Annotated in this window: 53 protein-coding genes, 1 tRNA gene and 1 pseudogene (2 of these 55 only partly in view); 28 read left to right on the top strand and 27 right to left on the bottom strand. The window is 71.0% G+C overall.

Translation table 11 applies throughout. The features are described from left to right. The 3 genes in view from I4J89_RS16650 to fxsA are tightly spaced (at most 47 nt apart) and all read right to left on the bottom strand, a layout consistent with a single transcriptional unit that may run on beyond the window. Nucleotides 1-1519, bottom strand: the 5' portion of a protein-coding gene (locus tag I4J89_RS16650) for a putative bifunctional diguanylate cyclase/phosphodiesterase (protein ID WP_196414891.1). It extends 146 nt beyond the left edge of the window; the window shows 1519 of its 1665 coding nt (coding positions 1-1519); the start codon lies at nt 1517-1519; the stop codon falls past the left edge of the window. Nucleotides 1520-1566: 47 nt separating this feature from the next. Beyond that, on the bottom strand, nt 1567-3063 hold the full coding sequence (locus tag I4J89_RS16645) for an aKG-HExxH-type peptide beta-hydroxylase (protein ID WP_196414890.1): 1497 nt from the start codon (nt 3061-3063) through the stop codon (nt 1567-1569). A 19-nt stretch (nt 3064-3082) separates the two neighbouring features. After that, complete coding sequence (gene fxsA / locus I4J89_RS16640) at nt 3083-3220, bottom strand: FxSxx-COOH cyclophane-containing RiPP peptide (RefSeq protein ID WP_196414889.1); 138 nt, start codon at nt 3218-3220, stop codon at nt 3083-3085. A gap of 269 nt (nt 3221-3489) precedes the next feature. Between fxsA and I4J89_RS16635 the strand changes: the two genes are divergently transcribed. Further along, on the top strand, nt 3490-3636 hold the full coding sequence (locus I4J89_RS16635) for a hypothetical protein (RefSeq protein ID WP_196414888.1): 147 nt from the start codon (nt 3490-3492) through the stop codon (nt 3634-3636). Nucleotides 3637-3685: 49 nt separating this feature from the next. Beyond that, a complete protein-coding gene (locus tag I4J89_RS16630; RefSeq protein ID WP_196414887.1) occupies nt 3686-4018 on the top strand; it encodes a hypothetical protein in 333 nt (110 codons plus the stop codon). Between the two features lie 22 nt (nt 4019-4040). Here the strand turns inward: I4J89_RS16630 and I4J89_RS16625 are convergent, their stop codons facing one another. Beyond that, the gene (locus I4J89_RS16625) at nt 4041-4325 is read right to left on the bottom strand and encodes a DUF427 domain-containing protein (protein WP_196414886.1); all 285 of its coding nucleotides are present in this window, start codon (nt 4323-4325) and stop codon (nt 4041-4043) included. A gap of 151 nt (nt 4326-4476) precedes the next feature. Here I4J89_RS16625 and I4J89_RS16620 point away from each other — a divergent pair, with 151 nt between their 5' ends. Together I4J89_RS16620 and I4J89_RS16615 are read left to right on the top strand one after the other, a co-directional pair. Then, entirely contained in the window at nt 4477-5529 is a 1053-nt protein-coding gene (locus tag I4J89_RS16620) for a hypothetical protein (protein ID WP_196414885.1), read from the top strand. Beyond that, nucleotides 5526-6938 (top strand): hypothetical protein, encoded by a 1413-nt coding sequence (locus tag I4J89_RS16615; RefSeq protein WP_196414884.1) that lies wholly within the window; start codon nt 5526-5528, stop codon nt 6936-6938. Before I4J89_RS16620 ends, I4J89_RS16615 begins: the two co-directional genes overlap by 4 nt. Here I4J89_RS16615 and I4J89_RS16610 read toward each other — a convergent pair. The 4 genes from I4J89_RS16610 to I4J89_RS16595 form a co-directional block, all read right to left on the bottom strand. Beyond that, entirely contained in the window at nt 6915-8687 is a 1773-nt protein-coding gene (locus tag I4J89_RS16610; RefSeq protein ID WP_196414883.1) for a SpoIIE family protein phosphatase, read from the bottom strand. The two genes, I4J89_RS16615 and I4J89_RS16610, sit on opposite strands and share 24 nt — an antisense overlap. A gap of 148 nt (nt 8688-8835) precedes the next feature. Further along, complete coding sequence (locus tag I4J89_RS16605; protein WP_196414882.1) at nt 8836-9684, bottom strand: bifunctional DNA primase/polymerase; 849 nt, start codon at nt 9682-9684, stop codon at nt 8836-8838. A 21-nt stretch (nt 9685-9705) separates the two neighbouring features. Then, complete coding sequence (locus I4J89_RS16600; protein WP_196414881.1) at nt 9706-10701, bottom strand: beta family protein; 996 nt, start codon at nt 10699-10701, stop codon at nt 9706-9708. A gap of 12 nt (nt 10702-10713) precedes the next feature. Beyond that, nucleotides 10714-12018, bottom strand: a complete 1305-nt coding sequence (locus I4J89_RS16595) for an AAA family ATPase (protein ID WP_196414880.1) — start codon at nt 12016-12018, stop codon at nt 10714-10716. Between the two features lie 78 nt (nt 12019-12096). Between I4J89_RS16595 and I4J89_RS16590 the strand changes: the two genes are divergently transcribed. The 8 genes from I4J89_RS16590 to I4J89_RS16555 all read left to right on the top strand — a co-directional run bounded on the left by I4J89_RS16590 (nt 12097) and on the right by I4J89_RS16555 (nt 24037). Next, on the top strand, nt 12097-12468 hold the full coding sequence (locus I4J89_RS16590; protein ID WP_196414879.1) for a hypothetical protein: 372 nt from the start codon (nt 12097-12099) through the stop codon (nt 12466-12468). 88 nt (nt 12469-12556) lie between these two features. Continuing rightward, entirely contained in the window at nt 12557-12931 is a 375-nt protein-coding gene (locus I4J89_RS16585) for a YbaB/EbfC family nucleoid-associated protein (RefSeq protein ID WP_196414878.1), read from the top strand. Between the two features lie 1096 nt (nt 12932-14027). Beyond that, the gene (locus I4J89_RS16580; protein ID WP_196414877.1) at nt 14028-14696 is read left to right on the top strand and encodes a hypothetical protein; all 669 of its coding nucleotides are present in this window, start codon (nt 14028-14030) and stop codon (nt 14694-14696) included. Between the two features lie 824 nt (nt 14697-15520). After that, complete coding sequence (locus tag I4J89_RS16575) at nt 15521-16300, top strand: SDR family NAD(P)-dependent oxidoreductase (protein ID WP_196414876.1); 780 nt, start codon at nt 15521-15523, stop codon at nt 16298-16300. A 102-nt stretch (nt 16301-16402) separates the two neighbouring features. Continuing rightward, nucleotides 16403-20968, top strand: a complete 4566-nt coding sequence (locus I4J89_RS16570) for a PDDEXK-like endonuclease domain-containing protein (protein WP_230859048.1) — start codon at nt 16403-16405, stop codon at nt 20966-20968. Between the two features lie 338 nt (nt 20969-21306). After that, nucleotides 21307-22980: an EAL domain-containing protein gene (locus tag I4J89_RS16565; protein WP_196414875.1), complete on the top strand. Its 1674-nt coding sequence runs from the start codon at nt 21307-21309 to the stop codon at nt 22978-22980. Between the two features lie 18 nt (nt 22981-22998). Continuing rightward, a complete protein-coding gene (locus tag I4J89_RS16560; protein ID WP_196414874.1) occupies nt 22999-23388 on the top strand; it encodes a cupin domain-containing protein in 390 nt (129 codons plus the stop codon). A gap of 184 nt (nt 23389-23572) precedes the next feature. After that, nucleotides 23573-24037, top strand: coding sequence for a MarR family winged helix-turn-helix transcriptional regulator (locus tag I4J89_RS16555; RefSeq protein WP_196414873.1), 465 nt, complete (start codon nt 23573-23575; stop codon nt 24035-24037). A 15-nt stretch (nt 24038-24052) separates the two neighbouring features. Here the strand turns inward: I4J89_RS16555 and I4J89_RS16550 are convergent, their stop codons facing one another. Continuing rightward, nucleotides 24053-25123 (bottom strand): DNA polymerase ligase N-terminal domain-containing protein, encoded by a 1071-nt coding sequence (locus I4J89_RS16550; protein ID WP_196414872.1) that lies wholly within the window; start codon nt 25121-25123, stop codon nt 24053-24055. A gap of 95 nt (nt 25124-25218) precedes the next feature. Between I4J89_RS16550 and I4J89_RS16545 the strand changes: the two genes are divergently transcribed. Then, on the top strand, nt 25219-25902 hold the full coding sequence (locus I4J89_RS16545) for a helix-turn-helix domain-containing protein (protein ID WP_196414871.1): 684 nt from the start codon (nt 25219-25221) through the stop codon (nt 25900-25902). On the opposite strand, the gene I4J89_RS16540 is transcribed toward I4J89_RS16545, so the two are convergent. Then, complete coding sequence (locus I4J89_RS16540) at nt 25881-26279, bottom strand: VOC family protein (protein WP_196414870.1); 399 nt, start codon at nt 26277-26279, stop codon at nt 25881-25883. The two genes, I4J89_RS16545 and I4J89_RS16540, sit on opposite strands and share 22 nt — an antisense overlap. 141 nt (nt 26280-26420) lie before the next feature. On the opposite strand from I4J89_RS16540, the gene I4J89_RS16535 reads away from it, so the two are divergent. From I4J89_RS16535 to I4J89_RS16525, 3 genes are all read left to right on the top strand, one after another. Continuing rightward, entirely contained in the window at nt 26421-27527 is a 1107-nt protein-coding gene (locus I4J89_RS16535; protein WP_196414869.1) for an FAD-dependent monooxygenase, read from the top strand. 112 nt (nt 27528-27639) lie between these two features. Continuing rightward, entirely contained in the window at nt 27640-29397 is a 1758-nt protein-coding gene (gene ctaD / locus I4J89_RS16530; RefSeq protein WP_196414868.1) for an aa3-type cytochrome oxidase subunit I, read from the top strand. Between the two features lie 147 nt (nt 29398-29544). Next, a complete protein-coding gene (locus I4J89_RS16525) occupies nt 29545-30795 on the top strand; it encodes an MFS transporter (RefSeq protein WP_230859047.1) in 1251 nt (416 codons plus the stop codon). 1091 nt (nt 30796-31886) lie between these two features. Here I4J89_RS16525 and I4J89_RS16520 read toward each other — a convergent pair. From I4J89_RS16520 to I4J89_RS16500, 5 genes are read right to left on the bottom strand one after another with little or no spacing between them, the layout of a single operon-like run. Next, the gene (locus I4J89_RS16520) at nt 31887-32516 is read right to left on the bottom strand and encodes an RBBP9/YdeN family alpha/beta hydrolase (protein WP_196414867.1); all 630 of its coding nucleotides are present in this window, start codon (nt 32514-32516) and stop codon (nt 31887-31889) included. Next, complete coding sequence (locus I4J89_RS16515; protein ID WP_196414866.1) at nt 32492-33139, bottom strand: GNAT family N-acetyltransferase; 648 nt, start codon at nt 33137-33139, stop codon at nt 32492-32494. The genes I4J89_RS16520 and I4J89_RS16515 overlap by 25 nt, the downstream gene beginning before the upstream one ends. Nucleotides 33140-33143: 4 nt before the next feature. After that, the gene (locus I4J89_RS16510) at nt 33144-33635 is read right to left on the bottom strand and encodes a GNAT family N-acetyltransferase (protein ID WP_196414865.1); all 492 of its coding nucleotides are present in this window, start codon (nt 33633-33635) and stop codon (nt 33144-33146) included. Continuing rightward, nucleotides 33625-34203 carry a nicotinamidase gene (locus I4J89_RS16505; RefSeq protein WP_196414864.1) on the bottom strand — a complete coding sequence of 193 codons (579 nt, stop codon included), beginning with the start codon at nt 34201-34203 and terminating at the stop codon, nt 33625-33627. The genes I4J89_RS16510 and I4J89_RS16505 overlap by 11 nt, the downstream gene beginning before the upstream one ends. Before the next feature lie 44 nt (nt 34204-34247). Next, on the bottom strand, nt 34248-35534 hold the full coding sequence (locus tag I4J89_RS16500) for a nicotinate phosphoribosyltransferase (protein ID WP_196414863.1): 1287 nt from the start codon (nt 35532-35534) through the stop codon (nt 34248-34250). Between the two features lie 117 nt (nt 35535-35651). On the opposite strand from I4J89_RS16500, the gene clpS reads away from it, so the two are divergent. The 5 genes and pseudogenes from clpS (at nt 35652) to I4J89_RS16475 (ending at nt 38385) form a co-directional block, all read left to right on the top strand. Beyond that, nucleotides 35652-35942, top strand: coding sequence for an ATP-dependent Clp protease adapter ClpS (clpS, locus tag I4J89_RS16495; RefSeq protein ID WP_196414862.1), 291 nt, complete (start codon nt 35652-35654; stop codon nt 35940-35942). Between the two features lie 36 nt (nt 35943-35978). Continuing rightward, nucleotides 35979-36479 carry a DUF2017 domain-containing protein gene (locus I4J89_RS16490; protein WP_196414861.1) on the top strand — a complete coding sequence of 167 codons (501 nt, stop codon included), beginning with the start codon at nt 35979-35981 and terminating at the stop codon, nt 36477-36479. A 59-nt stretch (nt 36480-36538) separates the two neighbouring features. Then, a pseudogene (locus tag I4J89_RS16485) lies at nt 36539-37035 on the top strand (M67 family metallopeptidase). A gap of 64 nt (nt 37036-37099) precedes the next feature. Next, nucleotides 37100-37414: a MoaD family protein gene (locus tag I4J89_RS16480; RefSeq protein ID WP_196414860.1), complete on the top strand. Its 315-nt coding sequence runs from the start codon at nt 37100-37102 to the stop codon at nt 37412-37414. A 5-nt stretch (nt 37415-37419) separates the two neighbouring features. Then, nucleotides 37420-38385 (top strand): PLP-dependent cysteine synthase family protein, encoded by a 966-nt coding sequence (locus I4J89_RS16475; protein WP_196414859.1) that lies wholly within the window; start codon nt 37420-37422, stop codon nt 38383-38385. 4 nt (nt 38386-38389) lie between these two features. Here I4J89_RS16475 and I4J89_RS16470 read toward each other — a convergent pair whose 3' ends face one another. Next, entirely contained in the window at nt 38390-38776 is a 387-nt protein-coding gene (locus I4J89_RS16470; protein ID WP_196414858.1) for a hypothetical protein, read from the bottom strand. 273 nt (nt 38777-39049) lie between these two features. On the opposite strand from I4J89_RS16470, the gene I4J89_RS16465 reads away from it, so the two are divergent. The 4 genes from I4J89_RS16465 (at nt 39050) to rdgB (ending at nt 42479) form a co-directional block, all read left to right on the top strand. Continuing rightward, complete coding sequence (locus tag I4J89_RS16465; protein WP_196414857.1) at nt 39050-39796, top strand: MBL fold metallo-hydrolase; 747 nt, start codon at nt 39050-39052, stop codon at nt 39794-39796. 65 nt (nt 39797-39861) lie between these two features. After that, a complete protein-coding gene (locus I4J89_RS16460) occupies nt 39862-41064 on the top strand; it encodes a glycosyltransferase (protein ID WP_196414856.1) in 1203 nt (400 codons plus the stop codon). Nucleotides 41065-41139: 75 nt separating this feature from the next. Then, nucleotides 41140-41868, top strand: coding sequence for a ribonuclease PH (gene rph / locus I4J89_RS16455; RefSeq protein WP_196414855.1), 729 nt, complete (start codon nt 41140-41142; stop codon nt 41866-41868). Then, nucleotides 41865-42479: an RdgB/HAM1 family non-canonical purine NTP pyrophosphatase gene (rdgB, locus tag I4J89_RS16450; RefSeq protein ID WP_196414854.1), complete on the top strand. Its 615-nt coding sequence runs from the start codon at nt 41865-41867 to the stop codon at nt 42477-42479. Before rph ends, rdgB begins: the two co-directional genes overlap by 4 nt. An 18-nt stretch (nt 42480-42497) precedes the next feature. Here rdgB and hutH read toward each other — a convergent pair whose 3' ends face one another. From hutH to I4J89_RS16420, 6 genes are all read right to left on the bottom strand, one after another. Next, nucleotides 42498-44033 (bottom strand): histidine ammonia-lyase, encoded by a 1536-nt coding sequence (gene hutH, locus I4J89_RS16445; RefSeq protein WP_196414853.1) that lies wholly within the window; start codon nt 44031-44033, stop codon nt 42498-42500. After that, nucleotides 44030-45178 (bottom strand): imidazolonepropionase, encoded by a 1149-nt coding sequence (hutI, locus tag I4J89_RS16440; RefSeq protein WP_196414852.1) that lies wholly within the window; start codon nt 45176-45178, stop codon nt 44030-44032. The genes hutH and hutI overlap by 4 nt, the downstream gene beginning before the upstream one ends. A 126-nt stretch (nt 45179-45304) precedes the next feature. Next, on the bottom strand, nt 45305-46600 hold the full coding sequence (locus I4J89_RS16435; protein ID WP_196414851.1) for a formimidoylglutamate deiminase: 1296 nt from the start codon (nt 46598-46600) through the stop codon (nt 45305-45307). Then, nucleotides 46597-47748 carry an allantoate amidohydrolase gene (locus I4J89_RS16430; protein WP_196414850.1) on the bottom strand — a complete coding sequence of 384 codons (1152 nt, stop codon included), beginning with the start codon at nt 47746-47748 and terminating at the stop codon, nt 46597-46599. Before I4J89_RS16430 ends, I4J89_RS16435 begins: the two co-directional genes overlap by 4 nt. Continuing rightward, nucleotides 47741-49375 carry a urocanate hydratase gene (gene hutU, locus I4J89_RS16425; protein WP_196414849.1) on the bottom strand — a complete coding sequence of 545 codons (1635 nt, stop codon included), beginning with the start codon at nt 49373-49375 and terminating at the stop codon, nt 47741-47743. Before hutU ends, I4J89_RS16430 begins: the two co-directional genes overlap by 8 nt. Nucleotides 49376-49389: 14 nt before the next feature. Beyond that, nucleotides 49390-50235 carry a MurR/RpiR family transcriptional regulator gene (locus tag I4J89_RS16420; RefSeq protein ID WP_196414848.1) on the bottom strand — a complete coding sequence of 282 codons (846 nt, stop codon included), beginning with the start codon at nt 50233-50235 and terminating at the stop codon, nt 49390-49392. 135 nt (nt 50236-50370) lie between these two features. Between I4J89_RS16420 and I4J89_RS16415 the strand changes: the two genes are divergently transcribed. Both I4J89_RS16415 and I4J89_RS16410 read left to right on the top strand, forming a co-directional pair. Next, complete coding sequence (locus I4J89_RS16415) at nt 50371-51183, top strand: MOSC domain-containing protein (RefSeq protein ID WP_196414847.1); 813 nt, start codon at nt 50371-50373, stop codon at nt 51181-51183. Nucleotides 51184-51224: 41 nt separating this feature from the next. Further along, the gene (locus tag I4J89_RS16410) at nt 51225-52166 is read left to right on the top strand and encodes an expansin EXLX1 family cellulose-binding protein (RefSeq protein WP_196414846.1); all 942 of its coding nucleotides are present in this window, start codon (nt 51225-51227) and stop codon (nt 52164-52166) included. Between the two features lie 87 nt (nt 52167-52253). Here the strand turns inward: I4J89_RS16410 and I4J89_RS16405 are convergent. The 4 genes from I4J89_RS16405 to I4J89_RS16390 form a co-directional block, all read right to left on the bottom strand. Further along, a tRNA-Leu gene (locus tag I4J89_RS16405) sits at nt 52254-52340 on the bottom strand. Nucleotides 52341-52352: 12 nt separating this feature from the next. Further along, nucleotides 52353-53297, bottom strand: a complete 945-nt coding sequence (locus I4J89_RS16400) for a helix-turn-helix domain-containing protein (protein WP_196414845.1) — start codon at nt 53295-53297, stop codon at nt 52353-52355. A 155-nt stretch (nt 53298-53452) separates the two neighbouring features. Continuing rightward, nucleotides 53453-53929, bottom strand: coding sequence for a thioredoxin-dependent thiol peroxidase (gene bcp, locus I4J89_RS16395; RefSeq protein ID WP_196414844.1), 477 nt, complete (start codon nt 53927-53929; stop codon nt 53453-53455). Continuing rightward, entirely contained in the window at nt 53922-54359 is a 438-nt protein-coding gene (locus tag I4J89_RS16390; protein ID WP_196414843.1) for an S-adenosylmethionine decarboxylase, read from the bottom strand. The genes bcp and I4J89_RS16390 overlap by 8 nt, the downstream gene beginning before the upstream one ends. Before the next feature lie 198 nt (nt 54360-54557). Between I4J89_RS16390 and I4J89_RS16385 the strand changes: the two genes are divergently transcribed. Then, nucleotides 54558-54914, top strand: coding sequence for an Asp23/Gls24 family envelope stress response protein (locus tag I4J89_RS16385; RefSeq protein ID WP_196414842.1), 357 nt, complete (start codon nt 54558-54560; stop codon nt 54912-54914). On the opposite strand, the gene I4J89_RS16380 is transcribed toward I4J89_RS16385, so the two are convergent. Further along, on the bottom strand, nt 54901-55781 hold the 3' portion of the coding sequence (locus tag I4J89_RS16380) for a hypothetical protein (RefSeq protein ID WP_196414841.1). The gene runs 91 nt beyond the window's last position; the window shows 881 of its 972 coding nt (coding positions 92-972); its start codon lies beyond the right edge, outside the window — the gene reads right to left on this strand; it ends in the stop codon at nt 54901-54903. The two genes, I4J89_RS16385 and I4J89_RS16380, sit on opposite strands and share 14 nt — an antisense overlap.

The following is a 55781-nucleotide window of genomic DNA, read 5'->3' as shown; positions in this document are numbered from 1 at the left end:
CGGCGACCGGGGACAGGTTGAAGGTACGGGCGATGTGCATGACCGCCTCGGCCACCGACGCGTCGCCGCTCTCCGGCATGGCCTGCACGAACGAGCGGTCGATCTTGATCACGTCGACCGGCAGGCTGCTGAGGTGGCTCAGCGAGGAGAAGCCGGTACCGAAGTCGTCCAAGGCGATCCGCACGCCGAGTGACTTGAGCGCGCTGAGCACCCGGGCCGACTCGACCAGGTCGGTCAGGGCGACCGACTCGGTCAGTTCCAGCACCAGGTCCTGCGGGGGCAGACCGGTCTGCTCCAGGATGGCGCGGACCTCGTCGATCAGCTTCGGATTGCCCAGCTGGGACGCGGACAGGTTGACGTTGAGCTCGAACCCGGGGAACCGGGTCTGCCAGCCGATCGCCTGCCGGCAGGCCTCTTCGAGGACCCACCCGCCGAGCCGGGGCAGCATGCCGAGCGACTCGGCCAGGTCCAGGAAGACCGCGGGCGGCACCAGGCCTTGCACCGGGTGCTGCCAGCGGACCAGCGCCTCGACGCCGACCGTGTGGCCGCCGTCCAGGTCGACGATCGGCTGGTAGTGCACCTCGAACTCGCCCGCCTCGATACCGCGCAACAGGTCGGCCTCGGCGAGACGGCGTTGCTCGGCGGCCGCGAACAGTTCCGGGTCGAACCGGCGGGCGACCCCGCCGCCCTCCACCTTCGCGCGGAGCAGCGCCTGGTCGGCGCGGCGCAGCACGTGGTCCAGGATCTCCCCGGTCTCGGCGACCGCGACACCGGCCCGGGCGCGGATCGTCACCGGCACGCCGGCCACCTCGAGCGGCCGGTGCAGCTCGGCCAGCACCCGTTCGGCCACGGCGAGGGCCGCGTGCTCGTCCTCCAGGCCGGGCAGCAGCACCGCGAACTCGTCGCTGTCGAGCCTGGCCACGGTGTCGTTGGCGCGGACGTTCACGGCGAGCCGCTCGGCCGCGGCACGCAGCAGGTCGTCGCCGACGATGTGCCCGAAGTGATCGTTGACGTGCTTGAACCCGTCCAGGTTCACCAGGATCACCGCGGTGTGGCTGCGGGTCGGCTCGTCGAGCACCTCCTCGGCGTACTCGACGAACATCTTCCGGTTGCCCAGCCCGGTCAGCGGGTCCCGGAAGGCCTGCTGCGCCAGCAGCACCTGCTGGCGGCTCAGGTCCATGTCGGGACGTTCGCCCAGGCACTGCCGCACCAGCACGGCGGCCGCCACCAGCAGCACCAGCCACGTCGCCGTCGACGACAGCTCACCGTGCAGGTGCCGGATGCCGGCCGCGCCCAGCGCCGCCGCGGTCACCGCGTGCCACAGCAGCGGCCGGCCACCGTCGAACAGCAGGACAGCCAGCCCGACGCTGAGCGCCGCGACCAGCGGAACCAGCCGGCCGAGCAGTCCGCCCGGATGCGCGGCATCGGCCACCGGCCAGGCCAGCAGTACCAGCGACGCGAGCACAGCGGCGTCCTCGACCCCGACCCGTGCCCGGTCCAACAGAGCATTGCGACCCACGATCCACCTCCGGCGAGACTCATCGGTCCCGCGTGGACCCAGATGAGTTATCCGGAGAGCCATTCGGCGAGTTCGTCGATCGCGGCCTCCGGCGCCGCGCGCGCGGCCGCCATCACCACCTCCGGCCGGGAGCGCAGCGCCGGGTGCGGCGAGACCAGGGCAAGGCCCGACCAGGCCCCGACGTCCCCACGATCGAATTCAAGACATTTCCGGTACGCGTCCGCAGCGGTACCGCCGTCGCCACGCAAGCCAGCAAGATCCGCGGCCGCAGCGCGACCGCCGGGCTGAAGCACGGGGTCACCCTTGACCAGCGAACGCGCCAACCGGACCCGTGGGCTGTTCGCCAGCGCACGCCCCGGCGCCGTCACGAGCACGGACCGCACCTGCGGCGGACGCCGTCGCTCGCGCCAGGCCCGGGCCAGTTCAGCGGCGTCGTCCGGCGGGACGGTCAGATTACGCAGCCGCCAGCGCAGGCGATGGTCGTCGCCGGCCAGTCCGGCGAGGCGCGCGGTCTCCGGCTCGACCGGTTCGTCCAGCCATCGCCCGACCTCCTCGGCCAGCGCCGTCATGAACCGGGTCCCGGCCGCCGTCAGCTGTCCACCGTCCAGAAGCCGCTCCGCCGCCCCCGCCACCGCCGACCGCCACCTGGCGAACTCAAACCCCGCCACCCCGCTCGCCCCGCTCGCCGCGCCCGCTCCGCTCGGCGCGTCCGCTCTCGCGCTCGCTCCGCTCGCGTCCGCGCCGCCGAGCCGCCCTTCGGCCCGCCAGAACCGGGTGACCGCGAGATACGCATAGGCGCCGTGCAGCACCCCGATCGGCGGCCGAGGATCATCCCGCCACGGCGAGTACCCCGGCGCACCGCCCGGACCCACCAGGTCAAAAAGCTGATGCACGGCGTTCAGCACGCTGTGCTGGGTCTCGTGCAGCAGCCCCACGACCAGCGCCGTCCCGTCCGCCGGTGCCGACATGGCCACCGCGCCGAACGCCTCCGCCGACGTGGCGCTGATCCCTTCGGCCGTCGGGTCCGGCTGGACCGGCACGATCACCCGGAGCACCGCGGCCAGCGTCTCGGCGGCCGCCCGGTGCCGGCGGACCAGAATCCGCCAGCCCTCGTCGAGACAGTGCTGCCAGTGGGCCAGCTCGATTCCGGAGAGTTCGCCGGCCGGGGCGAGGCCGAGGAGGGAGCGGAGCGGGTCGGCATCGTCCACGCGTACGGTCAAAGTCAGATCGTCGCAGGTGATGTGCAGAGCGTGACCACCCGGACGGGGCCCCTCGACGCCTTCGGCGCCGGTGCGCAGGATGTGCGCCGCCCACAGCCCGGTCATCGGGTCGGCGATCAACCGGCGTGCCTCGGCCGGATCGGCGGCGGTGAGGCGCGCGTACCAGGCCGGGGTCTGCGGCAGCGCGCGCCGGATCTCGCGCAGGAGGAGAAGGTGGCGGCTGAGCTGCGCCCGGCGCAGCGTGCCGAGAGTGGCGTCGTCGGGCCGGCCCGCGCCCAGCGCGGCGAAGGCGTCGTCAGCGAGCCGGAACGTGCGTGGGGTCATCCGAGGCGGCTCCAGGCGGTCAGACCGCGGAGTTGAAGCCGGCGATGGGCTCACCGGGACGGGCCAGATCGTCGGTGAGGCGGCGCAGAGCGTGAGCGAGGGCGGAGTCGTCCCGTTCCACCAGCTCCGCGAGGGAGGAGTCGGAGAGATCGACCATAATGGATCGCCACTCCGTCGGCTTGCCTTCGCCTTCCTGGCCTGCGTCCACGGCACCCCCTCCAGTGCTCGCACGGTGTCGGTCGATGCGTTGCCTGAAGGTTACGGCGGTCGTCGGGTCGGGTGACCGGCGGGAGTCGCTACGGTGGGTGTTCGCACAGACTTGCGTGGACGTGATCTGATGGGGTCTGACCGTCGCAAGTCGGTAACGGAGGGCAAATAGTGCTGGGTGGAGAGCCGGGCGCCGGAGACGGCGCGGTGGAGACTTCGGTGGCCGTGAGGGCTGGAGCGGTGGAGGAGCCGGCCGAGCCGGTGATGCCCGCACCACCGTTCCCGACCTTCCAGAGCACTCCCACGCTGCCGCACCAGTCGCCGGGCAACGGGTTCGAGAGCGGGCGTGACAGCCGTGCACGGTGAGCCGAGTCCGTCGCTGCCCCGGCGCGGACCCGCGCCGGCGGTGGACCAGATGAACAACACAGAGTTGTCGCGGATGATCGAGGCCGAGCACCCGTACCGGGGAAAGGCTCTCTTCGAGCTCTGCGACCGGGTGCCGCACGACGAGGACGCGGCCACCAAGGTGGCGATGCTGTCGCGGTTGCCGTCGCTGCGCCGGGCGCGGCTCTTCGACCGGGTGTCGCTGGCCTGGTCGGCGATCATCGCGTTGCTGGCCGCGGAGACCGATCACGCCCGCGCGGAGGCGTACGCGGCGTTCGCGGCGCTCGACCCGGCGGAGCAGCAGGACATGCTGGACTACCTGGAGGTCGGGGCGATTGAGGAGGCCCACCCGCGCATCACGTGAGCGGGCCCCATGGCGTGAGAGGTCAGGCTTCCACTCGGACGTCTCTACGGAAGGCGACACGGTCGCGTACCGCGGAGGCGTCCGGCTTCGGGTCGGGGTAGTACCAGGCCGCGTCCTGCGCGGTCTGACCGGCGGCGCTCAGTGAGTAGTACGACGCCTTGCCCTTCCACGGGCAGACGGTATGTGTCTCCGACGGCACGAGGACGTCGTCGCGCACGCTGGTGCGGGGGAAGTAGGTGTTGCCCTCGACAATCACCGTGTCGTCGCTTTCGGCGATCACTTCGTCGTTCCAGATGGCCTTCGGCATGTATCCGAACGTAGCGCGTTGCCGAGTTTGTGTCTGATACGTGCGCTTTATTCACCTCTCGTGGGTGAAACGGCGTAACTGGCCCACGGATTGGCCGACCGCTGTATGAAGATCTACAGTGGTTTTCGCTTCCCCCACGAGAACGGCGTTCATGCAGAGCACTCGGCTCGACCAGCTTCGCGGTCCCGGGCGGGCCAAGCGGCACAACGCGCGCACCATCGCCGCCCTGACCGGCAATCCCGGCTGCGCACGCCGGGCGGTGCTCGACGCGGCCGGCGTGGACAAGGTCAAGCTCGCCGAGCGGGTCGGCTTCCCGGGCAGCTTCGGTCAGTCCCGTTTCGCGCTTTCCCGGGGTAACGCGTTCGAGGCGATGCTCAAGGCCGACGACTGTGCGCTGTTGCGGTCGGTGCTCGGCGCCGCTTCCTCGTTGAGTTATCAAGATCTTGGAGCGGACTCCGACGACACGCTGGGTAACCGGCACGACCGTACGGTCGAACTTCTCGCCGACGCGCGGGCCGCGCTGATCGACCACCCGCTGCTCACCCTCGACGTGGCCGGGCAGACCGTCTATCTCGAGCCGGACCTGATCGCGTACGCACACCGCGGCCGCCTCCAGGTCGTCGAGATCAAGTCGTTCGCGATCGTGGACGGGCAGGCCGACAGCGCCAAGGTGTCCGCCGCCGCTGTGCAGGCCGCCGTCTACGTGCTCGCCCTGCGGTCGCTGCTGGAACGCCTGGGCCAGGACCCTTCGCTGGTCGACCACGAGGTGGTGCTGGTCTGCCCGGAGAACTTCTCGCTCAGCCCGGTCGCGGTGAAGCTCGACGTCCGCAAGCAGCTGTCCACGCTGCGCCGCCAGCTGTCCCGGCTCGCCTCGGTGGCCTCGCTGATCGACGCCCTCCCGGAGGGGATCACCTTCGACCTGGCGCTGCCGGCCGAGGAACTGACCGTCGCCCTCGGCCACATCGAGCCCCGGTACGCGCCGGAGTGCCTCTCCACCTGCGAGCTCTCCGTCTACTGCCGGAACGAGGCGGCAGGCAGCACGGCGGTGCTGGGCCGGCCGGTGCGCGAGGCGCTCGGTGGCATCGAGACCGTCGACGAGGTGCTCGCCCTGGCCGACGGCAGCCGCTCGCCCACCGAGGAGCAGGCGGAGGCGGCGGCGCTGCTGCGGGCGGCTCTCCGGCTGCGCTCCGAGGCCCTCTCTTGAGCACTTTGACCGCCTTTGCCCGAGCGCAGGCGGTTGCCTTCGGGCAGGCTCAACCGATCGCGACCGTCCGTCACCTGCACGTTCACGAGCATCCGCTGATTTTGATCCCGTTGGCGATGGCGGGTGAGGCGAACGCGCCCCTGGCCGCTCTGATCGGAACCGATCGTTCCGCTCCGCGGCTGCTGGTCGTGGCACAACCGCGCAACCGCGACGACCGGTTCGCGTTCTTCGCCGCCCTGGCCGAGATCCTCGTTCCGTACCTCGACTCGTTCGCCACCGAGACCGAGGACGTCCCGGTCGACCGGGGCAAGGACGTGCGCCAGCGGTACGTGGACGCACCGCAACTGTGGGTCCCGAACCCGGGCGGCGTCGACTTCCTCCGGATGCTCGGCCGGTCCACCCGATTTCGCACGACCGACGGCGAATACCCGGTCCCCGCCGGTGTCCCGCTGCTCGGCCGCTGGCTGACCTTCTTCGCCGGCACCGCCGAGATCCCCGGCTCGTGCCTGCTGCTCAACGCCGTGCAAGCACTCGGGCTGCACTGGGCGACCGGGCAGAGCTCGGCCGAGGACGCCCAGCTCGGCGTACAACTCGCCTGGATCGAGTCGGGCGCCGAGGCCGCCCGGGAAGCCGAGAACGGCCCAGTCGCGGGCCCGGCCACCGATCCGGAGTTCGACAATCGGGTGCTGGCCCCGCTCATCGAACGGTCCGCGCCGGAACTTCCCGGCGTGCTCCGCGACCTGCTGCTGCCCACCTGGGAACGGATGTGGCGGGTGCTCGACCTGCTGCGCCGCCTGCCGGTCGGTGAGCGGGTGGCGTCGCGGTGGACCTCCGACAAAGACGCGTTCACGGCGTTCACGCAATACGTGGCGGACGGCGGAGCGCCGCAGCCCCGGCGGGACGGTGCGGTCGCCGCCGCGGCCCGGCTCCAGCGGCTGGAGAACGCCGCCGCCCGGTACGCCGTACAACGCGCCTTCGACGATCCGCTGGTCCTGGCCGAGTACCGGCTGACCGGGGCGGCCTTCGCCGGCACGGTCACGCTCGCCAACCCGGACCGCGTCGACGACAGCGGCAAACGGCCGGTGCTGCGCCCGCGGATCATGGTGCGTACCACCGAGGAGGTCCGGGTCGAACCCGGAACGTCGCTGACCTCGCCGGCCCGGCCCGCGCAGAAGGCCAAGGTGATCTCGGTGAGCCCGGCCGGGGACGGCCGTGACGTGCTGCTGGAACTCTCCGGCGGGATGGGCCGCAAACTGGTCGCCGAACCGGGCAGCGTGCCGCAGGTGGGGGAGCGGCTGGTGCTCACCACACTCAGTGAGGCCTACCGTCCGGGCGGGACGCTGCCCGATCCGGCGGAAACGCCCTGGACCCACGGTGGCCCGCCGTCAATCGAGCCGGACCTGCAATAACGCGATGTCGTCGGTACGCGCCGGCGCCACCTCCAGCAACCGGGAACAGAGGTCGGGGCCGGTGCACCCGGCGTTCGCCCGCAGCGCCGTGCAGAGCCGCTCCACTCCGTCGTCGAGCAGCCGCTCCCGGTCCTCGACCAGGCCGTCGGTGTAGAGCAGCAGGACGGAACCGGACGGCACGTACCGGTGGGAGGTGGACCGTGGCTCCGGTGACGGCAACCCGAGCAGCGGCTCCGGCGGAACCCACCAGACCTGGACGTCACCATTCGGCAGGAGCAGCAGCGGGGGCGGGTGGCCGGCGTTGGCGAAGCTCACCGCGTACCCCGAGCGGGACCTGCGGATCCGGGCCAGCACGGCGGTGGCCGCCGCCGGCACCCGCAGGCCGTGCAGCGTCCGGTCCAGCGTGGTGAGCAGCCCACCCGGCTCCTCGTCCCGGCCGTACGCGTCCCCGCGTACCAGATTGCGCAGCTGGCCCATCGTGGCCGCCGCCTCGATGTCGTGCCCGGACACGTCGCCCACGGCGACCACGACGCTGCCGTCCGGCTGCACGAACGCGTCGTACCAGTCGCCGCCGACCGCGGCGCCGTCCTGAGCCGGCAGATAGCGGGCGTGCAGCTCCACGCCGGGAATCGCCGGTAACTCGGTGAGCAGGCTGCGCTGCAACACCTCGGCCACGTGCCGCTGCTCCCGGAAGAGGCGGCTGTTCTCCACGGCCAGCCCGGCCCGGCGGCCGATCTCGGCGGCGGTCGCCTCCTCGGCGGCCGTGAACGACGACCGCTCCGGCCGGTTCACCAGCAACACCGCCCCGAGCACCCGGCGCCGCACCGGCGACGTGATCGGCACGATCAGCGACGAGCCGAACCCGGCCCGCGCGGTGATCTCGGCCAGACCGGGGTCGCGTACCCGGCTCGCCAGGTCGGCGCGCACCACCCGCCCGCCGCGGCGAACCGCCCTCAGCATCGCCCGCAGATCGACCTTGGATCGGGCGGCCAGATCCGGCAGCCGGGCCATGTCGGCAGCACGCTCCGGGTCACGATGCGTGGCCGACACGTGCTCCGGACCGCCCAGCAGCACCACGCACCAGTCGGCCAGCCGGGCGGTGAGAATCCGCCCGAGCCGGCGCATCGCCTCGTCCACGTCCATGGTCGCGGTCAGCGACTCGGTCACCTCGGCGAGTAGCTCCAGTTGGTGATGCGCCGACTCGGCCGCCCGCCGGGCCTCGTCGGCCGCGGCCCGCGCGATCCGCAGGCACACCTCCGACGAACACACCGCGGCCAGCTCGCTGAGCAGGGCCACCTCGCTCGGCGTCCAGACCCGCGGCTCCTGGTCGACCGCGCAGAGCGTGCCGACGACCAGCCCGTCCGGGTCGGTGATCGGCGCACCCACGTACGCGATGGCGCCGAGCTCCTCGATCGCCGGGTTGTCCCGCATCCGCGGATCGGCACGCACGTCCGGAACGGCCAGCATCTCCCCGGCGACGACCACATGCCGGCTGAACGAATGGGTGAGCGGCATCTCCCCGGCGGCGGCCTGCGGATCGGGCACGCCCACGTGCCCGGCCAGGATCTGCTTCTCCTCATCGACCAGGCACACCACACAGGTCGGCGCGTCCACCAGCTTGCGCACCAGCATGGCGAGCCGGTCGAACGCCTCGTCCGGCACCGGGCCCTGGGCGATCCGGCGCACCGAACGCAGACGTGCGGGATCGGCGAGCACACTCCGGTCGCCGATCATGTCTGCACGCAGCATTCCGCCCCCTGGCCCGCCTCGACCGCCAGGCTACCGGCGGGTTTCCAGGGGCGGCCGCCTCCCGATCAGCCGTTTCCGCCCACCGAACGGGGGAGTCCACTATGACCGTCTGCCCGCTTCGGATGCGGTCTCGGCACGGCGTACCGGGTCAGGCGGCGCTTCTGGGGCGGTGTTCGAACGGCTGCCGCCTCCCGGCGGTCATCCCGGATCGAATCGTGCCCTTGATCTCCGCCGTGCCCAGCCCGGCGTGGCGGGCCGCCGCCGTGAGCTCCCACCGCACGGTCGCCGCGTCCAGCAGGCCGGCCCCGACGAAACGGCCGAGCACGAACGCCGCCCGGTTCAACGTGTCGTTGCGCGTACCCACCGGTGCGCGGGCCACCCGGTCCGCCTCGGCGTCCAGCGCGGCCTCGGCGTACCGATCGGGGTGTGTGATCGGGTGATCGTCTCGCAGCGCGGGCGGCGGTCCCTCGATCAGCGCGAGCAGCGGCGCCGGGCTGACCGGCAGCCCGGCCGAGGGGCGCCGTAGCCAGGTGTAGTCCGCTCCGGTGGCGTGTTTCGACGGCGGGGCAAGCACGTAGCCGCCGGCGCCTCGCCAGTCGAGGCCGGGCAGCAGGCCGACGCGGTTGCCGAAGCCGGTGGGACGGAACCAGAGGTGGCGACCGCCCCCGCCGGTGCGCACCCACGGCCCGGCCGGCACGTCGTCGGCGAGCAGGTGACGCAGGCCGTGCCAGCCCTCCGCCGAGTCGATGTCCGCCACGTCCATCACGACGCCGGTGCGCAGGCCGACGTTCGCCCGGGGCCAGTGGAACCACCAGAGCGTGATCTGCCGCGGGTCGGTGGAGGCCTCGCTCAGCCCGTGCCGGAGTCGGGGGTGCTTGCCGGGACGGTCGCATCGGGCTCCTCGGAGGCAGGAACAGGCACCACCCTGGTCAGGCGTGTGCACCGGCAGGACCGGGATGCCGTGCCGGGCGTACGCGAGGGCAGCCGTGAGCGACATTAGAACAACCGTACGACAATTTCAGGGCTCCGGCAGCGTCCGCAGTACATGCGAGATGTGATGCGATGTGCTCCAGGCGATCCAGCTCGCCGAGCTCCCGGCGCCCCGCGCGGTCCGCGACCGGCGTGCGATCTCGGCGTCGCCCCACGAGAACCGGGCCCCGGCCGCGGGCCATTGCGGCGACATCACCAGCGTCCGGCAGAGATCGTGGCAGCGGTCGTCGCTGCGCCCGCCACGCCGTGCCCACCGGTAAATCCACCAGTCCTGCTCCGCGGTGTAGCGCAGGGTCGGCAGCTGCCGGTGGTACTGCACGCCGAGTCGCCGCACCGGCGACGTCACCCCGTAGTCGGCGTACCCGATCCGCGGCTCCTCGAGGCGCGTCCAGACCTGGGCGTCCAGGCGGCCGACCGGCACCGGGCGGTCGGTGGGCAGGTCGTCGAGGTTCGGCGGCATCGCACCGGAGGCCACGCTGATCGATCGCCACGGTGCGCCCTTCGCCCAGCGGATCACCCGCCGGGCGCGTTCGACCACCTCGTCGGCGTGCGCCACGCACGCCATCTCGGCCAGGTCGATCAGCAGATCGACCTCGTCCGGCTCGAGCGCCGTGGCGCCCAGCACCCGGTCGATGACGGCGTTCGCCTCCGCCGGGTTGCCGGCGTCGGCGTGCGGCTGGAACCGCAGAACCGCGCGATGCAGGTGCATGCGGGCGGCCCGTCCGTGCGCGACCAGGTGCCGCCCGCTGTCGTACGCCCGCAGCACCGGAACCATCGCCACACCGAGAGCGGCCAGCTCCCGGGCGAACGACAGGGCGCGCGGCTCGCCCGCGGCACCGAAGTCCAGCGCCAGCATGGCGGTCCGTGGCCGCAGCTCGCGGAGCAGGGGAAGGACGCTGTCGTCCGGATCGATCTCCAGGACGGGTGCGAGACGTGCCGCTTCGTCGTCGGCGAGGTGGGCCAGCGCGGTCAGCTCACCGCGGCGCGGCCGCAGTATCGGGCGATAGACCGCAGCACACTCCATGTGTTAACAGTGTTACGTACGGTACAAATGCGCAAGCATCGATTGATTTGCCTCCCATCCGTCGGGGAACTTGACTGGAACGTTCAGATGCATCGGCTCGGTGGACGGGTGCGCGTCGAGCAGCTCGGCGATCCCGGCCCGCGCCACCACCACGCAGGAGTGCCGGTGCCGGGAGGTGAGCACGCAGAGCCGGCCCGACTCCAGGTGGAAAGCGGTGGCATCGCGTCGCCCGGAGAGCGGGTGCAGCACCACGGTCAAGTCGTACTCCCGGCCCTGTAGGCGGTTGGCCGTGTCGACGGTGACCTCGGCGGCCTCCGGCGGCAGCAGCGCGCGGATCGCCGCCACCTGGTCGCGGTGCGCGGCCCCGATGGCGATCCGGGCGGGGGTGAGCGGGCCGCTCCCGGACTCGGACTCGGCCACGCCGTCCCGGATCAGGGCCCGGCCGGCCAACGCGGCGCAGGCGGCGGCTGCCTCGGCGTCGGTCCGCACGGTGAACCGGGCCGGCAACTCATGCAGGCCCCAGCCGGTCGCCGCCGCGGTGTCCAGCACGTCGTCCAGCACGTCCTCGGCCGGCCGCTGGAAGGCGAGCCGGCGGTCCGCCGGCCCGGTGCCCGAGCGGAACCCGGTGAACGGATAGAACGCGGCGGCCACCACCGGTGCCGCCGAGGCCGGCAGGCGCCAGGAGACCGGCAGGCGGTGCACCGGCAAGTCGGGATTGTGCCGGAGCAGCACCGCCACCGCGCTCTGCATCGGGTCCCAGGAGAGCCCGACCCACCGATCCACCTCGACGGTCGAGAACGGGTCGAGCTGACCGGGATCGCCGACGAAGAGGGCGCGCTCGAAGCGAGGCGCGACGCGCAGCAGCGCGTCCGACCGCATCTGGTACGCCTCGTCCACGATCGCCCACGGCCAGGTGCCCTCGGTCACCGTGGCCCACTTGGCCGCCGTGCCGATGGTGACCGCCGGCGAGCCGAGGTCGGCGACCTTGGCCGCGACCCGGCACGCCGGATGAGCCCGGACCCGGGCCGACGGCTCGTAGTCGACCGCCGAGAGCCGGCCCACGGTGACCTCCGGCGAGCGTGCCCCGAGCCGGTCGACCAGGTCGTCCACCTGCTCGTTGGTCTGCGCGACAATCATCAGCGGAGCGCCGGACGCGGCCAGCTCACCGGCGGCCCGCACCACCAGCGTCGACTTGCCGGCGCCGGGAGGCGAATCGACCACCACCCCGCGGTGGGACCCGGAGCGGAGGTCACTCAGCACCGCGGCGATGACGGTGGCGGCCTCCTCGGCCGGGCTGACGAGCGCGTTCGAACTCACCCGGGCACCGTAGCGCCCGCCCCCGACAAAAACGCTCCGTGGTGACTTCGACACATCCGGTCGTAAACTGCCACCGTCATGGATCGGCCTGAATGGATGTGGCCGGCCGTCGAGCTGGCCGCACTGCGGCTCGGGCGGCGGCTCGGCGTGCCGGTTCCGGCGTCGCAGCCGTACCGGTGGTCGTTCGTGCACATCGTTCCCAGCGTCGGCCCGGGCGACCGGGCGGCGCGGCGCGCGGGCCGGGCGCACAGTGACGCCGGCCGCAGCTTCCGGGTGATCCACTGGGAGTTCGAGGCCGACCGGCTCGAGGGCTACGACCATGACCTCGGCTTCGTCCGGGTGCGCCACGCGGACGCCGCGGACGAGGCTGCACTCCTTGCCGTACTGCGCGAATGGCGCCTTCCGCCGGCTGAATTCCGCTGTTCCTGGGACGCCGTCGACCCCTGCTGAGCGAGTTGTCCACAGGCCTCTCCGTGATCTTGTGGAGCTCGCTAGCGTGGGGTCTCGCGTACTCACGACAGTGGATGGAGGCGGCGTCATGTTCGACGGGCGGGAGCTCTATGAGGCCGAGCGCTGGATCGACAACTGGCAGATCGCGATCGAGGCGCGGGCCGGGCGGGCGCGGGAGCTGTCGTCCCGGTTGGCGCAGCCCACGCGGACCGCGCGAAGTCCTGATGGAATGGTCACGGTCACCGTCGGCGGCACGGGTGACCTCACCGGGCTGGAGCTCGGCGAGGGGATCCGGCGACGGCCGGCCGCCACCACCGCACGGGACATCCTGGCCACGCTGGACGCCGCCCGGGCCGCGCTCACCGAGGCGGTGGCGGTGGAGACCAAGGCGACGATCGGTGCCGACTCGGCGACCGGCCGGGCCGTCATCGAGGCGTACCGGGCCGAGGACCGCCGTGACTGATCAGCGCGTTCAGGTCCGCCACGGGGTCGGCGACCGGATCGAGTCCCGGCACCTGTTCGCCGTCCAAGCGAGGGTTCCGCTGGCAGCCGCTTGACCGGGGGCCACGACTCCTCGCCGGCTTCGCCAACCGGGTCGACCGGCCTCGTCTGGATTCCCGAGCGCGTGAACCCCACGCGCCGAGGATCGCGAGCCGTGGCTTCCGCTGACCGCTACAACTGGGATCGCTCCCAGGCGATATCTGAATGCCGCACGCTGTCCGGCCTCACGTTCTCCGCCCAGGGCATTCCTTCGGCCGGGAACGTCGGTCCCATTGCGAGGCGGAATAGGAATGCCGCTGTGGCACCGGTCCGCCGAGGCGGACGTGGCCTGCCAGGATCCTCAGCACCCCGGCCGGCCGGGGTCTTTTCAAACGAAGGTCTCCCGCAAATATCAGGGTGAAGGAAATGGTCTCTCTTGGTATCCCGCCCGCAATTAATGAATAGCGACCGGCGACCTGGAGCGCCCGGATTGATCACCGGGCCGCACGAGGGCCCGGAGAGCGCTCGCTCACCCTCAGCCGCCAGTGCGGTGCCGGCGGTCGCGCTCGCAGGGTGGGAAGTGACAAGTATCCGACAGTTCTCCTGTCGCCGACCGCGTAGTGATCACGCAGCTTCCTGGTCCGCGAACCCTCAAGCGATCATGTCGCAAGCCTTCTGTGTCGCCTGCATCCGGTTTCGCCCACCCCTGCGGCCGGTCGTGGCGCGTGGCGAGCGATCAGTCGCTGACCCGGTGGTGCAGGTGACACGCCATTTGATCATGTTGGTGAAATGATGTTTGCTTCCTCGTCACCGCCTGGAAATAACTTTCGGCTTCAATATCCGTACGAGGAAAAGGCGAAATCGATCTGCAACTTGCGCGTGCGGTTCGCCGCGCAAGTTGCAGATTTCGTCGCCCTGCGCCCCGTGGCTCCATCGTCGTGGCTAACCATTGATCGACGCGCGCGCTTTCATTCACGGATGTTTCTATGATCTCGGAACATCCCCTTCCAGTCGATCATTGGAAGTGCAACTCTTCTAGCCAGCAGTGACGTCAGTAACACGGACGGTGGTGGTGGAGAATGCGTCCAGACGTTCTCGTCGGTCCGAGTGATTGGCTCATCGAGCAGTTCGGCGACAAGATCGCCGACGAGTTGTGGACCCGGGTGCCCGAGGCTTTGAGCACCGCGATCGACCGCGAGGTCCACGCTCACCCAGCCATGACCCAGACCATGGAACGTGTCCTAGCGAATCCCCGCTGGCCCCTGCCCTACGAAGAGCTCGTCCTCTTCCTGGGCACCCTTCCCGGAGCCGAGATCATCAGCGTTCCCCGCTCCGTCTACCAGCTAGTGCTGATCAATGGGCACGTGGTCGTGCCCTGGTGCTACGGCCAGTCCGCCCGGCTCTCCATGCGGGACGCCGAGGTCGGCCGCTCCTTCGGCCGGCTCGCCCGCGAATTGCTGCGCCGCTTCGGCCCGCCCTGGCGCCGTTCACCGGTCGAGGCCCCACTCCCGCTCGACGCCGTCGACGAGCGCGAGGTCGCCAAGATCTGCGCGTCCATCGCTCAGATCGCGCCCAAACCCGAGGTCGTCATAGCCGGCTACGCCGGAGCCCCCAACCTCGGCCTCCTCCGAGCCTGCCTCGGCGAAGTCAAGTCAACCGACAACGGCACGCTGAACTGGAGCCACCTCGACGACCTCCCGCTGCCGCCCCCGGTGATCCCGCGCCCTCGCCGCATGCAATTCCCCTGACCCCCACCCGCCGTCAGCCAGGGCCCCGCGCCCGCCCAATCGGCACTCCGCCGCTTCCACTCACGAGCCCTCGTGGGTGGTCGGTGATTCTCTCCAGCGACGCGTCGCCACTTCCGCCCCCGAACCCCGTGGGCGGTCGGTGTTTCTTCCTGCGGCGCGTCGCGGCTTCTGCTGGTGACCCCCGTGGGTGGCCGGTGTTTCGTCGTGCGGCTCGTCGCGGCTTCTGCTCGTGAACCCCGTGGCTGGTCGACGGTTCTTTTCGGTGGCGCGTCGCCGCTTCCGCTGGCGAACCCCGTGGGTGGTCGGTGTTTCTTTCAACGCCGCGTCGCGGCTTCCGCTCGCGTACCCCGTGGGCGGTCCTTCCAGCACCGCGCCGCGTGCACTCGCCGAGCCCGCGGGAGTCGGCCAGACCTATCTATCTCCAGGCCCATTTTCGGTACGCGTAACCAACGGTCCCGCCCTGCCGCGCGACCACCCCGCCTATCCCGGCCCTGACGCGACCGCCGGGCCGAGGGCCCGCCTAAAAGGGCTTCCGTAGTCAGGGTCCCGAAGCGGTGATCTTGCTTGGCCCACGCTCAATGCTGTCTCAACGGCCGCCAGACAGCACCCACGTTGGGCCGGACAAGACCCTGACCACGAAGGCTCTAGCGGATCACGACGAGTGGCGGCGTAGCCCCGTGGTGCCTGACGACCAGATACGACACCGGCGACCGGCGGCTACCCGCCACCCCGGCCTCGTCCCCCGCGTGGTCCAAGAGCCGGCGGGTTGCGGTCCTCACGATTTGATGGATCGCTGAGGGGCAACCAAGTGCAGGGTGATCAATGTGACTGACAACGTCTCCTACGTCGTGACCGGCGGCGGCCGTGGTATCGGCCGGGCCATCGTCGAGCGGCTGGCCGCCGCCGACGCCGTGGTGGCCGTGCTCGACTTCGAACCCGCATCGCTCGAGTGGATCGATCACCACCCGGCCGGAAAGCGCCTCATCCCGGTCGCGGGTGACGCCGCCGACCACGACATCGCGGAACGTGCCGCACGAGCAGCGGCGGAGGCCGCACCGCTGCGCGGCTGGGTCAACAACGCCGCCGTGTTCCGCGACGCCCGGCTGCACGACAATCCCACCGAGGTCGGTGCCCTGATCCGCGCCAATCTGGATCCGGTTCTGATCGGCTGCGGGGTCGCTCTGCGCCACTTTCTCGCCACGGACCCGCCCGGTGGAGCCATCGTCAACGTCTCCTCGCACCAGGCGCAGCGTGCGGTCCGTGGCGCCCTGCCTTACGCGACGGCCAAGGCGGCCATCGAGGGACTGACCCGGGCGCTTGCCGTCGATTACGGTCCCCAGGGCGTGCGCGTCAACGCCCTGGCCCTGGGTTCCATCGCCACCGAGCGCTCGGACGCGTATCTTGCGGGGCTCCCCGAGGCCGGTCAGCGTCACTTCGCTGAGGAGATCCGCCGGCTGCAGCCGCTCGGCCGGATGGGCCGTACCGCTGAGGTCGCCGAGGCGGTCGCCTTCCTGCTCTCCGACGCGGCGAGCTTCGTGAGCGGTGCCGTCATCCCGGTCGACGGTGGCCGTTCCGCTCTCGGGCGCGATCCCGAGGAGGCATGACCATGCTCCCGGCTCGGGGTGCCGTCGATGGGCGGCCGGCGTGTCGGAAACAGGCTGGTTCGCAGACTCCCAGGATCGACGGCACGGCCTAAACTCCTGGGGATGGCTGAGCAGCGGGAGTCGCCCACGACGATCCGGGATCGGGCCGTGGCGGTGGCCGACTATCTGCTGGCCGTGCGGGCGCAGATGGAGCGTCCGTCCCGGACCGTTCCGGCGGACGCGCACTGGCTGGACGCGTTGCCGCGGCACCCGGACTGTCAGGCCGGGCCGGGAGCCGACGGGACGTCCTGGCTTCGCGTCGGCCGTCCCGACCTGCCACCGCCGGTGGCAGTCCCGGCGGCACTGCGCCGCCGCCTGCGCGGCGAGATCACCGCCGCCGACGAGCCGCTCACCACAGAGTCCGCCGCCGGTCGGGAGCTCGCAGGAAAAGAGGAGCGGGGGGCCGCCGGGAGAGCCGGCCGCGAGGCCGTCAAGAAACGCGAACGGGAAGCCGCCGGGCAAGACCGGCGCGAGGCCGCCAACGGAGACGGGCGGGGAGCCGCCGGCCAAGACGCCCGTGAGGCCGCCGGCGGAGACGGGCGTGAGGCCGACGGGCGGAAGGCCGCCGGGCAAGACGCGCATGAGGCCGCCGGCGGAGACGGGCGCGAGGCCGCCGGCGGAGACGGGCGTGAGGCCGACGGGCAGAAGGGCGACGGGCGGAAGGCCGCCGGGCAAGACGGGCGCGAGGCCGCCGGGCAGGACAGGCGGGAGGCCACGCGAGATCTCCCGAAGGACGACTTCGAACGCTGGCGCGACGAGGCTTGGCGTCCCTGGTCGCGGGCGACCGCGGCCGCCGAGCAGACCCGTGACCTGCACCGCCGGCTCTTCGACCGGATGCACCAGCTGGACATGGCCGTGGCCACCACCGAGCTGGTCTGGGGGCACGGCATCCTGGAAACCAAGATCGACGGCACCCGGGTCCGGTATCCGCTTGTCGCCACCCCGGTACTGATCGAGTACGACCCGGACCAAGCGTTGATCAGCGTCTCGCCGGCCGGACCGTCCCGGTTGCAGCTGGAGGCGCTGAGCGGCATCGACGCCCGCTACGTGGACCAGTTGGCGGGCCTGGCCGGCCCGGGCGGTGCCGTCGAGGTGGATCTCTGGAACGACTTCGAGCGGCGGGAGTTCTTCGAGCGCGCGCTCACCCGGCTGGGCCACGATCGAGTCATCCTGGACCACGCCGAGACCTCCGACGCCGAGGCCGCGATCCGCGACACCGCGGTGCTCTTCGCCCGGCCGCGGCAGCGGCACCTGCGCGGCTTCCTGGAGAACCTCCGGGATCGGCTGACCAGCGGCGACTTCGGCGCCGTCGGTTCGCTCGCGGCGGTGGTGGCGCACGAGCCGAGCCGCCTCTCGATGCCCGACGACCAGCCGGAACGCTGGGAACGGGTGGGTGAGCGGCTGCTCATGCCGCTGCCCACCAACGAGGCGCAGGAGTCGATCGCGCGCCGGCTCGCGCACCACCGGAACGTCGCGGTGCAGGGCCCGCCAGGCACCGGCAAGACCCACACCATCCGCAACCTGATCTGCCACCTGATGGCGAACGGCAAGCGGGTTCTGGTGGTGGCGCAGAAGGAGGAGCCGCTGCGCGTGCTCCGCGACGGCCTGCCCGAGGAGGTGCAGGCGCTGTGCCTGGCGGTGCTCGGCCGGACGACGGACCAGCTCGTGCAGTTGCAGCTGGCGGCGCGCGAGCTCTCCGACCGGGCGGCGACCCTGGACAAGGAGGCCGAAGCCCGCCGGGTGCAGCGGCTCACCGGCAACCTCGAGGAGGCGGAACGCGAGCTCGCCGCGGCCACGGCGGGACTGCGGCTGATCGCCGAGAGCGAAGCTCAGACGTACCAAATCGGTGGGGTGGCCTTGCTCCCCGCCGAGGTCGGCGCATGGCTGCGCGAGCGTGCTGCCGCGCACGGTGGCATCCCGGATCCGATCGCGGGCCCGCCGCCGCTCACCATCGAGGAGTTCGCCACGCTGCTCAAGCTTGCCGCGCGGCTGACGCCGGAGGATCGGGTGGCCGCGATGCGGCCGCTGCCGGAGATCCAGGATCTGCCCGACGCCGCCGGGACGGCGGCGCAGCGGGAGAAGAGCGCGGAGATCGAGGCGCGCCTGTCGCGCTTGGCGGACCAGGGCGTCGACCTCGCAGCGGTACGCGCGGAGCGTCGCCCCGGCATGTCGGAGCTGGTCGGCGACCTCCGGGAGGCGGTGTCCTGGCTGCGCCGGCGGGAGGGCACGTGGACCGACCGGCTGGGCCGCCTGCTCGACGACCAGCATTGGCGCACCGTCTGGACCGACCACGTGGCCGTCACCGAGGCGATCTACGGCGAGCTGGCCGGACTCGCCCGGGAGGTGACCGGGCACCGGATCGTCGTGCCCGACCCGATCCTGGCCGAGCCGAAACTGCTGCTGAGCCGGATGGCCGAGATCCGGCAGCGGTTCGCCGCGGGCAAGGGTCTCAGCCGGCTGCTGCACGCCGGGTTGTACCGGCTGGCCGAGGAGATCCGGGTCGACGACGAGCCGGTGCGCACCGTCGCCGACGTGGACCTGGTGATCGCGGGGGTACGGCGTACCCGTGCTCGTCGCCGCTTGGGTGATGCCTGGCTGGAGTGGGTCGAGCGGCTGTCGATCCCGGCTCCTGCCAGCGGCTGGGGTGATCCGGAGGTGTGGGCCGGCGCCCTGCTCGCCGAGGCGAACCAGTCGCTCGACTTCGACCTGCACCGGTGGCCGCCGCTGGCGGACCGGCTCGCGGTCCTCGTGCCGCAACGGGAGCTGGAGCCGGACGCGACCGGGCTGGGCGAGGTCGCGGAGCTGCTGGCCGGTGCCACCGAGATCTTCGTCTTGGACAGTCAGCAGGCCGTCGAGCGGGCGGTCGCCGAGCGGCTCACCCTCTGGCCGGACCTGGTCGAGGCGTGGAAGAGCCTGGACGGCTGGGACGAGGCGATCGCCGACGTGCGCCGCCTGGTGCTGTTGCAGCCGGATGTGATGCGGTTCCATGCCGCGCACGACCGGCTGGCGACGGCCGCGCCGGAGTGGGCGGCCCGGATCGCCGCCGGTGAACATCCGGTCGTCTCCGGCCAGGCGTGCCTGGAGGCCTGGGAGTGGCGGCGGGCGCAGACCTGGTTCGACGAGGTGGTCGGTGACGTGGATCCGGCGATGCTGTCCCGCCGGGTCGAGCGGGCCGGGGCCCGGATCCGGCGGCTGACCGGCGAGCTGGTGGTGGCGTCCGCGTGGCTCGAGGTGGCGCGGGCGCTGGACGACCGGCGGCGGGCGGCGCTCGCCGACTGGACCACCGCGCTGCGGAAGATCGGCAAGGGCACCGGCCGGGGCGCCGCGGCCTGGCAGGCGCACGCGCAGCGGGCGATGGAGTCGGCGGTCACCGCGGTCCCGGTCTGGGTCATGTCGGTGGACCGGGCGATCGAGCAGTTCGCCGGCGGTGCCAAGTTCGACGTGGTGATCGTGGACGAGGCGTCGCAGGCCGACCTTTTCGCGTTGCCGGTGCTCGCGCTGGCGGAACGGGCCGTGGTGGTCGGTGACGATCAGCAGATCGGGCCGCAGCTCGGTTTCGTCGGCTCGGTCACCGGGCTGATCCGGCGGCATCTGGACGGGGTGCCGTCGGCCGAGCACTTCGATCCGGAGTCCTCTCTCTACGACCACGCGGTACGCCGTTCCCCGGAGCGGATCCTGCTCACCGAGCACTTCCGCTGCGTGCCGCAGATCATCGAGTTCTCGTCGCGGCACTACTACGACGGCAAGATCATGCCGTTGCGGGCGGACCGGCCGGCCCTGCCGCCGATCCAGACCGTGCACACCGCGACCGGGGTACGCCAACCGCAGCCGGGACTCGGCGACGTCAACCTCGAGGAGGCGAACGCGCTGGTCGAGCGGGTGACGAAGATCGTCGCCGACCCGCGGTACGACGGGAAGACGCTTGGCGTGATCAGCTTGCTGAGTACCAGCGGGCAGGCGAATTACCTGCTCACCCAGTTGCGTGAGTCGATCGGCGAGGACGAGATCCAGGGGCGGCGGTTGCGGGTCGGTGACGCGTACACGTTCCAGGGCGACGAGCGGGACGTCATGCTGATCTCGATGGTGGTGTCCGAAAACGATCCGCGGATCGCGGCCTTCACGAAGCGCGACTACCACCGGCGGATCAACGTGGCCGCCTCCCGGGCCCGGGACCAGCTGTGGATCTTTCACTCGGTACGGCCGGGTGCGCTGCTCGCCGACGACGCGCGGGCGCTGCTGCTCGCGTACGCCCTCGATCTGCCCTCCGAGGGCGCAGCGGCCGACCTGGCCGCGCGCTGCGAGAGCGACTTCGAGCGGGACGTGCTGAAGCTGCTGGTGGGCCGGGGTTTCCGGCCGATCCCGCAGTTCCGGATCGGCGGTTACCGGATCGACTTCGTGCTGAACGCGCCGGACGGCCGGCGGCTCGCGATCGAGTGCGACGGCGACGCCTACCACGGTCCGGAGCAGTGGGAGAGCGACATGCGCCGGCAGTCGGTCCTGGAGCGGGTCGGCAACTGTGTGTTCGTACGCATCCGGGGCAGCGTCTTCGCCCGTGAACCGGAGGTGGCGATGCGGCCGGTCTGGCAGCGGATCGCGGAACTGGAGGTCACCCCGGTCGTCGGGCAGTGATCGTCACGCGGAGCATCCTCTTCGGAACTCGGTGTGCATGCCCATCGGACTTCGTGGGTAGGAAATCGCGCAAGGTTCCACAGTAAGTACTCGTAGTGACTGTGTGTCATGGAGGCGCGAGGGTATTTCGACGTAATTGAGGGGGAACGAGGTCATCCATTCGGTTGTTTCGTTACTCTGGATGGGCGATAATTCCCTGCTCCTGGCCTTGTCGGCGGAAACGTCAAAAACTTTGACGCCTGCATCCACTGTTACTGCGGCCCGGTGACGGGTCGTAATAGGTGAGGGGCTTCGGTGGCAGGGGGAACGGCCGTGCGCAAGGGGGGAGGTGACGGTGTATGACGGTGCCCGAAGAACGGGAGCGTTGGACGCCGATGACACCAACCACCCTGCCTGAGCCCCGGCAGCCGGCTGATGATCGGGCGGCCTGGTTCACGTACACCGCCGCCGGCGACCAGATCGTCTGGTCCGCCGCACTCTCCGCCATGCTCGGCCGGCCACCGGCCGAGAAGGAGATGACCCGGCAGATCCTGTCCCGCTACGTGCACCGGGACGATCACGCGAAGGCGCTCGGCTCGATCACCGACGCGTGGACCAGCCGGAACACGGTGCACACCACAGTGCGCCTGATGCGTGCCGACGGCGGCTGGTTCGACGTCGACTGCCGTCTCGAGCCGATGATGAGCCCGGACGGCACGGTTCGCGGCATTCGCGGCACGGTCCGCGACGTCTCGACCCGCGAGCGGGCCCGCCGGGAGTCGGCGCGGCTCACCCGGCGCGGCGAGACCGTGCAGGCGTCACTGGTGGAACCGGATCCGGCCACCGGCCTGCTGATCCGGGCCGGATTCGCCGACGAGGTCGACCGCACGCTGCGCCGCTCCGGCGGCGCGCTGCTGGTCGTCCGGATCCAGGGCCCGAACCCCGGCGAAGGGGTACGCCCGGAGCGCAGCGCCGACCTCCTGCACCAGATCGCCCGGCTGCTCGAGGAACACGTGCGGCCGGAACACCTGCTCGGCCGGGTCGGTCCGAACGAGGTCGCGGTGCTGTTCGCGGACACCTCGTGGCGGGACGCCCGGGAGCAGGCGCGCAACCTGATGGCGGCGCTCCGCGAGCAGACCCTGGCCTGGGGTGGGCTGGTGCGCTTCGAGCGCGACGCCGAGGCCGGCAGCCACGGGCTGCTGATCGACGCCGAGCAGGCCTGGCGGCAGTCGCGCGAGGCGGATCGGGCGCTCACCCGGCTCGCCCACCCCGTTCCGGTACGCGACCGGCAGGGCACCTATCGCTCGCGGGTGGCCGACGCGCTCGGCACCGACCGGTTCACCCTCTACTCGCAGCCGATCCTGGAGTTGCAGACCAACAAGGTCACCCGGCATGAGCTGCTGCTTCGCGTACTCGACGAGGCGGACGGCCCGCAGTCGCCGATCCAGGTGCTGGACGCCGCGGAACGTCTGGACGCGGTCTTCGACATCGACCTCTGGGTGGTGGAGCGGGCCATGCGGCTCGCCGCCGACGAGCCCGGCCTCTGCCTCCAGGTCAACCTCTCCGGCCGTTCGGTCGGCGACCCGCGGCTGACCACCGAGGTGGAGAAGCTGCTCGATCGGTACGGGGTAGATCCGGCCCAGCTGACCTTCGAGATCACCGAGACCGCGCTGATCGGCAACCTCAGCGAGGCGCGCCGCTTCGCCGACCGGGTCCGTGACCTCGGCTGCGGGCTGGCGCTGGACGACTTCGGCTCCGGGTACGCGTCCTTCCGCTACCTGCGGCTCTTCCCGATCGACCTGGTCAAGATCGACGGCGAGTACGTGGTGGACCTGGTCGACAACCCGCAGGACCAGGTACTGGTGCGAGCGCTGGTGCAGGTGTGCCAGGCGTACGGGATCCACACCGTGGCCGAGTTCGTCCAGGACGAGGCGACCCTGCGGATGCTGCGCGAACTCGGCGTCGACTACGTGCAGGGTTATCTGATCGGCCGGCCGTCGCCGGTGCCGCCGGGCCGGTTGCGAAGCGCCTGACGTGGGTAACGTGCCCACATGGAGCACTTCACGATTGCCACCGTCGCGGAGAAAAGTCCCGACTTCCGCCGGGTGCTGTGGACCGGCAAGCACACCCAACTCGTCATCATGACCGTGCCACCGGGCGGCGAGATCGGCGAGGAGGTCCACGAGGTGGACCAGATCCTCACCTTCGTCAGCGGGGTCGGCAAGGCGATCGTCTCCGGCGAGACCCGCAAGGTCCAGCAGGGTGACCTGGTCGTCGTGCCCGCCGGCCGCAAGCACAACTTCCTCAACGAGGGCCCGAACCCGCTGGTTCTCTACACGGTTTACGGCCCGCCGGAGCACGCTGACGGCGCTGTGCACAAGACCAAGGAAGAGGCCGACGCTCTTGAGGAAGCCGGCAAGGACGAGCCGCCAGCGTCGTGATCCCGGCTTAGGCACACGACGCCGGAACCGGCCGAGGCCCCCCAGCCAGCCGGTTCCGGCGCCGTGTTCGGGGTGAAAGTCCCCGGACAGAGTACCCGGCCAGGTTCACGTAAGTCGATCGAATCAGCGACTGATCGACAGACGGCACATTCGGATCAGGGCCGGTCACCACTAACCTTCCAGCATGGACGAGCCTCGCTGGTTGACCGCGGAGCAGCAACACACCTGGCGACGTTTCATCGAGGTGCTGGTCAGGGTGCCCGCGGCGCTGGAGGCGCAACTCCAGCGCGACGCCGGTCTGACCCATATGGGTTACCTGGTGCTGATGACCCTCTCCGAGCGTCCGGACCGGCGGATGGCGATGAGCAAGCTGGCCAAACTGGCCTGCGCCTCGCTCTCCCGACTGTCCCATGTGGTGGCCCGCCTCGAGGAGCGCGGCTGGGTGCGCCGGGAGCGCGACCAGGCAGACGGCCGCGTGCAGATCGCGGTGCTGACCGACGCCGGCTGGGACAAGGTGGTCGCGTCGGCGCCCGGTCACGCCGAGGCCGTGCAACAGCTCGTCTTCGACCGGTTGACCCCGGCCCAGATGCGCCAGCTGGCCAAGCTCGCCGAGGCGCTCCTGGAGAAGCCGGTGGAGGTCCGGCCCTAGCCGTCGATGAGGTCCTCAGGTGATGGGGATCGACAGCCAGAGCCGGCTGCGCCGCCCCGGCAGGTAGGGCGAGTCCAGCCGCTTCGCCACGATGCCGGCCAGCCCCTGAGCCCGCGCGGCCTCCAGGACGAACTCGCCGCCGCCGGGAAAGTAGGGCGGCGTCTGCCAGTGGTCGCCGGCCAGAGCGAGGCCGTCCAGCAACTCGCGCCGCTCGGCGTAGCGGACCAGCTCCATCGTCGAGTGGCCCTCCAGCCACAGCAGGTCGTACACCAGAAGATGGGCCGGGGTGCGCTCCGCGGCGCGGCGGGCCGCCGCCGAATCCTTCGGCGCCTTGCGCCGGGCCAGCAGTTCCGGCGCCGGCCGGGCGCCGTCGAACGCGACGATCTCGCCGTCCAGCACGGCCTCGATCGGCGCGAGCGCCGGACCAAGGGCCCGGACCTCCGGATACCACGAGGTCACATCGACGCCGTCGGCATCGGTGAGGCGCACTCTTCCCCCTGAGACGTACGCGACGACGCGCCGCCCGCCCCACGCCATCTCGTATCCCCAGTCACCGTCCTCCTCGGGGAGGCCCCCGGTCCGGGTCGCCAGCATCGGCGTCACCACCTCGGGCATCGCCTCCCAGCCCGGCTCGGCCGGGTCCATCCGGCGCACCATCCAGTCCCGGCCGCCGGTCTGGAAGAAGACGTATCGGCCGTTCGTGCGCTCACCGTGAAAGGTGACCCCGATCTCGTCGTCGCGCCACTTGTCGGCCTCGTACGTCCCGCGGTCGTGGATCTTCATCCGGCCGCCGCCGTACTCGCCGGCCGGGATCTCACCGGCGAAGTCGAGATACTCCAGTGGATGGTCCTCGGTGTGTTTGGCCAGGTTGTTGCGTGCCCGGTCGCGGGGCAGGCCGCGCGGCACGGCGAACGAGACGAGCACCCCGTCGCGTTCCAACCGGACGTCCCAGTGCAGGCTGCGGGCGTGATGCTGCTGGATGACGAAGCGGCACTGCCCGGTCGGCGCGGGTGAGGCGGGCGGAACGGGCTCGGGGGTGCGCCGGGCGTCCCGCTTGCGGCGGTAATCGTCGAGGCGGTCCGTCATAGTCCGATTCTCTGCCCCGCCCCGGTGGGAAATACACGGGTGTAACTCGACCGGGCGGCCCCGGAATTGTCGTACCCCGATGGTTGGGTGTCGGCATGTACACCGAATGGCCATCCTCGCTGCCGCACGTGATCGCCTGGCGCAGCGTCACGCAGCCGGGCGACGGCGTCCGGCGGATCCTGCCGGACGGATGCCTCGACCTGATCTGGCACGACGGTTCGGTCTTCGTCGCCGGGCCGGACACCACGGCCCAGGTCGGCGCGCCGGTGCCGGGCAGCCGGCACCACGCGCTGCGCTTCGGTGCCGGCACCGGTCCCGGCGTGCTCGGCGTGCCCGCGTCCGAGCTGCTCGACCGGCAGGTTCCGCTCGAGCAGATCTGGCCGGCCACCGAGGTGCGCCGGATCGCCGAGGCCGCCGACCCCGATGCCGCCCTGGCAGCCGCGGCGACCCGCCGCTGGCACCGGCCGGACCCGGTGATGGTCGCCGTCTCGGCCGGTGCTCGCGCCGACCGGCCGGTCAGCGAGATCGCCGAGGAGACCGGGCTGGGCGAGCGCCAGTTGCGGCGGCGCAGCGTCGCCGCTTACGGATATGGGCCGAAGACCCTGCACCGGATCTTCCGGATGCGCCGGGCCGTCGCGCTGGCCCGGGCCGGCCGGGCGTTCGCCGAGGTGGCCGCCGACGCCGGCTACGCCGACCAGGCCCATCTCTCCCGCGACGTGCGGGCGCTCGCCGGCGTGCCGTTGCGTGATCTCGTTGTTCAGCCGGCGAGCGGCGCGTAAAGGTCCACGCCGTTGCCGTCCGGGTCGTGCACGACGGCGTAACGCTGGCCCCATTCGGCGTCCCACGGCTCCATGACGCCGGCGTGGCCGGCCTCGACGAGCCGGCGGTAAACCGCGTCGACCTCGGCCGGACCGGCGCACTCGAAGGCGAGGCTGATCCGGGCTCCGTCCGGGCCGGGCGGGGTGAACCCGGAGTCGAAGGTTTTGATCAACGCGTGCGTGTCCCACATGAGACGCACGCCGCCGGAGAGAGTGACCTCGACGTGCGGCGCCTGCTCGGCGCCCTCGGCGAACTCCATCCCCAGCAGACGGTAGAAGGCGAGGGAGGTGGCCATGTCGGCCACCGCCAGGCCGATCGCGTTCAGTACAGGAGTCATGAGGGTGACGCTACGAGCCGGAGCCGCGGCTGTCTTGAACAAATCGGACTTGATGTCGATCGCGGGTGTTCCCCGCCGCCGATGGCAGAAGGTAGTGTTCTGGCTCCGGCGCGTATCCATCGGAAGGAAGGCGTTGGCGCGATGACCTTGCGCATCCTCGTGGTGGGTGCCGGCATTGCCGGCCTGGCCGCGGCCCGGGGACTACGCGTCGCGGGCTTCCGGCCGGACGTGGTGGAGGCGTTGCCCGCCACCGTGATTCCGGGCGCGGGCATCTATCTTCCCGGCAACGCCTCGCGGGCGCTGCGGCTGCTCGGCCTCGACGTCCCGCTGCGACCGCTCGGTGATCTGATCTTCCGCCAGGTCTTCCTGGACCAGCGCGGCCGCGAGCTCTTCGAGATGGACGTCGCGGCTCTGTGGGCCGGGGTCGGCGAGTCCCGGGCGCTGTCCCGCGCCGACCTCCAGCAGGTGCTGCTCACCGGAGTGGGCGGCGAGGTGCGGTTCGAGACCGAGGTCCGGCGTCTGGAGATCGTCGACGGTGCCGCCAAGGTCGAGTTCTCGCACGGCGGCGTCTCGGAGTACGACCTGGTCGTCGGGGCGGACGGGCGGCGCTCGACGATCCGGGAGCTGGTCGGACTGGGCGGCCCGGCCGTTCCGACCGGCCAGATCGTCTATCGCTCGGTGGTCAGCGGCGGCCCGCCCCTGACCGACTGGACCGCGCTGCTCGGCCGGCGTTCGGCGTTCGTCGCCATGCCGATGGGCGGCCGCAAGCTGTACTGCTACGCCGACGAGACCGCACCGGACCGCCCCAACCCGGAGGACCCGAGGAAGCGGCTGCTCGAGCTGTTCGGATCGTTCGGCGGCCCGGTCCCGGCCATCCTGGAGAAGGTCGAGAAAGTGCAGGTCGCCCGGACCGACGAGGTCGTCCTGCCGAGCTGGTCGAAAGGCCCGGTCCTGCTCGTCGGTGACGCGGCGCACGCCACCGCGCCGAGCCTCGCGCAGGGCGCCGCCATGTCGTTCGAGGACGGCTGGGTGCTCGGGCAGGAATTGCGTGCGGCCTCCGATGACATCCCGGCGGCCCTCCGGGCGTACGAGCAGCGTCGTCGTCCACGGTGCACAGAGGTGCGCGAACGGACCCGCGAGCGGGATCGCGCCTGCGACGTCCCGCCATCCCTACGCGACCCCATGCTGCGCCGTCGTGGCCTCCGGATCTTCACCGATCACTATCGGGAGCTCGTGCCGTCCGTCTGACCCCGAAGGTCACCCCGCGCCAGACCAAGGTCGGTGGGGGACTATTCTGCCCACGGGGTACGCCCGATCTTCGGGGCACCTGAGAGGACGAACGAGACAACGGAGGCAATTCGTGACGACCGTTGCGCCGTCGCCGATCGCGACCCGACCATATCCGGTGCGGCGGCAGGTCAAGGGTTCGGCATTCGCTCGGATCCTGCGCACGACGGACGCGAAGCAGATCGGGATCATGTACATGATCACGTCCTTCGTGTTCTTCCTGCTGGGTGGCCTGATGGCCCTGCTGATGCGCGCCGAGCTGGCCCGGCCGGGCATGCAGATGCTCTCGCCGGAGCAGTTCAACCAGCTGTTCACCATGCACGGCACGATCATGCTGCTGTTCTTCGCGACACCGATCGTGTTCGCGTTCGGCAACTACGTCGTACCGATTCAGATCGGTGCGCCGGACGTGTCGTTCCCGCGGCTGAACGCGTTCGCGTACTGGCTGTATCTGTTCGGTGGTCTGATCACCATCGGTGGCTTCCTGACCCCCGGTGGCGCGGCTGACTTCGGCTGGTTCGCGTACACACCGTTGAGCGACTCACTGCACTCGCCGGGCGTCGGCGGGAACATGTGGGTGGTCGGCCTCGCCATCTCCGGTCTGGGCACGATCCTCGGCTCGGTCAACCTGATCACCACGATCCTGACCCTGCGGGCCCCGGGCATGACCATGTTCCGGATGCCGATCATGACCTGGAACATGCTCGTCACCGCGCTGCTCGCGGTCATGGTCTTCCCGTTCCTCGCGGCCGCGCTCTTCGCGCTCGCCGCGGACCGGGTGCTCGGCGCGCACGTCTTCGACGTGGAGACCGGCGGGCCGATGCTCTGGCAGCACCTCTTCTGGTTCTTCGGCCACCCCGAGGTGTACATCATCGCGCTGCCGTTCTTCGGCATCATCACCGAGGTCATCCCGGTGTTCAGCCGCAAGCCGGTGTTCGGCTACAAGGGCCTGGTCGCCGCGACGCTGCTGATCGCCGCGCTGTCGATGAGCGTGTGGGCGCACCACATGTTCGTCACCGGGCAGGTGCTGCTGCCGTTCTTCAGCTTCCTGAGCTTCCTGATCGCGGTACCGACCGGCATGAAGTTCTTCGTCTGGATCGGCACCATGTGGCGCGGCCAGATCAGCTTCGAGTCACCGATGCTCTTCGCACTCGGCTTCATGGTGACGTTCCTGTTCGGTGGTCTGTCCGGCGTCCTGCTGGCCTCGCCGCCGATCGACTTCCACGTCTCCGACTCGTACTTCGTGATCGCGCACTTCCACTACGTGCTGTTCGGCACGATCGTGTTCGCGGTGTTCGCCGGCATCTACTTCTGGTTCCCGAAGATGTTCGGCCGGATGCTCGACGAGCGGCTCGCCAAGATTCACTTCTGGCTGACGTTCATCGGCTTCCACGCCACCTTCCTGGTGCAGCACTGGCTCGGCACCAAGGGCATGCCCCGCCGGTACGCCGACTACCTGCCCAGCGACGGGTTCACCTTCCTGAACACGTTCTCCACCGTCGGATCGTTCGTGCTGGGTCTGTCGACCCTGCCGTTCATCTACAACGTGTGGAAGTCGTACAAGGTCGGCCAGGTCACCACGCTCGACGACCCGTGGGGCCACGGCAACTCGCTGGAGTGGGCGACGTCCAGCCCGCCGCCGCTGCGCAACTTCGACCGGATGCCGCGGATCCGCTCCGAGCGGCCGGCCTTCGACGAGAAGTTCCCCGAGCTGGCGGCCGGCGCCCAGTCGATCGCCGGTCCTCCCGAGGGCGGCGCTCGACCGCTGACCAGGGAGTCCGACGGCGGCGCGACGTACCAGGAAGACACCGCCAGCGACCGCGACCGCTGACCGGTCGGAAACGCCGGATCGGCCCGCACTCGTCAAGAGTGCGGGCCGATCCGCTTTTGATGGTGGCGCTGGTCACCAGCGGCGCGGAATCAGTTGGATTTGTGTCGTACCCCCACGGCAGTATGGTCCGCGGAGGTCAGGATCGACATGTTGCTCACGCCTTACCGGGAAACCCTCGCGCTGCCGAAGATCCGGTCGTTGCTGGTGGTCGCCACGCTCGCCCGCATCCCGATCGCGGCCGCCGCGGTGGTGCTCACCCTGCACGTGGTGACCGATCTCGGCCGGGGCTACGGGGCGGCCGGTCTGGTCGGCGCCGCGGCGACGATCGGTGGTTCGGTCGGCGCCCCGGTGATGGGCCGCCTGATCGACCGTCGCGGGCTGCGCCCGGTGCTCGTCCTGACCACGGTCGCCGAGGTCATCTATTGGCTGGTGGCGCAGAGCCTGCCCTACTGGGCACTGCTCCCGGTCGCCGCGATCGGTGGCTTCCTCGCCCTGCCGGCCTTCTCGGTGGCCCGGCAGTCGATCGCCGCGCTGACTCCCGAGTCGCACCGGCTGCCCGCGTTCGCTCTGGACTCGATGACCACCGAGCTGTCGTTCATGGCCGGCCCGGCGCTCGGCGTGCTGATCGCGACGACCGCCGGCCCCCGGGTCGCGATGATCTCGCTGGCCGTCGGCATCCTGCTCGCGGGCGTGGGCCTGTGGCTGCTCAATCCGCCGATCCGGGCGGCCCACGAGGCCTCGGTCTCGAGTGGCGAGCGGGTGTCCCGGCGCAGCTGGCTCAAGCCCCGGTTCGTCGCGATTCTCGCCGTCACGATGGCCGCGACCCTGGTCCTCTCCGGCACCGACGTGGCAGTGGTCGCCGTTCTCCGCGACTCCGGGCAGGTGGCCTGGACCGGTGCGGTGCTGTCCCTCTGGGCGCTGTTCTCCCTGATCGGCGGCTTCGCCTACGGCACCGTGCGGCGCGGGGTTCCCGCACTGGTGCTGTTCGCACCGATGGCCCTGCTCACCATCCCGGTCGGTCTCGGCGGCGACCACTGGTGGCTGCTCGCCCTCCTGCTGATTCCGGCCGGCGCGCTCTGCGCCCCGACGATCACCGCCAGCTCCGCCGCGATCAGCAACATGATCCCGGCCGCCGCCCGTGGCGAGGCAATGGGCCTGCACAACTCGGCGCTCACCGTCGGCGTCGCCCTGGGCGGCCCGCTGGCCGGCCTGGCGATCGACACCTGGGGCCCAGCCTGGGGCTTCGCCACCGTCGGCGCGGTCGGCGTCCTGGTCGCCCTCCTGGTCCTCCCCGCCGAACTCCGCCGCCGCCGCGAAACCCCCGAGCCAGGCGTCGCACCCCACGACGGCTCACCGGAGCAGACCCCAGGCCGAGACCCCGAGTCCGTGCCCGCCTGAGCCCCCACCGCCGCCGCCTTCACCGGGCCCGCGCGGCGCGGGCCTGCGCCGCGCGGGCCTGCGTGAGCCTTAAGCGCTCGCCGTTCTGGCCGGGCTGCGTGGTGCCGGGCCCGCGTGGGCCTTGAGTGCAGCCGGCCCGTCGCCGGGCCGGGCGGTGTCGGGCCCGCATGGGTTTCGAGCGCTCGCCGTTTCTGGCCAGGCCGGGACGGTCGGTGGCGGGTCTGCGTGAGCCTTGAGCGCTCGCCGTTCTGGCCGGGCTGCGTGGTGCCGAGCCCGCGTGGGGCCTTGAGCGCCAGCCGGGCCGGGCGATGTCGGGCCCGTGTAGGTTTCGAGGGCTCGCCGTTGCTGGCGGGGCCGGGCGGTGCGGGGCTCGCGTGGGCCTTGAGGGCTCGTCGCCCTTCGCCGAGCTGCGCGGTGCCGTGCCCGCGTGGGCCTTGAGCGCCAGCCGGCCCGTCGCCGGCCGGTTGGTGTCGGCCCGTGTGGGTCTTGAGGGCTCGGCCGGCAGCCGCAACCGCAGCACGCTCTCCAGCGAGCCGAATCAGTGCATGCCGGACAGCTCGGCCTGTTCGGCTGGCGCTGAGGCACGTCATGGAGGCGCCGGATTAGATGTATGTCGGCCAGCCCGGCTGGGCTGCCAGCCTGCTGAGCGGACTGCCGGGCCGCCGGGTTGCTGGGCTGCCAGCCTGCTGGGCGGCTGGGATGCCGGGCTGCCGGGTTGCTGGGCTGCCAGCCTGCTGGGCGGCTGGGATGCCGGGCTGCCGGGTTGCTGGGCTGCCAGCCTGCTGGGCTGCCGGGCTGCCGGGTTGCTGGGCTGCCAGCCTGCTGGGCCCTGGGCTGCTGGGCGGCAGGATCGCCGGGCTGCCGGACCGCTGGGCCGCGGGACCCGCTGGGCTGCGGGACTGCTGGGCCGCCGGGCCGTCGGCTGAGTGCTGGCTGAGGTGACGTGGGGTCGTGCCTGCCGGATCATCCGGCGGGCCGTGGTCTGCGCTTGGGCGAGTGCGACCAGCTGCGGCTGCGGTCGCGGCTGTCGCTGAGGTAGGGCGTCCGGCCCGGGCGTGGCCGACCGGCCGACCGTTCGGAAGATTGGCTGTTCAGACGGCCGGGCGGTGGGTGATGGGGTGGTCGTGAGACGGGCTCAGGCACCAATCAAGGAGTGAGGGCCACGAACCGTACCCGGCGTCGACGTTCAGGTGGGCGGCGCCGGGCAGGACGAGGGTGGGGATGTCCAGGCGGTCGCCGTAGGCGGGGGCAGGGCCGGCTGGGCAGTACGGGTCGTTGTCGGTGCCGATGAGGCGGGTGTGTTTTGCCGCGGCACGCAGATGGTCGGGGGTCAGGGTTTCCGGTACGGCGAAGGCGGCGATCTCCGGAAGGCTGAGGGTGATCTCCCGGGATGGCGGGGCGACCAGCAGGACCCGGTCCACCGGGACCGGCACCGCTGAGCGGGCCGCGGCGTTCAGCCACAGCAGGCAGGAGAGGCTGTGGCACAGCACGGTGCGGCGCCGGCCGGGGAGCGCGGCGACCCGGGTTTGCAGCTCGGTGAGCCAGGTGTCCAGGTCGGGGTGGTCGGGGTGGGGCAGCTGCGGGTAGTCGACCGGGTGTCCCAGGCGGGTGAGCTCGCCGGCGAGCCAGTGCTGCCAGTGTGCCGGGGGACGGCGGTTCTGCCAGCCGTGCAGCAGCAGGAAAGACTCGGCGGTGTTCACAGGCCGAACATCGGCAGACATGCGGCCACCCCTTCGATAGCGACCGCAGGGCGGTCCTGGCTGTTCCATTTTTCGCGGCTGAGGCGCAGCCGGTCGGAGATCAAGGCCTCGGTGCCGCGGGCGTCCACCGCGATGCCGTCGGGCTCGTAGCCGAGTTTGCGGGACACCGCCTGTGAGGCGTGATTGTCCTGAAAGACGTCGGTCCGGGCGGAGGCCGCTCCGAGATGGTCGAAGGCGAGCGTGAGCAGGCCGACCCGGGCTTCGGTGCCGTAGCCCTCGCCGTGGTGGGGCAGACCTAGCCAGGACCAGGTGGTGACCTGCCGGACCACGGCGAAGTCACGGGCCAGCAGCGCGACCACGCCGAGGGGTTCGCCGTCGTGGAAGACGCCGAGGGCGAGCTGCCATTTGGCGGGGCTCCAGCCGGAGAGGCCGCGCCAATGTTCCTTCAGCACGAACTCTGCCCGCTCCGACGGGGTGCCGTCGGTCCACGGCGCCAGGAAGGGCTGCTCCTCGGGTGGGTGGACGCCGGCGGCCGCCAGGTCGGCGAGTCCGGCGAGGTCCGCGTCGCGGGGAAGGCGCAGCTCCAGGCGCCGGGTTCGGACGATCAGTCCGAATTGCGGCCAGATATCGATAAGTCGCGACATGAAGTCAGAATTCCAGATACATGAGGTGCAGACCTACCCGGCCGTGCACCGGGTGGTCGAAAGCGCGCGGCACCGTACCGATGATCTGGAAGCCCTCCCGCCGGTACAGGTCCACAGCCGCCGTGTTCGCTTCCACCACGGCGTTGAACTGGACTCCCGCGTACCCCTGCTGTCTCGCCCAGTCGACGCTGTGCCGGCACAGCGCGGTGCCCACCCCGCGGCCGCGCGCGGCGGCCGCGACCATGTAGCTCGCGGTTGCGATGTGGGCGCCGGGCCCGGCACGGTTCGGCCCCATCTTCGCGGTGCCGGCGATCTCGCCGGCGGAGACCGCGACCACGGTACGCCCGGGCGGCCGCTCGACCCACATGGCGCGAGCATCCGACGAGGTCATGCCCGGGTCGTACGGGAACGTCTCCTGAGCCCGCACCACCTCACTGATGATCTCCCACACCGCGGGCCAGTCGTCGTCGGTGAGGGGCCGGATCTCAGGCGTCAACGACGGGTTTCCCGGTCGTGGTGATCGAGGCGGCGCGGAGCTGTTCCAGGGCGGCGTCGGTCGTCGCCCGGGCCACTCCGGCGGTGAGCTCCAGCAGCACGGTGGTGGCGAACCCCTCCGCGGCGGCGTCGAGCGCTGTCGCGCGTACGCAATGGTCGGTTGCGATGCCCACGACCTCGACCTCGGTGACTCCCTTGCCCCGCAGCCAGCCGGCGAGGGTTTCGCCGGCCTCGGTGTGACCCTCGAAGCCGGAGTAGGCCGCCTGGTGCTCGCCCTTGTGGAAGACCGCCTCGATCCGGTCGGTGACCAGTTCGGGGTGGAACTCGGCGCCGGACGAGCCGACCACGCAGTGCGCCGGCCACGAGTCGACGAAGTCGGGATGGTCGCTGAAGTGCGCACCCGGGTCGATGTGGTAGTCCTTCGTGGCGACCACGTGGTCCCAGCGGGCGCCGGCCTTGTCGAGCACCAGGGAGATGCCCTTGGCGACCGCGGCGCCGCCGGCGACCGGCAGGGAGCCACCTTCGCAGAAGTCGTTCTGTACGTCGACGATGATCAGCGCGCGGGACATGGGAGTTTGTTCACGACCTTCCTTGACCGAACATGTGCGTGACCTCAGGCGGTGGGAACGATGACGACGGGGATGGCGGGATCACCGGCGGAGAGCTTGAGGCCCTCCCACGGGATGGAGATCAGGCACTGCCGCAGGTGGTCGCGGGATTCCGCCAGGGTGGGGGTCGGCTGCACCTCACCGCCGGCCACGTACGTGCGTTGCAGCAGCCGGTCGTTGGGCTGATGGTCGGGCACCCCCTGGGAGAAGATGATCTCCTCGGTGGCGGTCCCGGTGGGCTTGTGGCGGCGCACCGCGGTCTTGCGGCCGCCGACCGTGGCCTTGTTCTCCGAGCGCTTGACCACCGGGCGCCCGTCGACCTCGACCAGCTTGTAGACGAGCCCGGCGGTGGGCGCTCCGGAGCCGGTGACCACCGCGGTGCCGGCGCCGTACAGGTCCACCGGCTCGGCGGCCAGCGTGGCGATCGAGTACTCGTCCATGTCGCCGGAAACAATGATCTTTGTCTCGGTGGCGCCGAGCGAGTCCAACAGCTCGCGGGACTGCTGCGCCAGCACCGAGAGATCACCCGAGTCGATGCGTACGGCCCGCAGATCCGGCCCGGCGACCGCGATCGCGTTGCGGATGCCCTGGCTGATGTCGTACGTGTCGACGAGCAGCGTCGTGTTCTTCCCGAGCGCCGCCACCTGCGATCCGAACGCGGTCGGCTCGTCGTCGTGCAGCAGCGTGAACGCGTGCGCCGAGGTGCCCGTGGTCGGAATCCCGTAGGCCCGTCCGGCCGCCAGGTTCGACGTCGAGGCGAAACCGGCCAGGTACGCCGCCCGGGCAGCGGCCACCGCGGCCTGCTCGTGGGTCCGCCGGGAGCCCATCTCGATGATCGGCCGGCCGCGGGCGGCGGTGACCATCCGGGCGGCGGCGGCCGCGATGGCGCAGTCGTGGTTGAGCACCGACAGGATCAGCGTCTCCAGCACCACGCACTCCGCGAAACCGCCGGAAATGGTGAGAATCGGTGATCCGGGGAAGAACAGCTCACCCTCGAGGTAGCCCTCCACGTCGCCGCTGAACCGGTAGTTCGCCAGCCAGGCCGCGGTGGCCTCGTCGACGATCCCGGCCGAGCGCAGGAACGAGATATCGCCCTCGTCGAACCGGAAGTCCCGGATCAGGTCGATCAGCCGGCCGGTGCCGGCGACCACCCCGTACCGCCGGCCGGTCGGCAGGCGGCGGGCGAACACCTCGAACACGCAGCTGCGGTCCGCGGTGCCGTCCTTGAGCGCGGCGCTGATCATGGTCAGCTCATAGTGGTCCGTCATCAGGGCCGGGGTGATGCTCTCCACGGACCTACCCTATTGCGCCGTCGGTTACGGCGCGGGACACGGGCAGCGAACCCGTTCTGACCTGCAGTTCGGCGCTCCGGTTCACCGGTTCGCCGAATCCGGTGGCAACATGGGGGCATGGCGTTGCCTCAGGTTGCTCCCGTCGAGACGCCGGAGATCGAGGAAGTACCGGCCGAGGACCGGCCGTGGGTGACCATCGTCTGGGACGACCCGGTCAACCTCATGTCGTACGTGACATGGGTCTTCCAGAAGCTCTTCGGCTACAGCAAGGAAAAGGCGGAGCAGCTGATGATGGATGTGCACACGAAAGGCAAGGCAGTGGTTTCCTCCGGCGCCCGCGAGCGCATGGAGATGGACGCCAACCAACTGCACGGATACGGTCTCTGGGCAACTGTGGACCGGGCCTGACACTGAGCTGGTCAAACAAACCGGGTGGGGAAGAGCATGTTCCGACGCAGTGGCGGCCAGTGTGTGGCCACTTTCGCGTACGACGAGGTGCGGGTCCTGCGCAAGGTGGCCGCCGAGGTGGTCGGCCTGCTGACCGACGGCATGGACCACACCGACCCGGTGGTGGACCGGCTCTTCCCGGACATCTATCCGGATCGGCCGGAGGATTCGCAGGAGTTCCGCCTCTACACCGAGGGCGATCTCAAGACCGCCAAGATCGATCAGGCGGGCGCGATTCTCGCGGCCCTGCCCGACGAGGGCGAGGGTGAGGTACGCCTGGACGGCGAGGCCGCCGAGGCCTGGTTGCGGGCGATCAACGACGCCCGGCTCGCGATGGGCACCCGTCTGGAGATCCAGGCCGACACCGACCTGGCCGACGAGCTGGACGAGGCGGTGCTCGAGGATCCGGGCTCCAGCCGGGTCTTCCAGCTGTCGGTCTATGCCTACCTGGGCTATCTCCAGGAGTCCCTGCTCAATGCGTTGCCCGAGATCAAGTAGCGCTCGGTGTGGGCACTGCCACGGTCGGGGTCGTGAATTCTCACGGTAATGTGAACGGCGTGCTGACCATCGACAGTGCGATCGTCCAGGCGATCGTCGCCCACGCCCGCCGGGACCACCCCGACGAGGCCTGTGGCGTCGTCGCCGGCCCGATCGGCAGTGACGTGCCGGCCCGGCACATCCCGATGGACAACGCCGCGCGTTCGATGACCTTCTACGAGTTCGACTCGATGGAGCACCTGCGGGTGTGGCGCGAGATGGACGACCGTGACGAGGAGCCGGTGGTGATCTACCACTCGCACACCGCCACGGAGGCGTTTCCGTCTCGGACCGACATCTCCTTCGCCGGCGAGCCGAACGCGCATTATCTCCTGGTCTCGACCCGCGAGCCTGATTCCGAGGAGATCCGGTCGTTCCGTATCGTGGACGGTGTGGTGACCGAAGAAGAGGTCAACATCGTGGATGCGACGGTGAAGGCGTGATTTCCACCTCCGTGCAGTCGTACATGTTCGGGCAGAGCCCGGCGTCGGTGTTCTACGAGTGTCGTTGTCGTTAGTCGCGACCCGTAACAACCGGCCCTGCCCGAAATCCCGTACGACATCTCTAGGAGCATGACAGTCATGGCTATCGAAGTTCGCGTGCCCACCATCCTGCGCAGCTACACCGGCGGCGCCAAGATCGTCGAGGGTGCCGGTGACACGCTCACCGCTCTGATCGACGACCTGGACGCCAAGCACGGTGGTCTCAAGGGCCGGCTGATCACCCCCGAGGGCAACCTGCACCGCTTCGTGAACATCTACGTCAACGACGAGGACGTCCGTTTCCTCGGCGCGCTGGACGCGAAGCTGAACGACGGTGACTCGATCACCATCCTCCCGGCCGTGGCCGGTGGCGCCCTGGGGTTCGCGGCGGCCGCCGCCCTCCTGGGGGTTTAAGTCCCATGGCTCGTTTCGAGAGCCTGCTGGACGCGTGCGGGGGCACGCCGCTCGTCGGCCTGCCCCGCCTCTCACCGGTGGTGCCCGAGGGGGCGCCGCCGGTGCGGCTGTGGGCCAAGCTCGAGGACCGTAACCCGACCGGCAGCATCAAGGATCGCGCGGCGCTGTTCATGGTGCGCGAGGCCGAGGAGTCCGGGCTGCTCCGCCCGGGCGACACGATCCTCGAGCCGACCAGTGGAAACACCGGTATCGCGCTGGCCATGGTGGCGAAGCTGCGGGGATACCGGCTGGTCTGCGTGATGCCGGAGAACGTGTCGGCCGAGCGCACCCAGCTGCTCCGGATGTACGGCGCGGAGATCATTTTCTCGCCGGCCGCCGGCGGCTCGAACCAGGCCGTGGCGACCGCCAAGCAGATCGCCGCTGAGCACCCGGACTGGAAGATGCTGTTCCAGTACGGCAACCCGGCCAACGCCCGCGCGCACTTCGAGACCACCGGTCCCGAGCTGCTGCACGACCTACCCACGATCACCCACTTCGTGGCCGGTCTGGGCACCACCGGCACCCTGATGGGCACCGGCCGGTTCCTGAAGGAGAAGGTCGAGGGCATCCAGATCGTCGCGGCCGAGCCGCGCTACGGCGAACTGGTGTACGGCCTGCGCAACATCGACGAGGGCTACGTCCCCGAGCTGTACGACGCCTCCGTGCTCGACCGCCGGTTCTCGGTGGGTACCCGGGACGCGGTGCTGCGGACCCGCCAGCTGGTCGAGGTGGAGGGCATCTTCGCCGGGTTCTCCAGCGGGGCGATCCTGCACGCCGCCCTGGCCGTGGCGCACGAGGCGGTCAAGGCGGGCAAGCGGGCCGACGTGGCGTTCGTGATCGCCGACGGCGGCTGGAAGTACCTGTCCACCGGGGCGTACGGCGGCACCCTCAACGACGCCGAAGAGGCCCTCGACGGCCAGCTGTGGGCGTGACGGCTCAGTAGGCCAGCGCCACGAGGACCGCGGCGAGCATCGGCGGGGCGGACGCCGCCATCAGGTACCAGGGCAGCCTGCGCTGGTGGATGGCGAGGAAGGCGGCGGCCGCCGGCCCGACGCTGAGCAGCGTCAGTACCGCCAGGACCGGCAGGTACCAGCGGGGCGCGCCGCCGAAGACCGCGAGTACGGCGTACAGGCCGACGGCGACACCGGTCAGACCCAGCACCGCGCCGTAGAGCGCCATGGCGAGCATGCGCCCGGCGCCGGGCGCCGGATCGTCCGGCGCGGGGAAGCGGAAGGCCACCACATCCTGGCCGGTCGTCGATGCGACCGGCGCGTTTCCGGACGCCGCGGTAGGGGTAGTGCGGGCCTGTTCGACCGCGGTCACGTCGCCTCCTAGAGATGACCTTGGACGTATTACCCTGTGCAACGCCGAAAGCTCACTCGACGTGACGGCGGGGTCGGCGATGACCGAGGTCACGACGGCTGTGATGTGCGTTGTCGATTTAGCGACAAATCGATCAGTTGTTAACGCCAGGCACTGGTCGGGGCGTACGCTTCGCTCCGTGATTGACTGGTCTGACAAGTCCAGCGCGGACCGGTCGGGCGGGGCCTGGACGACCCGGAGTTGTTCGACCCGATGTGAGTCAGAGGGACCCGCATGCGACTAACCGTTCTCGGTTGTGCCGGAAGTTTCCCCGGCCCCGAGTCGGCGTGTTCGGCCTATCTCGTGGAGGCCGAGGGGTACCGGCTCCTGATCGACTTCGGGTCCGGATCGCTCTCCGCGCTCCAGCGCTACTCCGACATGCGCCGCGTCGATGCGATTCTGCTCACTCACCTGCACTGTGACCACATGCTGGACGCGTGCACCTATGTGGTGGTCCGCCGCTACGACCCGGCCGGCCCGCTGCCGCCGCTGCCGGTCTACGCGCCGCTGGGCGCCGCGGAGCGGATCGCCGCCGCCTACAGCACCGAGGGCGAGCCGGTGGACGACGTCTACACCTTCTACGGGTTGCAGCCGGGCACGTTCCCGATCGGCCCGCTGACGGTCACCGTCGACCGGGTCAACCATCCGGTGGAGACGTACGGCGTGCGAATCGAGCACAACGGCCGGGTGCTGGCCTACTCGTCGGACACCGCGCCGTGCGAGGCGCTGCTGCGGCTGGCCGCCGGCGCCGATCTGTTCCTCTGTGAGGCCAGCTATCAGGACGGTGTGTCCAACCCGCCGGACCTGCATCTGACCGGTGGAGAAGCAGGTGAGGCCGCCACCAAGGCGGACGTGGCCAAGCTCCTGCTGACCCATCTCGTGCCGGCCTGGGCCAGTGAGGCCTCTATTGTGGAGGCCGCCGGCGACGCTTACGCGGGACCGGTCGAAGTAGTCCGACCGGGCGCCAGATACGATCTCTGAGCCGGTACGGGGGCGGGATCGGCTCAGCACCGATGCACCACGTGTCGTGATCTTGGAGTTGTTGCATGCGCATCGTTCGCCTGGCCAACTTCGTCACGGTCCATACCGGTGGACTACGCACCGCACTCAGGCAGCTCGGCCGGGGTTACCAACGGGCCGGGCACGAGGCGGTCCTCGTCATCCCCGGCCGTCGGCACTCCGACAAGATGACTAAGCAGGGCCGGGTCATCACGCTGCCCAGCGCACCGCTGCCACGCACCGGCGGATACCGGGTGCTGGCCGGCCGGCGTGAGCTCACCAAGCTGCTGGACAGCCTGGAGCCGGACCGGATCGAGGTCTCCGACCGGACCACCCTGCGCTGGACCGGCAACTGGGCCCGGCAGCGCGGGGTCCGCTCGATGATGGTCTCCCACGAGAGCCTGGCCGGGCTGCTCGGCGTGTGGGGGATGCCGAAGCGGGACACCCTCGCCGACCGGTTCAACCAGCGGACCGCCGAAGCGTTCGACACCATCGTCTGCACCACCGCGTTCGCGGCCGCCGAATTCCGCCGGCTGGGCGTGCCCAACCTGGTCGAGGTCCCGCTCGGTGTGGACCTGGAGGTGTTCAATCCGAGCCGGATGGACGTGGGGGTGCGGTCCCGCTACGCCCGCCCGGACGAGCTGCTGGTCGTCTACGCCAGCCGGTTGTCCGCGGCGAAACGGCCCGAGCTGGCGGTGGACGCCGTCGCCGCCCTGCGCAACGGCAAGGTCCCGGCCGTGCTGGTAATGGCGGGCGACGGCACCCGGCGGACCGCGCTGGCGTACCGGGCGGCTCGTCTGCCGGTTCGCTTCGCCGGGCACATCTCCGACCGCCGTGCCGTGGCGGCGCTGCTGGCCAGCGCGGACGTCACGCTGTCGCCGGGTCCGGTGGAGACTTTCGGCCTGGCCGCGCTGGAGTCGCTGGCCTGCGGCACCCCGGTGGTGGTGAACGAGCAGAGCGCCCTGCCCGAGGTGGTCGGTGAGGCCGGCGTGGCGGTTCCGGGGACCGCGGAGGCGTTCGCCGACGCGGTGAGCGGCCTGATGGAGCGTCCCCGGACCGAGCGCCGGGCGGCCGCCCGGGCCCGCGCCGAGAACTTCGGCTGGCAGCGGTCGGTCCAGGGCTTCCTCCAGGCGCACGGCGTGCTGCCCGAGCCGGTCGGGGTTCCACTGCCGGCCGACCTGATCCGCCCAGCGGTGCCGCGCACCCGCAAGCCCGGAACGGATGAAGCGGGAGCGGCGCGCTACGCATAGCGCGGTGCCGCGCCGCGCACCCGTAAGCCGGGGCGGACGAAGCGGGCGCGGCACGCTACGCATAGGGTTGTGGCCATGGCGCGACCCGACGGCCGGACGGCCGACCAGCTGCGGCCGGTGACCCTGACCCGGCACTGGAGCATCCACCCCGAAGGTTCGGTTCTGGTGGAATTCGGCAACACCCGGGTGCTCTGCACCGCCAGCGTCACCGAGGGGGTGCCTCGCTGGCGCAAGGGCTCCGGCCTGGGCTGGGTGACCGCGGAATACTCCATGCTGCCCCGCGCCACGAACACCCGGGGCGACCGGGAGAGCGTCAAGGGCAAGCTCGGTGGGCGTACCCAGGAGATCTCCCGGCTGATCGGCCGCAGCCTGCGGGCCTGCATCGACCTGAAGGCGCTCGGCGAGAATTCGATCGTGCTGGACTGCGACGTGCTCCAGGCCGACGGCGGCACCCGCACGGCCGCGATCACCGGGGCCTACGTGGCGCTGCACGACGCGGTGAGCTGGCTGGCCGCCCGCAAGTCGCTGGCCGGCAAGGTGGAGAAGGTGCTGCACACCTCCATCCAGGCGGTGAGCGTCGGCATCATCGACGGCGAGGCGCGGCTCGACCTGAACTACGAAGAGGACGTCGCCGCCGAGGTCGACATGAACGTGGTGTGCACCGCCGCGGGCGACTTCGTCGAGGTGCAGGGCACCGGTGAGAACGGTGTGTTCCGGAGGGCGCAGATGGACGCGATGCTCGACCTCGGCGTGCTCGGGTGCTCCGAGCTGGCCGCCGCTCAGCAGAAGGCCCTGACCGCATGAACGCCCGCCTGCTGCTCGCGACCGGTAACCGCAAGAAGCTCGCCGAGTTGCAGCGGATCCTCGATTCCGCACTCGGCCTGCACCAGGTCGAGCTGGTGGGTCTCGGTGACTTCCCCGACTACCCGGACGTGCCGGAGACCGGTCTGACGTTCGGCGAGAACGCGTTGATCAAGGCCCGGGAGGGCGCGAAGCGTACCGGCCTGCCGACGGTGGCCGACGACTCCGGCATCGCGGTGAACGCGCTGAACGGGATGCCCGGCGTGTTCAGCGCCCGCTGGGCCGGCCGGCACGGCGACGACCAGGCCAATCTGGACCTGCTGCTGGCCCAGATCAGCGACGTCTCCGACGAACATCGCGGTGGCGCCTTCGTCTGCGCGGCCGCCCTGGTCCTGCCGAACGGCCGTGAGCACCTGGTGGAGGGCCGGCAGACCGGCCGCCTGCTGCGCAGCCGGCGCGGTGACGGCGGGTTCGGCTACGACCCGATCTTCGTGGGTGACGGCCAGGATCGTACGAACGCCGAGCTGAGCCCGGCCGAGAAGGACGCGATCAGCCACCGGGGCAAGGCGTTCCGCGAGCTCGCCAAGGTCATCGCCAAGGAGCTGCCGAGGTAGGAAGCGCGCTCGGGCAGGTCAGCTGAGCGGGCCCACCGCCGCCTCGATCTCGCCGCGCAGGGCCCGGCCCGCGACCACCGCCCGAGCCTGCTCCAGCACCGGCGCCAGGAACAGGTCCGGTCCCGGTGTCCCGGCGAACGGCTCGACCGCGGCCACCGCCGCCCGTCCGGCCGGTGACGGCGCGAGTGGGGAACGCAGTTGCAGGCCCCGGACCCCGGCGAGCAGCTCGACCGCGAGCAGGCTGGTCAGGTTGTCCAGGACCGTACGCAGCTTCTTGGTGGCCGCCCAGCCCATCGAGACGTGGTCCTCCTGCATGCCGCTGGTCGGCAGCGAGTCCACCGAGGCCGGCGAGGCGAGCCGGCGGTTCTCCGCCACGATGCCGGCCGCCGTGTACTGGGCGATCATCAGCCCGGAGTTGACGCCGGCGTCGGGGGAGAGGAACGGCGGCAGGTTCCGGGACCGGGTGACGTCGAGCAGCCGGTCCACCCGGCGTTCGGCGATCGCGCCCACCTCGGCGGCCGCGATGGCCAGGTAGTCCGCGGCGAAGCCGAGCGGCGCGCCGTGGAAGTTGCCGGTCGACTCGACCCGGCCGTCGGTCAGCACGACCGGGTTGTCGACCACCGAGACCAGCTCACGGGAGCTGACCAGCGAGACGAACTCGAGGGTGTCCCGGGCCGCGCCGGCCACCTGCGGGGCGCAGCGCATCGAGTACGCGTCCTGCACGGCGTGCGCCAGGTCGTCCCGGTGCGAATCCATGATCGCCGAGTCCTGGAGCAGCCGGTGGATGTTCGCGGCCGACGCGGCCTGTCCCGGGTGCGGGCGGATGCTGTGCAGCTCCGGCAGGAACGGGCGCTCCGACCCGAGCATCGCCTCGATGGCCAGCGCGGCCGTCACGTCGGCCATGGCGAACAGGTGGGCGGCGTCCTCGATCGCCAGCAGCAGCATGCCGAGCATCCCGTCGGTGCCGTTGATCAGCGCCAGACCCTCCTTGGCGGCCAGGTCGAGGGGCCGCAGCCCGGCGCCGTGCAGGGCCTCGGCCGCGGACATCCGGGCGCCGTCCTTGCCCAGCACCCAGCCCTCGCCGAGCAGCACGATCGCGCAGTGGGCGAGCGGTGCCAGGTCGCCGGAGGCGCCCAGCGAGCCGTGCTCGGGCACCCACGGCGTGATCTCGTGGTTGAGCAGGTCGACCAGGCCCTGGGCGAGCACCGGGCGTACCCCGGAACGGCCCATGGCCAGCGACCGCACCCGCAGCAGCATCATCGCCCGCACGACCTCGCGCGGCATCGGCGCGCCGATGCCTGCCGCATGCGAGCGGATCAGCGCGTGCTGGAGTTCGGCGCGCCGCTGCGGGGCGATCGACGTGTTGGCGAGGGCGCCGAAGCCGGTGGAGACCCCGTAGACCGGGCGGCCGGACGACTCGATGTCGTCGACGATGGCGCGGCTGGCCGCCATCGCCTCGACGGTGGCGGGGGAGAGCTCGACGCGGGCGTCGCCGCGGGCGACGGCGAGTACATCGGCGGCAGAGATTCCGGTGGGCTGGACGGTCACGATCATCGCGGTGCTCCGTGTTGCAGGACGTGGCGGATCAGGGGAACACCCGGCCGGTAGGCCAGGTGCAGGTGGGACGGCGCGTCGAGCACGATCAGGTCGGCCCGGGCGCCGGGCGAGATCCGGCCGAGGTCGGTGCGGCGCAGGGCCGCAGCGCCACCCGCGGTGGCCGCGTGCACGGCCTCGGTCGGAGTCAAACCCATTTCGCGTACGGCCAGAGCGATGCAGAACGGCATCGAAGAGGTGTACGAGGAACCGGGGTTGCAGTCGGTCGCCAGCGCCACGGTGGCGCCCGCGTCGAGCAGCCGGCGCGCGTCCGGATAGGGCGAGCGCGTGGAGAACTCGGCTCCGGGCAGCAGCGTGGCCACGGTGTCCGAGCCGGCGAGGGCGTCCACGTCGGCGTCGTCGAGGTGGGTGCAGTGGTCGGCGCTGGCCGCACCGAGTTCCACGGCGAGGCGTACTCCCGGGCCCGGCCCGAGCTGGTTGGCGTGCACGCGCAGGCCCAGTCCACGTTTCGCGCCGGCGGTCAGGATGGCGCGGGCCTGGTCACCGTCGAACGCGCCGCGTTCGCAGAAGACGTCGACCCATTTCGCGTACGGGACGGCGGCGTCCAGCATCTCCCCGCAGACCAGTTCGACGTAGTCGTCGGGGCGGTCCGCGTACTCGGCCGGGACCACGTGTGCACCGAGATAGGTGGTTTCCGCGGACAGCTCGGCGGCCAGCCGTAGCGACCGGGTCTCGTCGGGGACGCTCAGGCCGTACCCCGACTTGATCTCGATCGTGGTGGTGCCCTGCCGCAGCGCCTCACCCACCAGGCGCCGTGCGTTGCCGCGCAGTTCATCGTCGCTCGCGGCGCGAGTGGCGGCGACCGTGGTGCGGATGCCGCCGCCGGTGTACGGCTGCCCGGCCATCCGCGCGCCGAACTCGGCGGCCCGGTCCCCCGCGAAGATCAGGTGCGCGTGGCTGTCCACGAACCCGGGCAGCACCGCGGCGCCGTCGGCGTCCAGCCGCAGGTCGGCGGCCGGCGCCTGCGCGGCGGGGCCGACCCAGGCGATCCGATCGCCGTCGACCACGACCGCGGCGTCGTGCCGGACGTTGTGTTCCGGATCGTTGGTGACCAGCTCACCGATGTTCGTAACGATCAAACTCATGCTGTGCCCGCCTTCGGCATGCTCTCGGTGCAGTAGTTCATGCTGTGCCCGCCTTCGGCATGCGCTCCTGGCCCTCGCCTGCGAGGCCGTTGTCCGGTGCGGCTGGGTGCCGCTCGGTGCAGTCGCTCATGCCAGAACCTCCGCGATCGCCGCCCGCAACTTGGCCGGCACGTCCATCGCACGATGCCGGCCCTCGGTGACGACCGGCGTCCCGTCCACGATCACATCGGTGACGTCGGCCGCCGTGGCCGCGAAGATCAGCCCGTTCGGGTCGGTCCCGGCGGTCCGGGCGCTGTCCATCGAGACCGCGACCAGGTCGGCTCGCCGGCCGGCGGCGATCTCGCCTGCGTCGGCCCAGCCGAGCGACCGGTGCCCGGCGCTGCTCGCCGCGGCAAGCAGTTCGGCGGCGGCGAAATGCCCGCGCTGCCGGGTGGCGAGCCGCTCGTCCATCTCCAGTCCGCGCGCCTCCTCGAACGGGTCGATCACCGCGTGGCTGTCACTGCCCAGGGTGAGCCGGGCGCCCGCGTCGGCCAGCGCCCGGGCCGGGCCGATGCCGTCCGCGAGGTCGCGTTCGGTGGTGGGGCAGAAGCAGACGAACTGCTCGCCCAGGATCCGGATGTCCGCTGCCGACAGGTGGGTGGCGTGCACCGCGGTGGTCATCGGCTGCCAGACGCCCATGGCGTCGAGCAACTCGGCGGGGGAGCAGCCGTGCACCGCCTGGCAGGCCTCGTTCTCGGCCGGCTGCTCGGAGAGGTGCACGTGCACCGGCAGCCCGTCGGTACGGTGAGCGAAGGTGGCCATGCCGTCGACCGGCACCGCCCGTACCGAGTGCAGCGCCGCGCCGATCCGGGCACCGTCGCCGCCGCGCAGCTGCTCGAAGCGGCCGTACCACCCGTCGTAGTCGCCGTCGCCGAACCGCCGCTGCACCCCGTCCAGGGGTTTCCCGTCGACACTCGACGTCAGATAGACCGTGTCGAGCATGGTGATCCGGATGCCCGCCGCGCGAGCCGCCTCGATGAGTGCGTACCCCATCGCGTTCGGATCGGCGTAGGGCGTGCCGTCCGGACCGTGGTGCAGGTAGTGGAACTCGCCGACACTGGTGATCCCGGCCAGCGCCATCTCGCCGTAGACCGCCGTGGCCAGAGCGAGGTAGTTGTCCGGGTCGAGCCGGCCGGCGACCCGGTACATCAGTTCCCGCCAGGTCCAGAAGCTGCCACGGTCACCGTGGGTGCGGCCGCGCAGCGCGCGGTGGAACGCGTGCGAGTGCGCGTTGGCGAAGCCGGGCAGCACCAGGCCGGTCAGGCGGGTACCGGCCGGCTCCGCGCCGGGCGTCACCGCGGTGAACCGGCCGTCGGTGATCTCGATCAGCACGTCCCGTTCGACGCGGCCGCCGACCCACGCGTGTTCCGCGAAGTACCTCACGTGAGGTCGTCCAGCACGGTGGCGAGCGCCTCGATCCCGGCTTCGCAGTCGGCGTCGGACGCGTGCTCGGCCGGGGAGTGCGAGACCCCGGTCGGGTTCCGCACGAAGAGCATCGCGGTCGGCACGTGCCCGGACAGCACCCCGGCGTCGTGCCCGGCGCCGGTCGGCAGGATCGGCGCCTTCAGTCTCGCCGCGATCCGTTCGGCCAGCTCGTTGTCGAAGGTCACCTCGCCGGTCACCGACTCGGCGGTCACGGTCAGCTCGGTGCCGTCCCGGCCGGCCCGCTCGGTCGCCTTCTTCACCACCGCGTCGACCAGCCGGTCCAGGGTGGCGGTGTCCGCGGCGCGGGCGTCCAGCCAGCCGCGCACCAGCGACGGAATGGCGTTCGTGGCGTTCGGCTCGGCCTGCACCCGGCCCACGGTCGCGTGCGCACCGGCGAGCCGGGCCTCCTTGTTCGCGGCCAGCACGGCGAACGCGAAGGTGAGCATCGGGTCGCGCCGGTCGGTCATCCGGGTGGTGCCGGCGTGGTCGCCCACACCGGCGAAGTCCATCCGCCACCGGCCGTGCGGCCAGATCGCGCTCGCCACCCCGACCGGCACCTCCAATGCCCGGCCCTGCTCGATGTGCAATTCGATCACCGCGGCCAGCTGTCCGATTTCTGGTAGCGCTCCCGCCGGACGGCGCCCCAGCGCCTCGCCGAACGTCACGCCGTCCCGGTCGGTCAGCGCGGCCGCCCGCTCCGGGTCGATCACGCCGGTGAAGAGCCGGGAGCCGAGACACGGCACGCCGAACCGGCCGCCCTCCTCCTCGACGAACGCCGCGATCCCAACTTTGCGGTCTTTGTCTATTTTGTCCACCGCGAGGAAGGCGCTCACGATGCCGAGCGGCCCGTCGTACCCGCCCCCGTGCGGCACCGAGTCGAAGTGCGATCCGGTCAGCACGGTCCCCGGCGCCCACGGCTCGCCGCGCCATGCGAAGAGGTTGCCGTTGCCGTCCTCGGTGACCGTCATGTCCCTTCGCGCGGCCTGAGCGCGGAACCAATCGCGCAGCGTCAACTCCGGCGTGGTCAGCGCATACCGGAGGTAACCGCCGCTGCCGGCCCGGCCGATCGGCGCGATCTCGGCCCAGAGCTTCGCGAACTCACTCATGGCTCATCGGGATGTTCAGCCCGTCCGTCGAATGCGACTCGTAGCCCGCGTCGACGTGCCGCAGCACACCCATCGCCGGGTCGTTGGTGAGCACCCGCTCGATCTTCTGCCCGGCGAGGGCGGTGCCGTCCGCGACGCAGACCTGCCCGGCGTGGATGCTGCGGCCGATGCCCACCCCGCCGCCGTGGTGGATCGACACCCAGCTGGCGCCGGACGCGGTGTTGACAAGCGCGTTCAGCAGCGGCCAGTCGGCGATCGCGTCCGAGCCGTCGAGCATCGCCTCGGTCTCCCGGTACGGCGAGGCCACCGACCCGGCGTCCAGGTGATCCCGACCGATGACGATCGGTGCCGACACCTCGCCGCTCGCGACCATCTCGTTGAAGCGAACCCCGGCCTTGTCGCGCTCGCCGTAGCCGAGCCAGCAGATCCGCGACGGCAGGCCCTGGAAGGCGACCTTCTCGCCGGCCATCCTGATCCACCGGGCGAGCGGCTCGTTCTCCGGGAACAGGTCCAGCACGGCGCGATCGGTGGCGGCGATGTCGGCCGGGTCGCCGGAGAGCGCGGCCCAGCGGAACGGGCCCTTGCCCTCGGCGAACAGCGGCCGGATGTAGGCGGGCACGAAGCCGGGGAAGTCGAAGGCCCGTTCGTAGCCGGCCAGTTTCGCCTCGCCGCGGATCGAGTTGCCGTAGTCGAAGACCTCGGCGCCGCCGTCCAGGAAGCCGACCATCGCCTCGACGTGCTTGGCCATGCTGTCCCGGGACCGCTCGGTGAACTCCTCGGGCTTGGCCCGGGCGTAGTCGGCGGCGTCGGCCGGCTCCACGCCGATGGGCACGTAGCTGAGCGGGTCGTGTGCGCTGGTCTGGTCGGTGACGATGTCGATCGCCACGCCGCGGCGCAGCAGCTCGGGGAAGACCTCGGCCGCGTTGCCCACCACCCCGATGGAGATGGCCGATCTCTCGGACTTGGCGGTCAAGGAGCGATTTACCGCATCGTCCAGGTCGTCGGCGATCACGTCGAGGTAGCGGGTGTCGACCCGGCGCTGCAACCGGGTGCGGTCCACGTCGACGATCAGGCAGACGCCACCGTTCATGGTCACGGCCAGGGGCTGGGCGCCGCCCATCCCGCCGCAGCCGCCGGTCAGCGTCAGCGTCCCGGCGAGCGTGCCGTTGAACCGCTTTGCGGCCACCGCGGCGAACGTCTCGTAGGTGCCCTGCAGGATGCCCTGGGTGCCGATGTAGATCCACGAGCCGGCCGTCATCTGGCCGTACATGGTCAGGCCGAGCTGCTCCAGGCGGCGGAACTCCGGCCAGGTCGCCCAGTCGCCGACCAGGTTCGAGTTCGCGATCAGCACCCGGGGTGCCCACTCGTGGGTGCGCAGCACACCGACCGGCTTGCCGGACTGCACCAGCAGCGTCTCGTCATTCTTGAGCGTGTCCAGCTCGCGGACGATCGCGTGGAACGACGGCCAGTTCCGGGCGGCCCGGCCGGTGCCGCCGTAGACCACCAGATCCTGCGGCCTTTCGGCCACATCCGGGTCCAGGTTGTTCATCAACATGCGCTTGGCGGCTTCTTGCGGCCAACCCATCGCTGTGTACGCCGTACCGCGCGGCGATCGAATCTCGGACATCGTCGTCTCCTCCGTCACGCCAAGAAGATGTGCCGCCGAGCGGCCGTCGCCTCGAACTCCTCCAGGCGGCGCTGCACCGGCTCCGGTGCCGCGTCGCACATCGCCTGCAACAGCACCATGGCCATCGCCATCGGGCCGGTGTGCAGGTCGAACACCAGTTGCGTACCCACCGCGGCGGGCAGCACCACGTCGGCCGACTCGGCCGCCGGGCTCACCGCCGAGTCGGTGATCGCGACCACCGCGAGACCCGACGCCTTGGCCTCCCGGACGGCCTCGACCGACTCGCGCGGATAACGCGGTAACACGATGGCCAGCATGGCACCGGCACCGGCCGCGCGGGCCTGATCGAGCCGGTCCAGCAGACCGGTGCCGCCGGTGTCGAGCACCCGCACGTCCGGGAAGACCTTGGCCGCGAAGTACCCGAAGTACGCCGCCAGGGGTGCCGCCGCCCGCAGGCCCAGCACCGGCAGCGGCCGGCTCTCGCTGAGCAGCCGCGCGGCCACCCGTACGCCGTCCAGGTCGTGCAGCCCTTCGCCGAGCCGCCTCAGGTGCTCGGTCTCGGCGTGCACCGCGCGCTGCATCGCGTTCTGCCCGACCGGCTCGCTCGGCCCGGTCGTGGTCAGCGACCGCAGCTCCCGCCGCAGCGCCGGATAGCCGGAGTAGCCGAGTGCCATCGCGAACCGGGTCACCGACGGCTGGCTCACGCCGGCCAGGTCGGCCACCTCGGCCGCGGACAGGTACGCCGCCTTCGCCGCGTGCTCCACCAGGCTGTGCGCGATCCGCCGCTGTGTGGGGGTCAGGCGGGCGCCCTGGAAGAGGTCGAGTACGCGGTTGCCCGGCTTGACACCGTCGTCATTCACAAACGCAGCTTATGCATGAAAACTTTCACGCGCTAGGGCTTCGCCGTGCCCAACGAGTCGCCATCCGATTCGGATCACCGCCGGCGAAACTTCCGGACCCTCTTCCGGATGTTGAGCTGTGCGAGGCTGGGGGACATGCGGATCACGGCGCTTCACTCGTACCCCGTCAAGGGTTGCCACCGGATCGACCACGACGAAGCCCGCGTCGAACCGGCCGGCCTGGCCGGCGACCGCCGGTGGATGGCCATCGACGCCGACGGCGTCGGCATCACCCAGCGTGAGACGCCTCGCCTCACCCAGCTCACCGCTAGGCCGCGTCCCGGCGGGCTGCGCCTCAGCGCGCCCGGCTGCCCCGACCTCGACCTGGACGAACCCACCGACGGCCCCAAAGTCTCCGTGCGAGTGTTCCGCAACAAACCGCCCTACCCGGCGCGCGTCGCCGAGAGTGACTGGATCAGCGAGTTCCTCGGCCGCGACGCCCGGCTCGCCTGGCAGTCCGACCCGACCACCCGCCCGGTCGGCGGCATCGCCGGCCCGGACGCCCGGGTCAGCTTCGCCGACGGCTACCCGATCCTGCTGGCCAACACCGCCTCACTCGACGCGGTGAACGACTGGCTGATCGAGGGCGGCGACGAACCCGTACCCATGCACCGATTCCGGCCCAACCTGGTGGTCACCGGCGCACCCGCCTGGGCCGAGGACGACTGGATCGGCCGGCGCCTGCGCATCGGCGACCTCACCTTCCACGCCGCCAAACCCTGCGACCGCTGCCGGGTCACGACCATCGACCAGGAAACCGGCGAAACCGGCCGCCAGCCGCTGCACGTCCTCGGCAAACACCGGCGCATCGACCAGGGCCTGCTCTTCGCGATCAACCTCGTCCCGGACCTCACCGCCGGTGAGACCGGCGTCATCCGTGTCGGTGACACCGTCTTAGCAGAGTCTTAGAAGATTTGCCCCGCACCCGCACCGGCGACCAGGATGCCCGGGTGAGTGCTCACCGACGCATGTTCTCCACCCGATGGCTCGCCGCCGGCGGCGCCGCAGTCCTCGCCGGCATCCTCGGCGTGGCCCTGCTCCTGCAGAACAGCGGATCCGCCTGCGCCGCACCCCCGAGCACCACCACCAAAACCGGCAAGGCCACCTTCTACGACCTGGCCGGCACCTCCGGCAACTGCTCCTTCGAGGTGCCCGCCGACGACCTCTACGTCGCACTCGGCCCCAACCAGTACGCCGAAGGCGCCTCCTGCGGCGCCTACCTGGACGTCACCGGCCCCAAGGGCAAGGTACGCGTCAAGGTCTTCGACTCCTGCCCGGAATGCGCCCCCGGACACCTCGACCTCAGCCGCACCGCCTTCAAGAGGATCGGCAACGAGGTCGACGGCATCATCTCCATCAAGTACAAACTGGTCACCAACCCCGCCGTGCCCGCGCCGATCAGCGTCCGGATCAAGGAAGGCGCCTCGCAGTACTGGTTCGCCGCGCGCATCGACAACCACGCCAACCTGCTGTCCTCGGTCAAGGTCGCCGGCCCCGGCCGCGCTTTCAGCGCGGCACACCGCACCGACTTCAACTACTGGCTCATCGACAGCGGCGCCGGGTCCGGCCCCTACAAAATCAAAATCACCGATGTGTACGGCAACACGGCCACCGTCACCGGCATCGACATGAAACCCGGCACCGTCCAGAAGACCGGCGTACGCCTGACCGGCGGCTCAAGCGCCGTCGTCAAGAAGACGGCCACACCGGCGGCGAAGGCCAGCAGCTCCGCCCCCACCAAGAAGAAGGCCGCCGCCTCGGCCTCCGTTCCCCCGGCCGCGCCCCGCTCGCCGGCCGCGCCGGTGCTCGAGTCCGCGCCGGTGGCGTCGCCGTCCGGCGCCGATCAGCCGCTGGTCGACCTGGCCGCCGCCGACCCCGCCGCCTCCTGCTGAGTTCGGCCGGCGCGGTACCGGTAAAGCGACTGGAGAACTGACAAGGCGGCCCGGTCCACGCGATTCGTGGACCGGGCCGCCTTCGGCTGGTGCGGAAGAGGGGACTCGAACCCCTACGCCCTTTCGGGCACGGGCACCTAAAACCCGCGCGGCTGCCGATTACGCCACTCCCGCGCCTTTTGCCCCTCAAGGCAAAGCGTTGTGAGGAGTGTAATCGGTCGGATGCGTCCGTGGCGTCTTGCTCACCGCCGATCTGGCCTGTGCGGTGTTGAGCCCGGCCTCCCGGAAGATGTTCTCCACCGTGGATGCGGAGACCGCGATGGGCTGTGACGGCCTGGCCCGGAGCGCGTCAGCCACCTTACGTGGCCCCCACCGGGGATGTGCCAGCGCGAAGGCCATGACCCCGGCGCGGTCGACGGCCGAGATCCGGCGTCGTCGCGGTGCCGGCGCCAGCGTTCCCCGGGTCTCCCACCGGCGCATCAGTGTGTAGACGTGACTGGGGTGACAGCCCAGCGTCCGAGCGGCATCGGCGACGGTCAGATCCTTGCGCCGCACCTGCTGGAGCACCTCGACCCGGCCCTTCTCGGTGAGCGGGCCGGTTGGCTCCGGCCGTTTCACCGGGTTGCCCTGCCCGTCCACCCGGACGACCGGGATCCGGCATCGGGGCCGGTTCCGGCCCGCGTAGGTCGCCGTCTGGCTGTGGCAGTTCGGGCAGAGGAACCGCAGATTCTCCGATCGGCAGTTCCAGAACTGTCCGTCGATGTGGTCGACCTGCAAAGTCAGTGATCGTGCGTTCCACACGTCGCCGACGCCGCACTCGGCGCACCGGTAGGCGCGGCCCAGTTCCTCCAGCGCTCGCCGCAGCACGGTCGGTGCCTGCCGTTTCGCCTCGGGTGGGCGCTCGATCAGAATCTCGTCCGGTCGGCGGCGACGCGGGCTGTGGACGCCTCGCGCGTGGCCGCGCCCGAGGAAGTGCGACGTGTCGATGCCGAGATGCGTGATCCGCCGGCGCAGGTGGGCGTGGGCTCCGCCGTTCAACCGCAGGCCCAGATGGCGCAGAACCCCGGCCATCGAGGTGGATGCGGAGACCGCCTCGGTCAGCATCTCCCGGGTGTACTTGACGTATGACATGATGCGCAACGTACAGGTCCGGTACGACAAAAACCGTGCACGGCGGCCGCCTTGCGGGTTGGCTACCGCATGACGACCGCCGTGAGTTCCGGGAGTTCCGTGTGCCTTCCTGATCGGCGCGGACTGCCCGGAGTTGCGAGTTTCGCCGGACTTTCTTAGTCCAGTCCCAGATCGCGGCGCAGTTTGGCGACGTGCCCGGTGGCCTTGACGTTGTAGAGCGCGTGCTCGATCGCCCCGTTCTCGTCGATGACGAACGTGGAGCGGATGACGCCGGTGACCGTCTTGCCGTAGAGCTGCTTCTCGCCGTACGCCCCGTAGGCGATGAGCACGCTCTTGTCCTCGTCGCTGACCAGCGGGAATGTGATGGCGTCGCGTTCGCGGAATTTGGCCAGCTTGGCGGGCTTGTCGGGGGAGATGCCGACCACCTCGTAACCGGCGGCCTGGAGGGAGGCGAGCGAGTCGCGGAAGTCGCAGGCCTGCTTGGTGCAGCCGGGGGTCATCGCGGCCGGGTACGCGTACAGCACGACCTTGCGCCCGCGCAGGTCCTTCAGGGTGAGGGTGTCGCCGGTGTCGGTGGCGAGGGTGAAGTCGGGTGCGGCGTCGCCGGCGCTGAGGCGCACGTTTTCAGTCATGCACCGACGATAGTGCGGCTCGCCGGCCGCTCCAGAGGTGCCGGGCGGCGTTGACGTTGCGGGGCCATTCCTCGCCGCGGCGGTTGAGGGTGTGTTCGGTGATCCGGTATTCGCCGACGAGGCGGTGGAACTCGTCGAGCACGTCCTCTTCGCGGAATGGTTTGCAGGAGAAGATGTTGGCGAGGATCTCCCGCAGGTGGGGGTAGGTGTGGATGGCGGCGTGCGACTCGGCGAGGATCACGACCGCGGATTTGCCGGCCTTTTCCGGCGGGCCCTGTTCGGTGGCGACCAAGGGGCCGGCGATGACGGTCATGCCGATGCGGGTGACCAGGTCGCGCATGAAGGTGATGAGGGCCCGGTCGTCGTCGAGGAGCCGGGTGTCGCTCACGGCCGAGAGCCGGAGGGTGAGTTCGTCTCCGTAGTGGTCCACAACTGAACGTTACCGATTGATGGCGGAGAGTCGATATGCCAATTTCCGGCAATAGGGAATCCGTTTCCCAACGTTCCGGGAAATAGGAAAACAATGGATTCGGCAGTCGAACAACCCGTTATCGATGGCGCTGTACGCACGGTGCGCTGCACTCGCGGTACGCTCCCCGGCACGTGCGTCGAGAGCGGAGATCAAGTCATGAGTGAGGCTACGAACGGGAGCACCACCGTCTCCAGCGAGGTCGTGGAGAAGATCGCCGTCGCGGCTGCCCGGGCGGTCCCGGGTGTCGCGGATCTGGGTGGTGACGTGGCCCGGTTCTTCAACAGCGTGCTCGACAAGGTCGGCCTGGACGAGGTCGGCGACGCCAGCCGGGGTGTCTCCGCGAAGGTCGCCGGCAACGACGTGACGGTGAACGTGGTGCTGGTCATCGAGGCCGGCCGGGTGGTCGCCGAGGTCACCGGCGAGGTGCAGGCGAAGGTCAAGGAGGCGCTGACCGGTTACGGGCTGAACGTGCTCGCCGTCAACGTCAACGTGGACGACATCACCGGGGTGTGACGGCCGGGGTCGCGGCGCGCAGGCGGAGCACGCCGGTGAGCGCGAGCCCCGCTCCGGCCCCGACGGCCACCGTGACGGCGGCCCGGGCCAGCCAGCCCGGGCCCGCGGCCGGTACCACGGCCGCGGTGAACACGTCGGCTTCGCCGAAACCGGCGAAGGCGGCCAGCACGAAACCGGAGAGCGCCAGGTAGAACGGCGGGTGCCGGTAGGCGGCGGCGCAGGCGAGCAGTCCCGCGATGACCGGTACGCCGAACCAGCCCCCGCCGTCCAGAATGCGCGACAGCGCGTACCAGAGTGTGGTTGTGCCCGCGAACAGCGCGAGCGGTCCGACCAAGCCCGGCCACCGCATCGCCAGCAGTGTGACCGCGACGGCCAGCAACGCCGCGCCGGCCCACCAGGCCCACTCCCGCGGGGGTGGCTCGTAGTCGAGCGTGCCCTGGACCTCGATCGTCCGGGTCTGTTCCCGCAGCGGCACCACCCACTCACGGATCCGATGCGCGCTGTCCGGGTCGGCGGCCGCCTGCGGCGGCAGCCCGGGCTCCCGCCACTGGGTGCGCTGGTCGTGCCAGCGCACGGTGGTGTCGCCGGAGACGCGGCGCCAGGACGGCGCCGCGGTGGGATCGGCGCCGGCGGGCAGCGGGGTGTCGCCGCTCAAGGTCGCGTTGAGGTACGTGGCCGGCGAGCTCACGTTCTCGTAGGTGCCGTCCGGCCGCACCTCCAGGTACGGCTCGCCGGAGTAGCCCAGCACCTCGATGGCGCGGCCGGTCTCGTTGCTCAGCTCCAGCCGTGCCCCGCCCTCCACGACCCGGACCGTGAGCCCGTCGAGCGGGGTGCTCAGGCCGGTGACCGTCACCCGGTACGAACTGG

The sequence above is a fragment of the Actinoplanes aureus genome (assembly GCF_015704865.1).
GTDB lineage: Bacteria > Actinomycetota > Actinomycetes > Mycobacteriales > Micromonosporaceae > Actinoplanes > Actinoplanes aureus.
The sequence above is the reverse complement of the archived record's forward strand: the minus strand, read 5'-3'. Positions and strand labels throughout refer to the sequence as shown.

Coding starts and splice junctions, on each gene's coding strand:
- rph (WP_196414855.1), top strand. CDS start 41,140: ATGGCGCGACCCGACGGCCGGACGGCCGACCAGCTGCGGCCGGTGACC.
- I4J89_RS16535 (WP_196414869.1), top strand. CDS start 26,421: ATGACCTTGCGCATCCTCGTGGTGGGTGCCGGCATTGCCGGCCTGGCC.
- I4J89_RS16610 (WP_196414883.1), bottom strand. CDS start 8,687: ATGCTGCGTGCAGACATGATCGGCGACCGGAGTGTGCTCGCCGATCCC.
- I4J89_RS16465 (WP_196414857.1), top strand. CDS start 39,050: ATGCGACTAACCGTTCTCGGTTGTGCCGGAAGTTTCCCCGGCCCCGAG.
- I4J89_RS16540 (WP_196414870.1), bottom strand. CDS start 26,279: ATGACTCCTGTACTGAACGCGATCGGCCTGGCGGTGGCCGACATGGCC.
- I4J89_RS16520 (WP_196414867.1), bottom strand. CDS start 32,516: ATGTCTGCCGATGTTCGGCCTGTGAACACCGCCGAGTCTTTCCTGCTG.
- I4J89_RS16645 (WP_196414890.1), bottom strand. CDS start 3,063: ATGACCCCACGCACGTTCCGGCTCGCTGACGACGCCTTCGCCGCGCTG.
- I4J89_RS16560 (WP_196414874.1), top strand. CDS start 22,999: ATGGAGCACTTCACGATTGCCACCGTCGCGGAGAAAAGTCCCGACTTC.
- I4J89_RS16525 (WP_230859047.1), top strand. CDS start 29,545: ATGTTGCTCACGCCTTACCGGGAAACCCTCGCGCTGCCGAAGATCCGG.
- I4J89_RS16550 (WP_196414872.1), bottom strand. CDS start 25,123: ATGACGGACCGCCTCGACGATTACCGCCGCAAGCGGGACGCCCGGCGC.
- I4J89_RS16620 (WP_196414885.1), top strand. CDS start 4,477: ATGCAGAGCACTCGGCTCGACCAGCTTCGCGGTCCCGGGCGGGCCAAG.
- I4J89_RS16555 (WP_196414873.1), top strand. CDS start 23,573: ATGGACGAGCCTCGCTGGTTGACCGCGGAGCAGCAACACACCTGGCGA.
- I4J89_RS16630 (WP_196414887.1), top strand. CDS start 3,686: ATGAACAACACAGAGTTGTCGCGGATGATCGAGGCCGAGCACCCGTAC.
- I4J89_RS16415 (WP_196414847.1), top strand. CDS start 50,371: ATGCGGATCACGGCGCTTCACTCGTACCCCGTCAAGGGTTGCCACCGG.
- I4J89_RS16475 (WP_196414859.1), top strand. CDS start 37,420: ATGGCTCGTTTCGAGAGCCTGCTGGACGCGTGCGGGGGCACGCCGCTC.
- I4J89_RS16385 (WP_196414842.1), top strand. CDS start 54,558: ATGAGTGAGGCTACGAACGGGAGCACCACCGTCTCCAGCGAGGTCGTG.
- rdgB (WP_196414854.1), top strand. CDS start 41,865: ATGAACGCCCGCCTGCTGCTCGCGACCGGTAACCGCAAGAAGCTCGCC.
- I4J89_RS16430 (WP_196414850.1), bottom strand. CDS start 47,748: ATGAGTGAGTTCGCGAAGCTCTGGGCCGAGATCGCGCCGATCGGCCGG.
- hutH (WP_196414853.1), bottom strand. CDS start 44,033: ATGATCGTGACCGTCCAGCCCACCGGAATCTCTGCCGCCGATGTACTC.
- I4J89_RS16570 (WP_230859048.1), top strand. CDS start 16,403: ATGGCTGAGCAGCGGGAGTCGCCCACGACGATCCGGGATCGGGCCGTG.
- I4J89_RS16625 (WP_196414886.1), bottom strand. CDS start 4,325: ATGCCGAAGGCCATCTGGAACGACGAAGTGATCGCCGAAAGCGACGAC.
- I4J89_RS16480 (WP_196414860.1), top strand. CDS start 37,100: ATGGCTATCGAAGTTCGCGTGCCCACCATCCTGCGCAGCTACACCGGC.
- I4J89_RS16605 (WP_196414882.1), bottom strand. CDS start 9,684: ATGTCGCTCACGGCTGCCCTCGCGTACGCCCGGCACGGCATCCCGGTC.
- fxsA (WP_196414889.1), bottom strand. CDS start 3,220: ATGGTCGATCTCTCCGACTCCTCCCTCGCGGAGCTGGTGGAACGGGAC.
- I4J89_RS16585 (WP_196414878.1), top strand. CDS start 12,557: ATGTTCGACGGGCGGGAGCTCTATGAGGCCGAGCGCTGGATCGACAAC.
- I4J89_RS16460 (WP_196414856.1), top strand. CDS start 39,862: ATGCGCATCGTTCGCCTGGCCAACTTCGTCACGGTCCATACCGGTGGA.
- I4J89_RS16505 (WP_196414864.1), bottom strand. CDS start 34,203: ATGTCCCGCGCGCTGATCATCGTCGACGTACAGAACGACTTCTGCGAA.
- I4J89_RS16400 (WP_196414845.1), bottom strand. CDS start 53,297: ATGTCATACGTCAAGTACACCCGGGAGATGCTGACCGAGGCGGTCTCC.
- hutU (WP_196414849.1), bottom strand. CDS start 49,375: ATGTCCGAGATTCGATCGCCGCGCGGTACGGCGTACACAGCGATGGGT.
- I4J89_RS16490 (WP_196414861.1), top strand. CDS start 35,979: ATGTTCCGACGCAGTGGCGGCCAGTGTGTGGCCACTTTCGCGTACGAC.
- I4J89_RS16580 (WP_196414877.1), top strand. CDS start 14,028: ATGCGTCCAGACGTTCTCGTCGGTCCGAGTGATTGGCTCATCGAGCAG.
- I4J89_RS16515 (WP_196414866.1), bottom strand. CDS start 33,139: ATGTCGCGACTTATCGATATCTGGCCGCAATTCGGACTGATCGTCCGA.
- I4J89_RS16590 (WP_196414879.1), top strand. CDS start 12,097: ATGGATCGGCCTGAATGGATGTGGCCGGCCGTCGAGCTGGCCGCACTG.
- hutI (WP_196414852.1), bottom strand. CDS start 45,178: ATGAGTTTGATCGTTACGAACATCGGTGAGCTGGTCACCAACGATCCG.
- I4J89_RS16600 (WP_196414881.1), bottom strand. CDS start 10,701: ATGGAGTGTGCTGCGGTCTATCGCCCGATACTGCGGCCGCGCCGCGGT.
- I4J89_RS16545 (WP_196414871.1), top strand. CDS start 25,219: ATGTACACCGAATGGCCATCCTCGCTGCCGCACGTGATCGCCTGGCGC.
- I4J89_RS16565 (WP_196414875.1), top strand. CDS start 21,307: ATGACGGTGCCCGAAGAACGGGAGCGTTGGACGCCGATGACACCAACC.
- bcp (WP_196414844.1), bottom strand. CDS start 53,929: ATGACTGAAAACGTGCGCCTCAGCGCCGGCGACGCCGCACCCGACTTC.
- clpS (WP_196414862.1), top strand. CDS start 35,652: ATGGCGTTGCCTCAGGTTGCTCCCGTCGAGACGCCGGAGATCGAGGAA.